This is a genomic window from Collinsella sp. AM44-11 (assembly GCF_003467145.1).
Classification (GTDB): domain Bacteria; phylum Actinomycetota; class Coriobacteriia; order Coriobacteriales; family Coriobacteriaceae; genus Collinsella.
In genome coordinates this window covers 1-43851 of sequence record NZ_QSFE01000016.1, presented here as the reverse complement: position 1 = coordinate 43851, position 43851 = coordinate 1, and the positions used below count along the sequence as shown (strand labels likewise).

The following is a 43851-nucleotide window of genomic DNA, read 5'->3' as shown; positions in this document are numbered from 1 at the left end:
TAGTCGCTATTTAGGGCGTCCAAGATTTGGGACGCAGTTCACAGCCGAGGAGGGTCTTGTTGTCATCGCTATCTTTGAGCGCGGGCGCCTCGCGTTACAGTCCGCGAATCCGTACGGCCTCGGGCGGAAACTCCTGCTCGCCGGCATCGGTCTTGATGGTCGCGCGGCCCCAGATGTCCAGGCCCGCAAACACACCGACCGCAAGCGGCAAGCCACTGGGCGACACCGCCGCGACCTGACGACCCAGCAGTGGCACCATATCGAAGTACTCGCCCAGCACGGGAGCCAGCGGACCGGCAGCGCCCTGCGGCGTGTTAGCAACAACCGCCCAGGTGTCCACGCGGACCAGCACGGCAGCGGCCAATGCCTCGATCAGCGCCTCATCTGCCATATCCACGCCAAGCTCACCCAGCGCCGCACGCTCAATATCAACCGTCACCGCGGCAAACATGCCCGCAGCACCGGCACCGCCGTTCACGGCAACACGCGCGAGCGACGTCTCAAACGCAGGCGCACCGCACACGATGTCACTCGGCCACTGGATACCCACTTTACCGGCAAGGCCCAGGCCCGGCGTCGATGCCGTGCCCACGAGCGCGTCCATCATGCCCATCGCGGCCACAAACGGCAGGCCGTGGAAGGCGTGCATATTCACATCGGGGCGCACAACCAGCGAAAACGTCAGCGAAGCATCGCCCGCGCTCCACGCGCACCAGCCCGCGGACACGCCCTCGCGGCCCGCGTCACGCGCCGCGTCGAGCTCGGTGCCAGCGGCAACAGCATTCATCTCGATCATCTACATACGCCCCAATTCGCCCACGATATGGCCCACGCGATCCTCGGGCTCCTTGACCTCGACGCCGTTGTAGCGGAAGAACCGCGCCGGGTCGTGCATCAGATCCTCGAGCGGCACCAGCACAAAGTCACGCTCGCCGATCAGCGGATGCGGCAGGCGCAGCTTTTTGCCGCCGTGGGTCTCGCCGTCCATCCACAGCAGGTCCAAGTCGATGGTGCGCGGACCGTTGGCCTTGGCCTTTTTGGAGCGGTCGCGACCCAGCTCGGCCTCGATCTTCATGAGCTCGTCGAGCAGCACCAGCGGCGCCAACTCGGTCTTGATCTCGATGACGGCGTTGGCAAACGCGTCCTGGCGCGTCTCGTAGGCCGGCTCGCTCTCGTAGATCTTGGAGGAGTTGGACACGCAGGTAAGTGGAATCTCGGCGATCATGTCGCGTGCGGCGCGGATGTTGTCGCAGCGATGCCCCAGGTTGGAGCCCACGGCCACAAACGCGCGGCGCGGCTGCGGCTTGGCAACCGCCCAGTAGCCATTCAGGAACTGCGCAAAGCCCGCGGCGTCGTGCACGCGCACGATGTTGGCACCGGCCTGGATGGCGCCCAGGCACACGCCAAACGTAGCGGCATCGCGCTCGGCGGCCTCGGTCACGCCCGAGACGGCGCCCACAAAGCGCTTGCGCGATACGGCGCACATGAGCGGATAGCCCAGTGACGCCATCTTGGCAGTCTCGCGCTGGATGACGATATCCTCGTTGGCCGTCTTGCCAAAGCCCGGACCGGGATCGATGCAGATGCGGTCGCGCGACACGCCGGCGTGGATGAGCGCGCGGGCCTGGTCGGACAGAAAGCCCATGACGCGGCGCATGATGGGCGCCGAATCGGGCAGGGTGAAGCGGCGGAGCTGCGAGGTGGGCACGTAGGCTTCCTCGCGGCGGGCGCTGCGGCGCATCATGGCGGCCAGGCGGTCATTGGGCTCCGATGCGGCCTCGGTGGCCTCGGGCGCGGGCGCGACGGTCTCGGCGGCAGCAGCCTGCTCGGCGGCCGGCGTCTCCTGCTCGCTTGCAGGCTCGGTCGCGGGCTCAGGTTCGCCAAACGGCAACGAGGGCTGCACCACGCCACCCGGAAGCTTGGCCTCCGGCCTAGGCTCACCCAGCAACTTGCCGCGACGGCGGCGAGCCGGCTTCTCGGCCTCACGCGCGGCCTCGGCAGCCGCCTCGCGCGCCTTCTCGGCAACAAACGCCGCAGCCGAGGTATCGAGCTGCACCGTTGCGTGCGTGCGTGCGGGCGCGGCGACCTCGCCGGCATGCATCACGATGACGCCGCAGGTGCTCGTCTTAACAAACTCGACCATCTTGGGGTCGGTGAAGCCGGTCACGTCGTTGACGATCGAGGCGCCGCAGCGCACGGCCGCCTTGGCAACCGCCACATGACGCGTGTCAATCGAGACGATGGCGCCCTCTTTGGCCAGCGCGCGCACCACGGGCAGCACGCGGCGCGCTTCCTCATCGGGATTGACCGGGGTAAAGCCGGGGCGCGTGGACTCACCGCCCACGTCGATGATGTCGGCGCCGGCGTCGAGCATCGCCAGGCCATACTCGATCGCGGCATCCGGGTCGAAGTGCTCCCCGCCATCGCTAAACGAATCGGGCGTCACGTTGAGGACGCCCATGATGCGCGGGCGGTCAAAGCTGAGCTCATACTTTCCGCACCGCCATGTCTTGCTGTCGTTCGCCATGAACATCCTCCTAAAATGCCCACGCCGCCGAGCTTGGGGAGCTGGCGGCGGGGTCGCTTTGCACTCAGTCTTTCTATTGTATCCGCGCACGCGGGCTAGAACGCAAACGCGGCCGCGATGTCGCAAGAAATCAGCAGGTCGGCATTTGCATCCTGATCGGTGGGGGCAAGGTTGCATATGGCCAGTGTATCGCCGGTAAAGTAGCGTGTAAGACCCGCCGCCGGATACACCACGAGCGAGGTCCCGCCTACAATGAGGGCATCGGCCGCGGCGATGGCGGCAACGGCACCGGTCAACACATGCTCGTCGAGCGGCTCTTCGTAGAGCACCACATCGGGCTTGATGCGACCACCGCACGCGGGGCACACGGGCACGCCCGCGGCGTCCTCGTGCTCGCGCGAGCAAATCCACTCGGCGCTATAGACCGCTCCGCACGACTGACAAATGTTGCGATGGACCGATCCGTGCAACTCAAACACGCGCTGCGAGCCCGCCATCTGATGCAAGCCGTCGATGTTTTGCGTCACCACGACATCGAGCTTGCCAGCTCGCTCCAGCTCGGCGAGCTTGGTGTGACAGCGGTTGGGCTTAGCGTTAAGCGCGATCATCTTGGTGCGGTAAAAGTCGAAGAACTCCGCCGGATGCGTCTCGTAAAAGCTGTGCGAGAGCATGGTCTCGGGCGGGTAGGCAAACTGCTGGTGATACAGGCCGTCAACGCTGCGAAAATCGGGAATGCCGCTTGCCGTGGAAACACCAGTGCCACCAAAGAACACCATGCGCTTGTGGGTATTGAACAGCTCCGCCAGCGCGGCGGAGGCCTGCTTGGGATCTGTTATCGCTTGCGTCATGTTTGTCCTCCGTCCATGTTGGTCGGGGCGGCTGCGATTGCGCCGTCGCCCACGGAGCCCACCCCGCCCCTGTTGCGCTAATCTTAAGCCTGCCAACCCCGTCGAAAGGACACCATGCCTCAGACTTACACTTTCGCCTCGTGGAACGTCAACGGCCTGCGCGCCGTGCTCAAAAAGGACCCGAGCTTTATCCAGATCGCGCAAGAACTCGACGTCGATATCCTGGCGCTGCAGGAGACCAAGCTACAGGAGGGCCAGGTCGATATCGACCTGCCCGGCTATCACCAAACCTGGAGCTACGCCGAGCGTAAAGGTTATTCGGGCACTGCGGTCTTTAGCCGCCAGGAACCGCTGCGCGTGCTGCGCGCCGACGCACTGCTACCCTACGCTAGCGAGGGCGAGACGGCAGAGCTCGTGGCGCAGGCCGCGACCGAGGGCCGCGTCTGCGCGCTCGAGTTCGACAAGTTTTGGTTTGTCGACGTCTATACGCCCAACGCCCAAAACGAGCTCGCGCGCATCGATGTGCGCATGGCCTGGGACAATGCCTACCGCGGCTTTTTGAGTGCGCTTGAGCGCGAGGCCGGCAAGCCCGTCGTAACCTGCGGCGACTTTAACGTGGCGCACGAAGAGATCGACCTTAAGAACCCCAAGTCCAACCGCGGCAACGCCGGCTTTTCGGACGAGGAGCGCGGTAAGTTTACCGAGCTCCTCGACGCCGGTTTTACCGACACCTGGCGCGCGGCCAATCCGGACGTCGAGGGCGTCTACAGCTGGTGGAGCTACCGCTTTAATGCCCGCAAGAACAACGCAGGCTGGCGCATCGACTACTTCCTGGTAAGCAACGCAATCGCCGGCAACGTACGCGACACCGGCATCCGCGGCGACATCTTCGGCAGTGACCACTGCCCCGTCACCCTCACGCTAGAGCTCTAGCCCCAGCTGATCCCCTGGGGACGGAGGAAAACGAATCATTTTGGGCCTCGTGGGGGTATCCACGTGACCCATCCGCCACGAAACACGCCCATCTACTACGTTTAAGCCACCACCCTCAACCACAGCGAACAACGCAAAAAGAAAACCGCAGGTAGAAAGCCTGCGGTTTTTCATAAAACGCGGTCATGGTCGGGAGTATCAAGCTAAACGTAGTAGATGGGCCAGTTTCGTGGCAAGCGCCGTCAACTGATTCCCTGGGGACATCTGGGGACGGAAGAAAATGGATCAATTTGGCTCTCTGAGGGTCACGATGCCCGTCATATCAGCCGGCCATTCCAAAACTATGCCGGTTTACGGGGCTGAATCGCGAACCCCCAACCATATGCAATTCCGAGATAATAAAACCGCAGGTAGACGGTGTGCCCTATTTCGAAAAATGCTGGTATAGTCGGCCCGCGCCAATCTAGCCCCGTAAACCGGCATAGTTTTGAAATGGCACTTCGGCAGTATTGATTCCCGCCCCGGCGCAACCAGCCCTACAGCCCGTATTTCACGACGACACGGTTAATGCGACGGCACCAAGGCTTGTACAAGGCGGCCAAAAACACGCAGGTCGCAAGGCCGTGCGTAATATCGAACGGCACTGCCGTGGCAAGACGCGCCACGGCACCCGCCCAAGTAAGCGGCTGTACAAAACCAATGATGTCATACGCGTTGATCACGACGCCATACAGCAAGCCCGACGCAAAGCCATACGCCAACAGTGCCGGCATTCGCACGGTACCGTCGGCGCGGTCGAACGCGCCCGCATGCGCCAGTGCGCCACCGATATAGCCCACCAGACCCCAGGCATACATCTGCCACGGCGTCCACATGCCCTGCCCAAAAAAGAAATTGCTGGTCAGCGCTGCCAACGCGCCAACCATAAAACCATTGCGGCGACCAAGCGTCGCCCCCGCGATAATGGCGATGGCGCTCACCGGTTTAAAGTCGGGAATGGGGCCAAACAAGATGCGCCCCGCCGCGGCCAACGCCGCCAACACCAGCGTGGGCATAATCTGGCGCAGGCCCGGGCGCGACGCCTCGTAACCCGCAAAGAACAGCGCAAGCACCAGCGCCACCACGACAAGCATGGCAAGCGCCGCCTGCTCAATACCTGCCAGCAACGCTGCAGCCATCACCGCAGGAACCGCCAGCAGCAGCGGGATTTCCATATGTTGCAAGACACGCGACAACGGCAGCCCCCATCAAACGAATGTCCGTTTATGGTAGCACGGGCAAAATGAGGCCGACCAATCCCCCGGCCGGCCTTGGCTGCCAGTCGATCAGGCTTTCGCCACGCGACCGGTCTTGGCGCTATTCGCCCGTAACTTTAGCGGCAATGGCCGCGACAAAGGGATCAAACAGCAAGCCGCCCACAACGACAAAGGCCCATCCGCCCACCACGAGGCGAACCCAACGCGAGAAAAACGGCACACCGTCGATAACGCCAACGCCTGACTGAAACGCGACTTCAAATAGCCCGATAATGCAGAAGAGCAGAGTAGCGCCCACAACGGTTCCGCAAATCCGTGCGCCCGGAGTGTTCCGATCAAAACCAAAAAACTCAACGCACGTCTCAATTGCTTTGCCAAAGAGCGGCAAAAAACCCACGAACTGTGCAATACCGATGGCCAGAATAAGCTGCCCCCAGAAACCAGTAAGTCCCTGAAAATCTAAGCCAGGCTTTCCCTCAACAATCGGCAGAAATGAACACATGAATAGAGGATTAACGATGCCGTTGAGAATGGTCACAGCGGTACTCTTTTTTAGTGTCAAGTAGACCAACTCCTTTTGCCCTTGTCGGCCAGGCCCAAAGGGCGAAAACAGGTGTTACATAAGTGAATCGGGAGACGGCAGGAATGGAGACGCCAGCGCCGTCGCGCCAAACAAAACAGCGCACCCAAATAGAAGCGTTTCATAGCTCTCGCCAATGCAGAAGGAGAGGGCCACGGGAATCAAAAACGTAAGCCCCAGCGAAACGGTGCTCACCACGCCACCGGCGCTTCCTGCAAGCCCCTCGCGCACCTCGGGCAACATGTAGGGTAGCGACTGAACGACCGGACCGGCGACGGCAGTCGAAACGCCAATCGCAAACATGAGCCCGACAGAAGGCTGAGAGACAAAAGCCTCTCCGGCCCACATAAGGGCACTCCCCGCCATTGCGGCGATGGCCATAAACACGCGATAGTCGCCAAATTGCGCTCGCGCGTAGGGACCGGCCACGCTGCCGACAATCGACCCAAGCGTCACGAAAGAGGCAAGAAGCCCGGCGACCTGAGGTTCGATTGAAGCCTCAAGCGCTGAAACAAGATAGCCCGAGTACGCCGTAGCCGATGCAAGGGCGACTCCAAGCAGTATCGCCACGAGCCAAACCATCGGCATCTTGATTACCGTCGCAAACGCACTTGCCGACGACGAAGCAGGCTCCGCACCCTGAACGCCAAGGCCATCTGCAGCCTGCAGAACATCTGCCGATGGCGCAACCAGCAGCCACAGCAATCCAAACATGGCAAATAAAACGGCAGCAAGGGCATATGCTCGTCCGGACGTTGCAAAGAGAGGAGAGGTTGCAAGCGAGCAGGCGATTCCGCCCGACCCCGCAGCGTAGAACCATCCCATGGCCCTATCGGTTTCTCCGCCAAAAGCGGAACCAAGCACTTTTAGAACGATGGCATTCACGACGCATGGTGCCGCGCCCAGAAGCATGGTCGCTGTGAACAGCGTCGCAAACGATGCGCACTCCGCGCGAGCAACCGCTGCAATTGCAGAAATCGCCGATGCGATGAATACGAGCACCTTCACGCCATATCGATCGGCGCAAACGCCGACAGGCATGCCGAATACAACGGCAGGAACAAACGGGGCAAACAGGACGGCTGAAAACTCGGCCGAGGTCAGATGCAGGTCCGACACAACCAGATGTGCCAATCCCGACACCTGATACTGCGCGTAGTTCGCAGCAAACACGATGCCGCACACCACAAACAGCAGGGCATATTTTTCGACCGTCCCTTTGCTCACGTTCATCACCCTATCTATGCTTCATCCTTGCGATAGACGACGCGTCCGTTAAAGATCGTCGTCTCGACTTCGAGATCGCGAAGCGCCATCGGGTTCATTTCAAACGGATTGCCCGACAGGATGACGATATCGGCAAGCTTGCCGGCGGCAAGGCTGCCCAAACGGCGCTCAAAGCCCTCGACATATGCTGAGCCGAGCGTGTGCGCTTGCAGCGTCTCGCCGAGCGTCAGGGCATTCTCGCGGAAGTATCCCTCCGCCGGGTGCCCGTCAAACTCGCTACGCGTCACCGCAGCATACACGGTATCGATAGGATCGATTGACATCACCGCAGGCCAGTCAGTACCAAGCCCTAAGTGGATTCCGCCATCGGCCTCTTCCCTATAGCGCCACATGTGGCTCATGCGCTCTTCGCCAAGAGACTCCTCGTACACGCCCTGCCCAAGGCCTCCGATGGGATGCTGCGGCTGAATCGCAGCATTAATGCCCAGGCGCTTCATGCGAGCAATATCCTCGAGCTTCAGGTTATCTGTATGCTCGATAGCAAAACGCGCCCCCTTGTTGCCGCACACCTCCTCGGCACGCTCGACGGCATCGATAATCATCGTGGCCGATGCGTCGCCGATAGCATGGATACGAACATCGAAACCATTCTTGTTGGCCTCGAGCACCATACAGTCAAGCGTCTCCTGGTTGCACGCCGGCTCGCCGCGGAAGTCCTTTCCCGTGGGGGCGTTAAGATACGGCTCGTGCATGTAGGCCGTGTAGGCCTCGGGGCAGCCGTCCAAAATGTACTTGAGACCCGCCATGCGCACGCGCTCGCTGTGATGACGCGCACGCAGCGCCTGCGACTCTGCCATCGGAGCATCGAGCGCAGAATAGTAGCTGATGCGCAGCGTGCTCAGGTCCTCGCTCGCCAGTCGGTCATAGATGTCGTACACGCCGGGCGTGGTCACGCCCAAAGGATACATATCACCAATCGAAGTGATGCCGAGCTTGTTGAACTTGCGCATCGACTTGAGCAACGACGCATCAAGGTCCGGTTTGTTGAGCACAACATCGAGCAAGATGTTCGTCGCCTGGGGCTCGGACAGAAAGCCATTGGGCTCGCCGTTGTCAAAGTGGCGGATAAGGCCACCTTCAGGCGTCGGGGTATTGCGGTCGATACCGACCGCCCTGAGCGCGGCAGTATTGCACCACACCACGTGCATTGAAAAGTCCGAGAGCACGATTGGGCGGTCGATATCGAGCGCATCGAGGCTGCGGCAATCAGGGTCAGTCGGGTTTTCCCACGCGGGCGAATACCAACCCTGACCGTAAATCCACGGATTGTCAGGATGCTCGGCGGCAAATTTGGCAACAGCATCCACGCAAGCCCGCTCGCTCGGCAGAAACATCAGATCGCAACAGAAGTCTTCATCCTTCTGGATTGAGCCGAGCGCAAAGTGCATGTGCGAATCGTTGAATCCGGGCATGACCAGTTTGTTGCCGGCGTCAATGACCTCAGTATCGGGACCGATAAACGGCTGCACCTTGTCGGGCGAGCCCACAGCCACGATCTCGCTGCCGCGAACTGCAACGCATCCGGCGTGAGGCTCAAGTTCCTCGGCAGTAAACAACGCCGTCGTCTTGAGGACGATATCAGCGGGAACTACCGCCTCCATGGCTACTCACCATCCTTAGCGGCGGCAGCCTGCATGGCCTTGCGGCCGAGCTCGGGCAGGAAGAAAACCGGAACTACGGAAAGCAGGAAGCAGAGGCTCTCGAGACCCATGTTCACAGTGTAGTCGGCACCAGCAACGGCAGAGATACCGATGGGCAGGAAATAGCTCATGAGCAGGGAGATGGTGCCCACGATACCGCCAGCGGAACCGGCATACTTATCACCAATCTCGGGAAGGAGAACAGGCATGGACTGCATAATCGGGCCGTTGATGGCGGTAAAGAAGCCATTGATGACCAAAATCGTCCACAGAAGGAAGCCGACCGGGGTGTACCACGTCACGAACATCGATATGGCACCGATGAGAGTAGTGACGATGAGAAAACCCTTGAACTTTCCAAGCTTATCGCAGAACGCAGGCCCCACGATGCAGCCGAAAAAGCTGCCAACGGTAACAATTGCGGCCATTAAACCAGCAGTGGCGACGTCTATGCCCTTGCCAAGCTGAAGCGCCTGAGGCAGGAAACCGGCATAGGCAGTGGTAGAAGCAAGTCCAAAACCGACGCCAGCGGAGATTAGCCATACGCCAGGACTCTTGATAGCAACCTTAAGGTAGTCGAGCACGGGCTCGGGCTCGGGGAGCGATTGCCCCTCGGGCACATCTCGGTCAAGCACAATCCAAAGAACCCAGGAGATGGTCATGACGACAGCAGCGACCATATAAGAGTTAAAGACGCTGCCGAACAAGCCAGCACAGATCTGAGCGACAACGATGGCAACGCACGAAGCCGCGTAGAACAAGCCCATGGCGAAACCAGTCTGTTCACGGAACCAGGTGCCGAGCACCTTGATGAGGTTGGCGTTGAGTGCCGAGATTCCCATGCCAATCAGGAACATCGATGCCATCTGCATCGTGAACGAATCGAGCGTAAAGCAACGGAGAAAACCGCCGGCAACCGAAATTGCGGTGCAAACCGTGACAACTTTCTTAGAACCGATACGGTCACCAAGGGCACCCAGCGGAATTGAGAAGAAAACGGCGGTAAGCATAGGAACGAGGAACAGCATCGAAAAGCCGACGGTATCGATATTGAGCATAGGCATGACCTCGACGGCGAGTGCTGAGACCTGGTACTGCATGTAGTTAGCCATAAAGCACAGCAAGCAAACGACTGAAACAATCGCCCAACGCCATGAAGGAAGCTTCTCTTCCATGATGACTCCTTTAATAAGTCGGAATAATCAAACAGCTTGGAGAACCGGGCCCTGGCTCTTAGGTATTCATATTTTGCGATTGGCCCCTCACCGAAACCATTCGGCTAACGGCTTATCATCATTCGAAAAAAGGAGTAGTATCTCTACGCAAATTAACTAAAATGCCAGCTAAACCACTACGCAATCTCATCGGAGGTCATCTTGAGCTTTTTGTCCGATTCTGAATGGCTCTGCTTAAACGATCTCGTGCTTTCGATTAATTCCATCGACAGCGACCGCGAGTTTCGCTCGACCGTCCTCAAAAAGCTGCGTTTTCTCATCCCCTACGAGTCGGCTGCATTTTTCCTGAGCGACCTTTCCAGGGATCTCGTATCCACCCCGCAAGAATGGAAAACGCGCGTCTTTCTTGACCCTCTTGGCATCGATGTCCCCGCTGGGATGCTCGAGCTCTACACCGAAAAGTACTGGCAGCAGGACATGATCGTCGCCCACCGCAATCTTACGCGCTCGACGGTGCTGCGCGAGTCCGATCAGCTCAGCCCTGGCGATATCGACAGCAGTTATATGAAGGATTATCTTGGCGGCCGCCACGTCGTCAACGTCAGTTTCTTTAATGACGAGGGCTTTTTGGGATCGCTCAATCTTAATCGCAAGAAAGAAGAAGGCGACTTTAGCGATCGTGAAGTTCAAATCCTTGAGCTCATCGAACCGCACCTCACAAACCGACTATCAAAATGGCGTGTACGCGCCGACCGCAGTTCGTCTGAAATCGTATTTGCTCACGACTACGACGTCTCAGCGCGCGAAATCGATGTGTGTCGTTGCGTGTTATCGGGCATGGACAATGCGGCCATCGCCGAAGAGCTATCCATCAGCACCGGCACCGTTAAAAAGCATCTGGAGAACATCTTTCGAAAAACACAGGTCAACAGCCGCGTTGGGCTCATGGCGCTCCTTCAGCAGTACACGGCGCTCAAGCAGTAAGACCGTTCTCGCCCGCGAACCCGCTCACGCCCTATAAAACACGTTGTCGGCAAAGAAGTCGGTCGGCGGCTCCATGCAGGCGATCTCGCCATCAAACATCATGGAAATGTCATCGGCAACCTGCTCGGCAAAGTCCAGGTCGTGCGTCGCCATGACGACGGTGCCGCCAGCCTGCGCATGGTCGCGCAGGGCGCGGGCGATGATGCGGCGGCTGAACAGGTCTAGACCCTTGGTGGGCTCATCGAGTAATAGCAGTTCGGGGCCGATTAGCAGCAGTTTTGCCAATGCAAGCAGTTGACGCTGCCCGCCCGAAAGATCGTAGGGGTGGCGCGTCTCCAGGCCGTCCAATCCCAGTTGCGCCGCACGCTCCCGCGCCAAGTTCTCGTCATATCCGCAGGTCGAGGCCCATTCCATCAGCTCGTCGCGCACCGTCTCGGCAACCAGCAGGGCCTTGGGGTTCTGCGGCAGCAGCGCAGCCGAAGCCGCCCCGCGCACCATGCGGCCGCGCTGCAGCTTGGCGGTCTTCGCCAGCACCGAGAGCATCGTCGACTTACCGCATCCGTTGCCGCCCACGATCGCATGCACCGCACCGGCCGAAAACGCCACGTCGAGCCCGCGCAGCACCCAGCCGCCCGCGCGATCGTAGCGAAACCAGCTCCCTGCCAGGGTGGTAGCCGACCCGCCGTGCATTTTTTGGAGTATTCTGCTCCCATCCGTGCGCGGGAAGGCTTCCGAGCCGTTCTCGAGCGACGTTTGCGCCACAAATTCGGACGATTTGTCCAATTCCGAACTTTTTTTCGCGCTCGATACGTCCCCGGGCGGCTCCAGAGAGCCCAAATTGTCCTCACGCCTGCTGAATACTCCGTTTTTTGCACATCGGACGGCACCCCACCCCAACATGTCGTCGGAAAACAACGATTCTCGGCGTCCCAAAGAAGCCATATCCGCCACCTCGCGCACGCGACCGTCCTCAATCCGGTACGCACACGTCGCATACTCGAGCATTGGGCGCGGTTGATGCGTAGCCACAACAACCGTGCAGCCCAGCTCGCGATTCACACGAAACAGCGCGTGCAGAAAATTCTTCTCGGCAACGGGATCGAGCTGAGACGTGGGCTCGTCGAGTAGCAGCACACGCGGACACAGCGCCAGGACGGCGGCAAGCGACAGCAGCTGCTTGCGGCCGCCCGAAAGCGTATCGGTATCGCGATGAAGCCAGTCCTCCAGACCAAAGAAATAGCTGGTCTCAGCTACGCGACGGCGCATCTCATCACGTGCTAGCCCCAAGTTTTCCAGGCCAAACGCCATCTCGTGCCACACGGTTTCGCACACGATCTGGTTCTCGGGATCCTGAAACACGTAGCCCACGCGCTCCGCGGACGCCCGGACGTCCATATCGGCAACGTTCTCACCCAGCACGCGCGCATCACCAGTGCGCTCGCCCGCCGGAGCGATCTCGGGCTTGAGCAGCGAGAGTAGCGTCGATTTGCCCGACCCAGTACCACCCACCAGAAGTGCAAACGCACCTTGGGGAACACGCCAATCAAGTCCCTCGAGCACCGGTGCCTCGGCCCCGGGATAGGCAAAACTAAGGCCTCGCACCTCAATCGCCGGCGCGGCCGAGCCATATGCCACACCCGCCGCCGAGCTCCTATCAAACCGAGCCATCAGCCAAACCTCTTCTCATCAATCGCATGCAACGCGCAAGGCAGCACCATCCAGGCAGCGTACACGACATAGCCCGGCCACGGCGCCGGCGCCGAGAGCTGCGGATAAAACGAATACTGCGTCGTCGCGGTCCACGCCACTGCCGCCGTGGCCACGCCAAACAACGCAAGCCCAGCCAGCGCGGCAACGTCGCTGCGCCCCAGTCGATACCGCGCATACGTCGTACGACGCGTCGCGGCACCCCACCCGCGCGAGCGCATCGCGTCCGCGCGCTCCAGCGAATCTTCCATGCCCCAGCCCATCAACACACTCGATGCCCGCAAACGCGAACGCACGGGGTCGGCCGGCGCGCTGCCCGGCACATCAATCGCATCCTGCACCGCCAGCACCGTACGACCGCGGCGCAAAAACTGCGGGATAAGCCGCATGCACATCGAGATCATGAGCGCAATCACCGGTGCGGCATTGCCCAGCAGCGCGAGCACCTTGTCGTATTCGAGCATCGACGCCGCCGCCTCAAACCACAGCACGCTCGCCACAAACAGCCCGCCCATGCACAGGCCGTATACCATGCTCTCCAGATACACCGCGCGCATGCCAATACGGAACAGCTCCGTCGAGCCCGAGGCGCTAAACAGCGGATTGAGCACCGCGACGATCAAAATCACCGGCAGCTGCCAGCGGAGCGCGCCCAGCGTGCGGGCAGCCCCACGCGTCGCAAATCCATACGCCAGCCCGCCCGCAAGTGACAGCGCAATCAGTACCGGCTGCATCGAGAACATAGTGAGCCCCAGCGTCAGCACTATATAGAGTGCCGGCACAGCCGGATGCGACATCGAGAATGCCGCGACGGGCTCGCCGCCAAACTCCTCTCGTATGTTGTCCACGGGCACCCCCGTCCCCTCGCTCAAACAACAGCTCCGCAGCACCGCCAACGCCGCACGCAAGCAGTGCAAACGCCACGCCGGCGGCGCAAGCCTCAACCGCCGCAAACCAATCGTTACGCGCTCGTCATATGCCTGCGGTATCATATTGCGCCGTGTATCGTTTCCAAACACACGTCTCTATAACGTAACAGGAGATCACATGGACGCAACCGCAATTATCCTCGCTGCCGGCGAGGGCACCCGCATGAAGTCGAACCACTGCAAGGTTTCGCACAAGATCCTGGGTAAGCCCATGGTCCAGTGGATCGTCGACGCTACCATCAAGGCCGGCTGCAGCCGCGTCGTGGTTGTCATCGGCAGCCACGCCGACGAGATGCGCGCCCTCATCGACGGCGCCTACGCCAACAGCGCCACCAAGGTCGAGTGCGTCGAGCAGACCGAGCGTCTGGGCACCGGTCACGCCGTAAAGGTCGCGCTCGAGGCCTGCGGCATCGCCGAGGGTCCGGTCGTCGTGCTCAACGGCGACCTGCCGCTCATCACCGCCGACACCGTCGCCAAGTTCGCGCAAACCGTCGCCACCGGCGAGCTCGCCTGCACCGTCATGACCATGACCCCGCCCGATCCTTTCGGCTACGGCCGCATCAAGCTGGGCGCCGACGGTCAGATCGAGCGCATCATCGAGCAGAAGGACTGCACGCCCGAGCAGGCCGCCACGCTGCTGGAGTGCAACGCCGGCTGCTACGCCTTCGACGGCGCGCAGCTCGCCGCCCACATTAACGAGATCGGCAACGACAACGCGCAGTCCGAGTACTACCTGCCCGACATGCTCGAAATCCTCAAAGGTCATGGCCAGGCAGTCTCCATCTTCCACTGCGACGACTACCGCGACGGCCTGGGCGTCAACAGCCGCATCCAGCTCGCGCAGCTCACCGCCATCGCGCGCGACCGCATCAACGAGCACTGGATGGCCGAGGGCGTTACCTTCATCGACCCCACGCAGGCCTGGATCGGCCCCGATGCCGTTATCGGCCGCGATACCGTCGTGTGGCCGCAGACGCACCTGATCGGCCACGTCACCGTGGGCGAGGAGTGCCAGCTCGGTCCCAACAGCCGCCTCACCGACACCACCGTCGGCAGCGGCTGCACCATCGATGAGACCATCGCCATCGAGACCGTCATCGAGAACGGCGTCGACTGCGGCCCGCGCGCCTACCTGCGCCCGGGCACCCATATGCTCGACGGCTCCAAGGCCGGCACGCACGTGGAGATCAAGAAGTCCACGATCGGCGAGGGCTCCAAGGTGCCGCACCTGTCCTACATCGGCGACACCACCATGGGCTCCGGCGTCAACGTGGGCGCTGGCTCCATCACCTGCAACTACGACGGTGTGCACAAGCACAAGACCGTCATCGGCAAGGATGCCTTCATCGGTTCCGACACCATGATGGTCGCGCCCGCCCAGATCGGCGACGGCGCGCTCGTGGCCGCCGGCTCCGTCATCACCGAGCCGGTCCCGGCAGACGCACTCGGCCTGGGCCGCGCCCGTCAGGTAAATATTGAGGGCTGGGCCGCCGATTACCGCCGCCGCCTGCACGAGGACGACGAGGTATAACGTTTTACCAAGCACAAAAGGAGCTGTTCCCATGGGGACGGCTCCTTTTTCTATCGTGACCTGCGCAACCGGATGAGTGGTCGGTTCGTGTCCGTTGACGGTAAAGACGTTATCAAGACCCGATAAGCCCCGTCGCGCGGTTACAATGCAACAAGGCATCTATATGGCATTCGATATAAAGGAGAAGGGTAATGCCGATTAATGATCCCGAGAAGTCGGAGAATATGCGCAAGTCCATCCGCGTGTATTCCGGTTCCTCCAACCGTCCCCTCGCTCAGAAGATTGCTGAGTACCTTGGGGTCGAGCTTTCGGGCCTTACGCTAAAGCAGTTCGCCAACGGTGAGATTTACGCCCGCTACGACGAGACCGTCCGCGGCGCCGACGTCTTCCTGATTCAGTCCGTGGCCGGCGGCAACGTCAACGACATGCTCATGGAGCTGCTCATCGCCACCGACGCTGCCAAGCGCGCATCCGCCCGCTCCATCACCGCCGTTATCACCCACTACGGCTATGCCCGCCAGGACCGCAAGGCCGGCCCGCGCGAGCCCATCACCGCCCGCCTCGTCGCCAACCTGCTCGAGCGTGCCGGTGTCAACCGCATCATCACCCTCGACCTGCACCAGGGTCAGATCCAGGGCTTCTTCGATATCCCGGTTAACCACCTGTCCGCACTGCCGCTGTTTGGCCAGTACTACAACGACATGCACTTCGACACCGACAACCTGGTTGTCGTCTCCCCCGACGTGGGTCGTGCCAAGGCCGCCAAGAAGCTGTCCGACATGCTCGGCTGCGACCTGGCCATCGCCCACAAGGGCCGTCCGCGCCACAACGCCGCCGAGGTCATGGGCATCATCGGTGACATCAAGGGCAAGACCTGCATCATCAACGACGACATGATCGACACCGCTGGCACCCTGTGCGCCAACGTCAAGGAGCTTAAGGCTATGGGCGCCGGCGACATCTACGTCTGCGCCACCCACGGCATCTTCTCCGGCCCAGCCATCGAGCGCCTGAACGACGCCCCCATCGTCGAGTGCGTCGTCACCGACGCCATCCCCGTCGAGGTCGGCGGCAAGATCAAGACCATCTCGGTCGCCGAGGAGTTCGCTCAGGCCATCTCCGCCGTTTACCACGAGGAGCCCGTCTCCACGCTCGTCGGCGGCGACTTCGCGCTGTAATCGCATCGTCCTTGCAACCCGGCGCTTCGCCGTCGGAACAGAAGAAACCCCCGCGCTCCCCCTTGCTTCGCAAAGGTCGCGCGGGGGTTTCTTCTGTTCCGACGGCTCGCTCTGCCGCGGCCGCGCTTTTGTCTGGTGGGATTTCGCTGAAACGAAGTCTCGCCTTCGGCGGGCGTGGTAGCCTTTGTCGTTGATTAAACTTTTATGTGTAACGGAAGGACAAATATGGCAGCTGCACAGCCGCTTAAGATTCGCATGGTTGCCGGACTTGGCAACCCGGGCGAGGAATATGCCGAAACCCGCCACAACGCCGGCTTTAAGGCGATTGACGAGCTGGCCCGTCAGGCCGGCGTCACGTACTGGAAAAACCAGGCCGGCGCCGAGGTCGCGCTCATCAACATCAACGATCCCGAGGAAGAGGGCGGTAAGCGCCAGATTGTACTGGTCAAGCCGCAGTCGTACATGAATACCTCGGGCGGCCCCATCTCCAAGCTCTGCCGCGAGTACAAGATCAAGGCCGAGGAGCTGCTCGTCATCCACGACGAGCTCGATATTCCCGCCGGCGACGTGCGTGTTAAGGTGGGCGGTGGCCATGCTGGCCACAACGGTCTGCGCTCCATCATCGACAAGATGGGCAGCCGCGACTTCAGCCGCATCCGCACCGGCATCGGCAACCCTCCCGGCAAGATGGCCGTCGCCGACTACGTGCTTAAGCAGCTGCGCGCACGCGAGGCCGAGGATTTCCAGGACACCTGTGCCCGCGCGGCCGACGCCGCCGGCCTGGCGATCGTGCACGGCGTGGTCTATGCCCGCGACCACGTCAACGGTGCCGCCTCCGCCAACGGCAAGCACTAAAACCTATCATTTAGGGGCAGGCTTTTTTTGGCAGGTTTTACCTGCGGAAACGCCCCAGTTGCGGCATCACGATAAACCGCGCGCCGCCATACACGCATAGCACCCCAAAGGGAGCCGGCCTCATCACAACCCGAGGCCGGCCCCCTTTGCTGTTTTACCTGATAAAACTGACCAAAATAAACCTGCCCCTATTCGGCAGGACGAAGTGGATAAGCCCTTTTCCCAACCGCCGAAGACACACGTAAACAGCATGTCCATGAGGGTATAATTTGCATCGTATGTCTGCACAACGCCTGTGCGCGTACGGTTTTATTCGGGCTACCGTCCATTTCCGTGGAGGCACGGTTCGGCGGCCCTAACAAGAGAGGGGTTCTATGTATAAGATCCTGGAGAAGACGCAGTTCTCGGAGAAGGTGTTCAAGTTCCGCATCGAGGCGCCCGCAATCGCCAAGCATGCGCACGCTGGACAGTTCCTCATGGTTCGCGCCAACGAGACGGGCGAGCGCGTCCCGTTTACCCTGGCCGGCTGGAACGGTGACGAGGGCTGGGTCGAGTTCATCTTCATGGTGATCGGCAAGACCACCGAGATGCTTTCCACCTACGAGGCCGGCGAGTCGCTGCGCGACGTCGTGGGCCCGCTGGGCGTTCCCACCGAAATGGCCGAGGGCCCCTGTGCCGTCATTGGCGGCGGCGTCGGCCTGGCAATTGCCTTCCCGGTCGCCAAGCACCTGGTCGAGACCGGCCACGAGGTGCACGCCATCATGGGCGCCCGCACCAAGGACCTCCTGCTCATGGAGGACCAGTTCCGCGAGCTCCTCGACGAGGACCACATCCACATCACCACTGACGACGGCTCCTACGGCGAGCAGGGCGTTGTCACCGCTCCGCTGGAGCGCCTGCTGCAGGACAAGGCCGTGAGCCAGGTCTTCTGCGTCGGCCCCGTTCCGATGATGAAGTTCTCGACCCTCACCGCCCAGAAGTACGACACCCCCATCACCGCGTCGCTCAACCCCATCATGGTTGACGGCACCGGCATGTGCGGCTGCTGCCGCGTCGAGGTGGGCGGCGTGACCAAGTTCGCTTGCGTCGACGGCCCCGACTTCGATGCCACCCTGGTCGACTGGGATGACCTTCGTGCCCGCCAGGCCGCTTACCGTTCCGAAGAGGGCGAGTCCCTCAAGGCCTATGAGGAAAAGAGCTGCGCATGCCACTAGTTAACGGTCGTTTCGTTGCCGATATGAAGTCGCCCCGCACCCCCGATAACGAGGAGCCGGCTGCCGAGCGCGCCTGCGACTTCCGCCCCGTCGACAAGGGCTTCACCGAGGAGATGGCGCTGGCCGAGGCCGAGCGCTGCCTCAACTGCAAGAAGCCGTTCTGTGTTGAGGGCTGCCCCGTCAACATCAACATTCCCCGCTTTATCGAGCAGATCCGCGCGAAGGACTTCGGCGGCGCTCTCGATACCATCCGCGAGGACTCCATGCTTCCCGCCATCTGCGGTCGCGTCTGCCCGCAGGAGAACCAGTGCGAGGGCAAGTGCATCCGTGGCAAGAAGTCCGAGCCCGTGGCCATCGGCCAGCTCGAGCGCTTCCTGGGTGACCGCCCCGAGCTCGCCTCCACGCCCAAGATGGCCCCCAAGAACGGCAAGAAGGTCGCCGTCGTCGGCTCCGGCCCGTCCGGCATCACCTGCGCCGGCGAGCTCGCCCGTAACGGCTTTGACGTTACCGTCTTTGAGGCCTTCTTCACCGGCGGCGGCGTGCTGGTCTACGGCATCCCCGAGTTCCGTCTGCCCAAGGCAGTCGTCAAGCGCGAGATTGACGGCCTGGAGGACATGGGCGTCAAGTTTGAGTACAACTCCGTCGTGGGCAACATGGCCACGGCCGAGGAGCTGTTCGAGCAGGGCTTCGACGCCATCTACGTGGCGACCGGCGCTGGCCTGCCCAAGTTCCTCAACGTCCCCGGCGAGAACCTGCCCAACGTCTTCTTCGCTAACGAGTACCTCACCCGCGTGAACCTGATGAAGGCCAACAAGTTCCCCGAGTACGACACCCCCACCAAGCACGGCAAGAACGTCGTTGTCTTTGGTGGCGGCAACGTGGCTATGGACGCCGTCCGTACCGCCAAGCGTCTGGGCGCCGAGCACGCCATCATCGCCTACCGTCGTACCGAGGACGAGATGCCCTGCCGTCGCGCCGAGCTGCACCATGCTAAGGCCGAGGGCGTCGAGGTTCTGCCGCTCGTCTCCCCGCTCGAGTTTGTCGCTGGCGAGGACGGCTCCGTGTGCGCCGTCAAGGTCCAGAAGATGGAACTCGGCGAGCCCGACGAGTCCGGCCGTCGTCGCCCGGTGCCCATCGAGGGCGCCATCGAGGAGATCCCCTGCGACGTCGCGATCTCGGCTATCGGCACCAACGCCAACCCCTTCGCAAAGAAGATCGGCGGCAAGATGGAGCTCAACAAGTGGGGCTACATCGTTGCCGACGAGGAGACCGGCCAGACCACCGATCCCCGCATCTGGGCCGGCGGCGACATCGTCACCGGTGCCGCTACGGTCATTCTGGCGATGGGCGCCGGCAAGAAGGCCGCTGCTTCCATCACCAAGAGCCTGCTGGGCGAGTAATCACCTGCAGTGCTAGCCATCAAACGGCAAAGTCCCCGTCGAGCACACGCTCGGCGGGGACTTTTTCTATGCCGGCCAACCCATCACCACAAAGGGGACATGCACCTTTGTGGTGGTCGGGGACTTGGCCGGCGAACCAATTCCGACGTTTGTCTCAATCTGTAACAGCCAGACCCTGTTGAGCCTCGTAGTTGTTGCAGATCAAGATATTGTGCGAACGTCCGCCCGTTCATCTCAATCTGTAACAGTTAGAGGCCAAATTCCTCGCTACGTGTTACAGATCGAGACGTTAGGCTGGCGGCTGAACAGTTCATCTCAATCTGTAACACCTGGAGCCATTTTGGGCAGCTTGGTGTTACAGATTGAGATTTTGCTAAAGCCGAGGATGGGCGCTCGCCAAAACCTAGCGCTTGCGACGCTTGGTCGCAGCGATGCCTGCCGCGGCAACAGTTGCGCCGGCGATGCCCAGGGCGGCGACCGTCATCGCGGCGAAGTCACCCGTGCTGGCGAGCTCCGCGCCGCCGGACTTCTTACCGTTCTTGCCCTTACCCTTGGACTTGTCCGTCGTCACCGTTGTCGTCGTCGAAGTCGAACCACCCGCAGGAACCCCGGTACCGCCAGAGCCATCCGCACCGCCACCCTGCTCGCCGCTGCCAGGCGTCGGCTTGGGTTCCGGCTTGGGCTCGGGCTCCGGCCCGGGCTCCGGCTTGGGCTCAGGCACCGCCTCATCGGTCACCGTAATCGTAATGTTCAAGCGCTCCGAATACTCGCTGTACGACATGCCGGGACGCTGCGCCGCAATGCGCACATACATGTTGCTATCGAGCACAATAGGCTCGGTGTACTTTACGCGGCCTTCGTCACGGCAGGGGCAGGTGTCGTTGGTGGTGTACCAAATGGTCGCGCCATCCTCCGCCGAAAGCTCCAGCTTCGTGCCCTTGGGCACCGTAATGTAGTTCTCCTTGGGCGACCATGCACCAAACGTCGTCGCACCAATCGTCGCCACCGGTCGCGCCGGTCGCACTGCCTCGGCAGACACGCGAACGTCGACCTGCTTGGACAGCGCCGTGCCGTCCACCGTCGCCGTCAACGTCGTCAAGCCGGGCAGGGCACCGTGCAACATAAACGTCGCCGCGCCGTCCTCGCCCGTCACGGCCTGGGTGGCATCGACAGAGCAGATAGCCGAGGACTCCAGCCCAACACTAACCTTGGCGCCCGCAAACGGCTTGCCCGCCTTATCGGTCACATGTGCCACCAGCTCAAAGTCGCCGCCCTCAAGCATGGTCACAGCTTGTTCCACGTTGAGCTTGAGCTTGTCGGCACGAACGCCCACGGCAAGCTCCCCGCTTGCCCAGCGCGACATGGCCGTGCCGGCATAGTTCCGAGCACCGTCGAGCTCAAACGACACCGTCGAGCCCGCCTCACACGCATCGGCATAGCGAATACGCAGCACGCGCGACAGCGGCCTGCCATTGGGATCGTCCTGCTTGTCGAGCCACGTATACGTCACGTCGCCCAAGCCCTGCGCGCACAATGCGACCAGGGCATCGTCACTCGCATCCATATACTGCGTAAACTCAACCTCGACGCAATCGGTATAGGCATGGACCGAAGCTACCTCGGGCGCCGCCGTCGACACCAAACCAATGTTCACCTCAGTCCGAATCGGCGGCACGCGCAGCCAAGCCGAACGCGCCTCCTCATACCCGTCCTTGGTCACGCGCACCTGATACCATCCGGTCGGCGTATTCCAGTTGTACGCACCGTCCGCACCCGTTGCAAGCGGATTGTCCTGCTCATACTCCTCGGCATCCCAACGCGTGGCATTGGTGCCGGCCGCATCGTCGGCGCTCCACAGCTCAACCGTCGCACCCTTGACCGTATTGGACAGCAGGCCCTCGTACACCACGCCCGCAGGGTCGGGTGCAGCCTTGGCGGCCACATGGCGGTAACGCGCCTCGAAGATCGACTGCATCTTCTCGTCCGAGATCAAGCCGTCCTTGTTGGCGTTATAGACCTCGGCATCGGTCAGCTCACCCCAGTTGACCGTAATACGATTCTGGCACGCGCGCTCCACCTGCTCACAGGCGACATCGTAGGCGCACTCGGCATTGGTCAACTTAATCGCGCGCTCCGAGCCCACACTCGTCGAAGCCGCGTCATAGGCAGCGCCCACCACGGTACCCGCCGAACCGGCCGTCAGCACGCCGGCGATTGTCATAATGGAGCCCACCGCCACATCGGTGCTATCGTGGCAGAGCTGGCGATACAGCAGATCCTCAAACGCACGCGCCTTCTCCATGGCGTCGCGCAGCGCGTAAATGCACTTCCAGTCGTCCTCGGTCTTCTCGGGCTTGGCAAGCAAGCGCGTATGCTGAAGCTCATAGCCCTCGCGCTCGCCCTTCACCTTCTGCATACGGACGTTCACGTTCTCCCAGTTCTTGCTGGCATCGTTCACGCCGTAAATGCCGGTAAAGATGCCGATGCCCTGGGTCGCCGCGGGAAACGCCTGGCCGGCCGCCTTCCACGCATCGGTCTTAAAGACCTGTCCGAACATCTCGCACTCGATCTTATAGCTCTTGAGCGAACGGATCGTGCGGATGAGCTTCATATGGGCGCTCACGTCGCCGTTGCGCTTCCAGGCCATGAGCCATCCGCGAATCGTAGAGTTATTGAGGCTGTGGACTACGTTCCAGTTATCGTACAGATTGTCCAAAATGTCGCATTGCATGGCGATCGAGTTAAACAGCAGCGCCTGGTTTTTGTTGTTATTGGAGTTCTCGATAAACTCCGACTCGATATAGGCCGTCTGCTCGCCATCGGGCGCGGCGACCTTAAAGCCCTTGACGGTATCGTCGTCAGCTGCCTTGTAGCTCAGCGAGCTGCCGAGCGCCTGGCCCAAATCGTTAAACCCGCTCGTCGACTGGCCGTTGTACTCGCTGGCCTTAATGCCCGCACACTTGTTGAGCGCCGCAGCGGTTGCGTCATTCCAGCTTCCATATTGGTTGAGCTGGCCGATACCCATCGACTGGCCCACCAGATCCTCGGCCTGCTGGGCAATAAACTCCGCTCGCGATGCATGGTCAACAAGCTCCTTGAGCGCCGCCGCGTCCGCCGCGCTTGCACCATGGGCCGACGCGAGTTCCTGGTACCAATCCTCGCCGGTGCCGTACGCGTCCTCAAAGATCATCTTGTCCACATTGACGCCATAGCTGTCGCCCTGCTTGGTCAGCAGCGCCGACGAGCCGCCAACCGCAGCCTTGAGTTCGGCCGCAAACTGCGCGGCCTCGTCGTTGCCAGCATCATCAACCTCGCCGTCGCTGGCGGTAGGGGCGCGACGAGCCTTACGGGCAGCTCCACCTTGGGCTTCGCCCTCTTTACCGCCCTTCTCCTCCTCGGCGAACGCATCGGCGACCATCTGATCAATCGCGTCGTTAAAGGCCTCGTCGACATCATTAAACGAGTTATCCATCATATACTCGTGCCACTGCTGCACGGCATTCGAGAACTCCTGCTGGCGCTCCTCGGCCGCGGCGGAATGCTTTTTGGCCGAAGCGTTGGCGTCAAAACTCAGCATGGTCATAAGCTGAGCATTGGAGATGCGGTAGGTCTGCGGCATAAAGACCTGCTCAAAGTTGCCGCAGTTCACATAGGTCGAGTCATTCGCTTTGTTAAACTCGTCGAGCAGCTTAAGGTAACCCTCGTCCACATACTCCGCCACATAGCGCACATGGGTGCCCTCGCGCGACTTTTGAGTCAGAGGAATCGTCACCGTCTTGCCATCCACGCAGTCCACGTACAGGTCGAGCGTGTCGGCAGCCTCTTCGTTTCCCACCTCGAGCGTGATATCGAACGTCCAGTAGGCGTTCTTCTTTTGCGGCAGATGATGGAAGGTCCACAGGCTCTTGCCGGTGTCCTTGCCGTCCTTGACCAGGTTTTGCGTACCGCCACGATACGTCACATCAAAGTTCCAGACCGAAGCGCCCGGAACATAGCGCACATAATTGCGAGCCGTCACCTCTGCGGCAGCGGCGGCGACGTCGGTCGAGCCCACGCGCGCTTCGAGCGTCACACGCTCGGCGGCAAGCGTATCCTGCGGCAGGTCGTATTCAATCTTGGCACGGCCGAGTTTATTGGTCTTGCCAGTGTACTTTGCGGCCGAGGCGCCCGCGCCCACGGTAAGCTGCACGCTTTTGCCGGGCGCTGCGTATACGTAGGCCACATTGCCCAGCAGGCTGTGAACGTCGGTGCTGTCGACCTCGATGCGCGATCCGCTAATCTCGAGTGTGGTGCTTCCCAGCGGCAATGTCACCTCGCCCAGCGTAATGAGCGGCGAGATGGCATAGGCGCCCGCGGCCTTAGGCTTAAAGCGCACAAACACATCGGCGCCCATGCCCTTCTTCATATTGAGAACGAGGTTATCGCCCTCCCAAGTTGTGCCAGCCCACATGGCATCGGAGCTGGCGCCGGCTTCGCGAGCGCCTGCGGACACATCCTCGACGGCATCCTTGGCCAGCGGAATCTCAATCTTGGCAGCCTGGCTGTCCTTGAGCTCGTAATGAATGCGCAGCTCGGTCTCCACGCCAACGACCGCGGACGAATCAGCGATAACCGAGCCCGCCGTCAGCCCACGCTCGGCACGATACGTCTCCACGTCAAACGTGGGGACGTCGAGCGTCACGTCGAGCTGTTTGCCGTCCTCAATCTTCACCTGCTTTTGCGCGATATGCTTACCCACGGTCAGCCCTAGGCGGCTAAACGTGGAATAGCTCGTCGCTTGGATGTCGTAGCTCGTCTTGTTAAAGGCGACGATGGTGTACGAACCGGCCTTAAGGCGCGGCGTCTCGGCCTTCATGATAGGCGTGGTGCCATCGTCTTCATAACCCATCAAATAGGTGACGCCGTCGGCGACGAGCTTGCCGTCGGACGCACGGAACACCAGCACGCGGTTGGCTCCCTGGTAGTCGCCCTTGGTCGTGACCGTCGCCGTACCCCAAGGCTTCAAGTCGATATCGGCCTTGCCGGCCGAAGGCTTCACCGTCGCCGTCGCCCCACCCAGCTTGAGGCTGTCTTTGGGCACGAGCGTTATCTCCAGATCCTGGTCCGCGTCGGCAATGGCCTGCGACACCACGAGCGCTGTACCCTGGATACGGTAGTCGTTTTCCTTGTCGCCCTTGGCAGGTTTGAGCGTCTTGCCGCCGCTCTTCACCGTCAGATCGATGTTATCGAGACTATCGAGCTCAATGCGTTCGGTCTTATCCTGGCCTGCGACCGGTTCGAGATAGGCCACATTGAGTTCAATCGCGCGCGAAGTCGGAATCTTGGTAAAGTCCTCCGCCTTAATCTCTCCGATATTCCACGTGCCCGTCATCTGGTCGCCCGGGCGCGCCAGCACCATGTCATAGTAACCGCTGAGCGAAATGCGCAGGGTGACTGCTGTCTTGGAGAGAGCGTCCGCTGTAAAGCTGCCGTCATCGCCAACCGCCAGCGGCGTGGACTGCCCCGCCTGCACGAGTGTAGCCGTCGCGCTCTGGGGAAGTTTGCCCGTCACCTGGGCCGCCTCGCCCATCCACTCAAACGTGTAGGCAGGCTTCGAGGAATCGACGGAGTCCTTGCGATCGGCCACGGCATCGGCAAGCTTTTTGACCATCGAGGGGTTGCCAGCCGAATCGGTCGCATAGGCATAGATGGTCTGGCCTTCACTAAAGGGAATCGCATACGTTACGCCATCGATTGTCGCGCGCTCATTATAGTCGCCCGGATAGCCCGCCTCACCAAACTGAAGATCGGGATTCATCACGCGCAGGGCAACGGCATTATGGTTCGTCTCGTTTCCGTATCTCGTGTTCTCAAAAGCTCCCCACTCTATCATTTCCACGCTTTTGGGTAGCACAATCTCTTTGCCGGCAATCGCAGGATCAAGAGAGGCGAACGCGAGCGCCCCGATAGATTTGACACCATCGCCAATCGTCACCGACGACACAAAGGAGCACCCACAAAATGCATAGTGCCCGATCCGCTCCACCGTGCCCGGCACATTGATCTGCGTAAAGGTGAGTACCGTTGTATCCGAGACATAGAACTGCGGCACGCCGCAATTGGCGAAGGCACGATAGTCGATAGTCTTAACCGAAGGTGGCAGCGTTGCCACCACATTGTCGTCAAGCTGTTCGCAGCCCTCAAAGGCCTGCTCGGGAATCGTGGTAAAGGCCGCGTTATTGGGCCAGGTCACCGTCTGGAGTGTCTTGCTTCCGGTAAACGCATTCCAGCCCAACTCCTCAACCGAATCGGGCAGTGCGATTTCCTTGATGCTGCTGCCTCCCAGGCCGCCAACGGTGCGGACGTGCGAATCGGGGGCGAAGGTGACCGATGTGAGAGCGGGCTTTCCCATGCCCCTAAGGCTTACGACATGCTTGCCGTCGATGGTCGAGGGCACCTCCAACGTGGTAATGCCCGCGTCGCCATACTCGATAGAAATTTCGTTGGTGAGGCTATCGATCGAGAAGTAGTACTGCGCGGGGGTCTGCTCGCCGGCCACGTAGCCATCGTCGTATTCGTCCTTTACGCCCGTGGCGCCCTTCGAGGTTGCCCAGAGTTCAAGTTCTTCGTTCCAGGTCGCCTCGGTGCCGGAAGCCTCCTCTTGCTTTTGCTGCTCGGCGAGCTCCTTGCCCTCGACAAGATCGGTGGCAAGCGTACCCGCAGGTGTGCTCTCGGTCTGTCCGGCGCCCGTCAGGCCCGCCGCCGATGCAATCTCGGAGGCCGGGGGCGTAGGGGTGTCACCGGTATCGGGCGCTGTGGGGTCGGCGGCGCCGGCATCGGGCGCGTGATCGGCGGCATCGGCATCGGGCGCGGCGTCGGCGGGGTCGGCGGCGTCTACTTGGTCGACATCCGTCTGCACAAAGGTGCTATCGGTGGTGAGCACCTCAGCAAACGCGCCCACAGGCAACGAGCCCGTCACCATGGTGAGGGTCACCGCGACAATGGTCAGGCGGCGGCAAAGCGCTCGAACAGTAGTCCACCTCATGGTCGTTCCTTTCCTGCAAACCAAAAGTCATCCAGCGTAATCGTTGTCCAAAAACAAAGCGAACGGTAGGTTCATATATACGAACCTACCGTTCTACCTGCGCAAACCGCCACAAAGGGGACAGGCACCTTTGTGGCGGTTCTGGACTTGGCCGGCCAGTTAGTCTCAATCTGTAACAGTTAGAGGTCAAATTCCCCGCTTGGTGTTACGGATCGAGACGTTAGGTTGGCAGCCGAACAGTTCATCTCAATCTGTAACACCTGAAGCCCAAATATCTGGCTTGGTGTTACAGATTGAGATTTTGCTGAGGCCGAGAACGAGAGCCGTCACCCAGCTCTAATGCTTGCGGCGCTTGGTCGCGGCGAGGCCGGCGGCGGCTACGGTTGCGCCGGCGATGCCTAGGGCGGCGACCGTCATCGCGGTGGTATCCCCCGTGGTAGCCAGGACAGCATCGCCCTTCTTGGCCTGCGTGGTTTTCTCAACCGTCTTGATCGTGGCGGTTGTCGTGGCCGGCTTGGCCGCGGGCTTCACCTCGGGCTTGGCCGCGGGCTTCACCCCAGGCTGCGGTGTCGGATTGGGATCCGGCGTAGGCTGCAGATCGGGAGTCGGCGTGGCTTCAGGCGTAAAGGTCAGATCGGTGTTGAGCCACAGGGTGTAGATCCAGCCGCTGTCCTCATCGGATACGCTATCCGCGACCTGGTAGCCGCGCTCCTGGCCGTTGATCACCAGCTTGGTGTCGGGCGTAAAGTAGAAGCCGCGCGCGGACTTGAGGTAGATACCGTAGCGATAGGTCACGCCGGGCTTAAAGACGTCGATGTGATTCGTGATGTTCTGATCCCAGAACTTCTGAGAGTTCACTTCGCTGCCATCGCTGCCCGTCCAGAACTCACACTGAGGAAGGGAGTTGGAACCCGTCGGAACATTCGCCGTAAAGACCGGCTTATCGCCCGCCTTGAAGGTGGTCGTGGCGCCGTTGATCTCGATAACGTCGATGGCCCGCCATTCGTCGATCGGCTGCTCGCACAGCATATTGTCGGCGTTTGGCGCGAAGACGCCGTTGACGGTCTTGATGTGGTGCGCCCAATGACCGTTGACGTACATCATGCAGTCACCGGCCACGGTATTGTCGCCCTTGAGCCTCAGCTCAACGGAGTACATGTAGAACTTGCCCTCTTCGAAGTGGTCAATCTTCTTCATGCCCGGCTTGTACTCTGTGGGATCGGAATACCAGAAGGCGACGGGTACCGACTCCCCGGATTCCATATTGAGCTCCATTTCCTCCCAGCACTCGTAGGCGATCTCGTACTTGTCGGCATCGGCAGCGGGGATCGTCGCGGTCGCGCGCGGCGCCTCACCGGGCGCGTAGTCGGTCTTCACGTCGTTGACGTCCAGGTTATGGAGGGCTTCGTTTTCTGACGCAACGAGCGTAATTTCGCTATTGATGACGTAGCGGAGGTAATAATCGTACCTGGTTTCGTTGAGGATAGTCGAGCTGCCTTCATAGTCAGTTCCGGTATACTCCAGTGCCGCGCCAATATAGAGAGCCTCATTGCGCGTGAGTCGATACGAGCCGCCTGCCGCGCCACCCGTAAAGGTCAGCGTCAGCCTCATGTGATCGCCAACAGGCTCAAAGTGAGCCGTCACATCGGACATAGATGCGTCCTGGACTTCAGCCAGGGTGCCCGAAGCAGCATCGGCCCGGTAGTACTTGGTTTCGACGAGTTCGCAGAGCGGCTCATCCGGCATGCCGCCCTCAACATCGGGAAAACCATAGGTATACGACTGGCCCTTTTCGAGTGTGACATTGCTCGGAAGCGCGCAGTCCGTATAGTGGGGGACCACGGTCGTATTGACCCTAACGTCGCTGCCGCCAACAACATCGGTCACACCGCAGGGCATGATGGCGTCATTCGCCGGCGTGGCGGCGTTGTCGCTGGGAGTATTTTGTTCAGCGGGTGCCGCATCGTTGGATTCATCGGTGGCGCCAGTCGGGGCCGTCTGCTGAGGCTCAGCGGTGGCTTGCGCCGCCGGAGCAGCATCGGTTGCAGGCGCGGTCGAAGCAGCTGGTGCGGTCGTTGCAGCCGTATCCTCCGCAACCGTCGGCGTCACCGGAGCCGCGGCAACCTCGCCCATCGCAGCGACGGAATCGTCACATTCGGTCGCAAGCGCCACGCTCGGCAGCAGCAGCTGGCCGACCATAAGCGCACACGCGCCAGCGCAAGCGATTTTGGCACCCACACAACGCCAAGTACCGTGAACCAGCGAGCAGGTACGCTCGCGTTGGGTTTGCTTGTCAAAGTGGTTTCCGTACATAACGGCCTCCTTGGTCGATGGGCCATACCACCACAAAGGCGCCTGTCCCCTTTGCGGTGATTCTGTACCACCAAGATGTGTCAAATGACTCCGCATGCCTAGGTTCGTAGATGTGAACCAAGGCCTCTACCTGCGGTTTAAGTCAATATGATTTCGCCATCGCCACACTCGTCCCGGGAACGCTACAATCGAGGACACGATTATTCGTCCACCCAAAGGACCGTCCTTGAACCTGAGCAGGCCTAAAATCAACGCGCTTCTGGCACTCGCGCTCTTCACCTTCGCCTTCCTTGCCGCCGAGTTTCGCTTCGACGTCAATGTCGGGCTACTCGCCGGCGCCGAGCGCGTTGTGCTCGCACAGGGCTTTATTCTGGGTGCGAGCGTGCTCGGCTTTATCGGATACGCGCCGCTGCTCGGGCTCGCACAGCGCAAAGGCCGGCCTCGGGCAGTTGTCAGCGCCGCCGTCCCCATCGCCATCTTGGGGTTGACTCAGATTCAGTCCCCCACGAGCCCGCTTGCGCTCGAGATTCTGGGATGCCTCGCATTCCTTGGACTCGGCCTACTGGGTGGCGCGGCACACCATGCCTTCGCAACGACATTCCAAGACGATCCCAAGCTCGCCACCGGTGCGGGAGCAGCCTATGCCGCGGGCATCCTGATGCAGTTCGCCATCAACCTGCTCAATTGCGGCGGCATCGCAGAGCTCATCGTCCTTGGCACAGCGACGATCGCCATCTCCGCCCTCAGCGTCGTTCCCCAAAAGGCTGCTGAGAGCTCCAGCCCCGCCATCAATCCCCTTGTTGAGCCATCGCACGCCCTTGCCAAGCAGGCGTGTTGGAGCATCGCGCTCGTCATGATTCTGGCCTGTCTGTTCTCTACTCTCGATAACGTGGTCACGTTCTCCAACGCCCACGGCACCATCGCTGTGCAGACCTGGCCGCGCCTCTTTTTGGCAGCGAGCGGTCTTGCCGCCGGTCTTATCTTTGATCTTGCCGAGCGTCGCTACATGGGACTCGTCATGTTCGGCGTCACGGTACTCTCCACCATTTCGATCTTAGCCGTCGAAGCAGGAGCCGATCCCAACCTGGGCCTCATTGTCTTTTACCTGAGCTCGGGCTTTTTCGTCACGTTCTTTACTGCCACGTTTACTCAGCTGGCACCGCGCATGCACGCGCCCGCCTTCTGGGCCGGCATGGGACGCGCCGCCAATAACGTGTGCGCGTTCACCACGTCGGGCGTCTCGCTTGCTCTCGTGACCTCGGATAACGTTGCCCTCATTATGATCGGCGCGCTCGTTTTGCTCGTCGCCGCCTGCGTGGCATTCGTGGCAGCCGGCCTGTTCCGCCTACCCCAAACCGAGCAGGAGCGCGAACATCAACAGCTTGCCGAGGAGGCGCTGGCAGCACCGAGTATCGAGGAGCAGCGTCAGGTCTTCATCACCGATCACGCTCTCACCCCACGCGAAGTTGACGTGCTGGTGGCTGTGACCCAAGATGAGCGCCCGCTCAAACAGGTCGCCGAGGAGCTTGGTATCTCGATGCGCATGGTGCAGCGCCACCTGAGTTCCATTTATCAAAAGACCGGCACGCAGACGCGCGCCGGTCTCACCAAGGCGTTCCCCTCCGCCTAAAACAAACCACCACAAAGGTGCCTTTGTGGTGGTTTTGATTGGCTAGGCTTCGAGCTGGGCGACTTTGTAGCGGTAGGCAGCGGCGATAACGTCTTTACAGCCTTCGCGCCCCAGCTTGGCGCGGTTGACGACGATGTCCTTGCCGCTCGTCATCTTCCACTTGCCGGCGCTATAGCGCTTGTAAAAAGCCTCGCGCGCCTTCTGCTGCTGTTTAACCAGCTTGGCGCCCTTCTTTTTGTTAAGGCCACGCTTCTTGCGCACAATCTCGACGCGGTCCTCAAAGGGAGCAGTCACCAACACGGCAATGTGGTTGGGGTTGTTACGAAGCAGATAATCGGACAGGCGCCCTTCGATGATGCAGCTCTCGGTCTCACCCAGGTCCAAAATCACCTGGCTCATCTTTTGGAACAGCTTGTCCGAGTACGAACGGGCGTCGTAGCGGTCGGGCAAAAACGCCATGTTCTCCACGGCCAGGCGCTCGTCGTAGGCGGCCATCTTATCGAGCGACTCGCCCGCACGCAGCGACGCACGCACCAGCAGTTCGTTGTCGTACAGCGGAATCCCCAGCTCGTTGGCAAGCATTCGGCCAATCTCGTGACCCTCGGCACCAAAATCGCGCGCGATGGTAATGACCACAGGATTCTTCTTGTTCTCCAGATCGCTCATCGCGATTCCTTTCTAACAAATGAGAAAAGGGCTGTTTATCTCTTATTCCCACGATACCGTACCTGGGTTTTCCTGGTGCCCAAGATTGGCCTGAAAGAGGAGCGACGCATACTTTGGTACGCGAGCGACGGTTTGAAGGCCAAGGTTGGGTGCCAGGGAAAGCCAGGCTATGCGGCTACGATGCGGCGTTGGTAAGCTCGGACCAGCAGCGAGATACCAAAGTTGAGCACAAAGTACATCGCAAACACCAGGCCGTAGAGCATAAGCACCTGCGACAGATCGATCGCGTGGGCCATCACGACGTTTGCCGTGTACATGAGTTCGGCCACGTTAATGCCCGAAAGATACGAGCTGTCCTTAATGACGGTCGTGCACTGGCTAAACAGTGCCGGGATAATCGTCTTAAACGTTTGAGGCAGGATGATGTAGCGCATCGTGGCAAAGAAGCCAAAGCCCTGGCTCTGCGCCGCCTCAAACTGGCCGCGCGGAATCGAGTTGAGGCCGCCGCGCACAATCTCGGCCATAACAGCACTGGTAAACAGCGTAAAGGCGATGGTCGAGATCACAATGTCCAAACCCTGCACCGTAAAGTAGATAAACAGGATCCACAGCAGGTTCGGCGTGCAACGGAACAGCTCGATATAGGCGCTCACCAGAATACGGAACGGGCGGGGCGCATAGCTTTTAACGAGCGCCAGCACCGTACCAAAGATGAGCGAGAAAAAGATCGACAGCGCCGAGATCTCGATCGTCTTAACAAAGCCGCCCCAAATGTAGAGCAGGTTGGTCGCGTTGAAGATTTCCATGCGCTAGGCCTCCTCTACGTTGTCGAGCCCCAGCTCGGCGAGGCTCACGCCGCGCGGACGCTCCTTGGAGCGGCGCTCGAGCCACTGCACCAGCATGGCGAGCGGAAAGCAGATGATGAAGTACATAAGGCAGCAGACGATGTATCCCTGCAGGTAACCGTACAGACTCACAAAGTTGTCGGAACGATACATAAGGTCGCCACCGGCCACGAGCGCCAGCACCGACGTGTTCTTGACCAAGTTAAGCGCCTGGTTGCACAGCGGCGGCAGAATGATCTTGAATGTCTGGGGCAGCACGATGTACCAGTACGCCTGCGCACGGGTGAAGCCCTGGCTCTGCGCCGCCTCCATCTGACCGCGCGGAACCGCCTCGATACCGGTGCGGATAACCTCCGAGATGTAGGCCGCGTGATACAGGCCCACGCCCAAGAAGCCCAGCACGAACGGCGCGATGCGCACCGGCTGGTCGGCACCGGTTATGGCCTGCAAAAACTGCGGACCAGCCATGTACATAAAGAGCACCTGCACGGGCAACGGGGTGTTCTGGTAAAACTCCACGTACACGCGGCTTATGGCGCGCAGCACGCGCGAACGGGTGGTAGAGAACACACCCAGCAGCGTGCCCAGCACCAGCGACAGCAGCAGACCGGCAACGACCACCTGTAGCGTCACGCCAAAGCCCTCCCAGAAGGGCCCCATGTTTTGAAATGTCGTCGACCAACGGTCGGCGTCAAATAATCCTTCGAGCATTTGATTCCTTCCTTGGACGATGCGCCTATACAAGACCCCAGGTCTTGACCTCTTGGTCGAGCCAGCCGTCGGCCAGACGATCGCAAATCACCTGATCGACCACGGCCGAAAGGTCGCAGCCCTTCTTGGTCGCCACGCCGTAGCCCTGCTCGCCAAACTTGACCTCGGGCTGCAGCAGCTCAACGGTCTCGTTCATGTAACCGGCCAGCGTGGAGCGGTCCATGGCAAAGACGTCGATATTGCCGGCGTCGAGCGAGCTCTTGATGATGGGGTAGCCGCTAAAGGCCCTAAACTCGGGCTTGCAGCTAAAGCCGTTGTCCTTGATCATCTGCTCGATCAGGCCCTGCGTGGTGGCACCCTGGCTCACGCCGATGACCTTGCCGTCCAGGTCCTCAATCGAGGTAAAGCCCGAACGCTTCTTGACCATGAGTCCAACGTAGTCGGTGCGGTACGGCGTCGAGAAATCCCAGCTCTTCTTGCGCTCGTCGGTGATGGTGTAGGTCGCCGCGACCACGTCGAGTTGGCCGTTATCGATCAGCGGGCCGCGCGTCTTGGGCGTTACGTCGGTAAACTCGACAAGCTCCTGGGCGCGGGCCTCTTTGTAGCTCACGCCAAAGACGGCAGCGGCGATCTGGTAGCACAAATCGACTTCCATGCCCTCAAAGCGACCCTTGGCGGTGTCGTAATAGCCGTAGCCGGGAACATCTTTCTTAACGCCGGCATTCAGATGGCCACGCGACTTAATGGCCGCAAGCTTGGATCCCTTGTCGGAACCCTCGCCGCTGGTGGAGTTGCCGCAACCGGTGAGCGCGGTCCCCGTCAGCGCAAGCATGCCGGCGCCAGCCAGCTGCAAAAAGTGACGGCGCGATACAGCCGCCCTCGTCATATCCGTCATGTCCATCACCGCGCCTAGTGCAGAATCTTGGACAGGAACTCGCGGCAGCGCGGGTTCTCGGGGTTATCGAAGAAGTGCTGGGGCGTGCCCTCCTCCAGGATGCGGCCGTCCTCCATAAAGATGACGCGGTCGGCCACCTGGCGCGCAAAGCCCATCTCGTGCGTCACGCAGATCATGGTGATGTCCTCCTGCGCGAGCTCAATCATAACGTCCAGAACCTCCTGGACCATCTCGGGGTCGAGCGCCGAAGTCGGCTCGTCAAACAGGATGATGGGCTGCTTGGTACACAGGGCGCGGGCGATGGCGATGCGCTGCTGCTGACCACCCGAGAGATTCTGCGGATACTCGCCGGCCTTATGCGCCATGCCGACGCGCTTGAGTGCGGCGATGGCGATCTCGGTCGCCTTCTCCTTGCTCTTCTTTTGCAGCTTGATGGGCGCGAGTGTCAGGTTGCCCAGCACCGTCATGTTGGGATACAGGTTGAACTGCTGGAACACCATGGAACTATACTTGCGAGCCATCTCCAGGTGATTCTTTTTGGTGAGCGGCGTACCGTCGATGATGACTTCGCCCGACGTGGGCTCCTCCAGATAATCGACGCAACGGATGAGTGTCGACTTACCCGAACCGGAAGGCCCGATCATTACGAGCTTCTCGCCGCGCTTGACGGTGAGGTTGATATCTTTGAGCACATGCAGGTCGCCAAAGTACTTGTTGAGATGCTTGATCTCGATCATGTCTGCCATGAATGTCCCTTCCCTGCGTTTACACGAGTTGAACTATTGTACGGAAAGAACCACGTTTCCGCAGCCCACGCTACATCCCCGTAAAGAACCCGCAATCTTCCGCCCACTCATTGGGCACTCATTTAAGTCTGTCCCCAGTGAGCGCCCAACCGCCCTTGTTGAGCATAAGTCAGCGAAAACCCGTACACGCGAGCAAGGTGACGTGAAATGAAAGGGCGCAGACCTTATGGTCGCGCCCTTGAAATTGAACGTCAGATTGCCGCGTGTACGGGTTTGCAGCGTCGAGCCGTTACGCGGTTTGGTAAAACCGCGTAACAAATTACGCGAGTTTGGCTCCGACGATCTTTGCCGCGGCAGGCTTATCGAAGTTGCCGCCGGTGGCCTTGCCGAGCGCGCCCATGACCTGGCCCATCTGCTTCTTGGACGTGGCGCCCAGCTCGGCGATAACCTGCTCGATCAGAGCCTCAAGTTCCTCGCCCGAAACCTGTGCGGGCAGCAGGCTCTCCAGAATCTTGACCTGCTCGGTCAGGTTGTCGGTACGGTCCTGGTCGGTGCCGGCCTTGATGGACATCTCCAGCGTCTCGCTCGTCTGCTTGATGAGACGCTTGATCATGCTGTTGACGTCTTCCTCGGTCACGTCGCGGCGCTCGTTGACCTCGATGTTCTTCACCTCGGCCTTGACCTGACGAATGATGGACAGGCGAACCTTGTCCTTGGCCTTCATGGCGGCGATCATTTCCTGCTGCAGCTCTTCGTTGGTCATCTGCAAATCCTCCTCAATAGTGCGGGCGGCACTCACACGAGCGCCGCCCCATGATTACTCAGTCGTCGACGAATTGTCGGTCGAGCTCTTGGTGACGCCCTTCAGGCTGACGTTGTACGGCACGTCCTTGGGCATGGGGTTAACGGTGATGTCGGCGTCCTTCTTGTACTGCTCCAGCCACTCGCTGTACGCAGTGCTCTCTGCCTGCGTCTTCACCACGTTGGAGACGTACTTCTTGATGTCCTTGGGCACCTGTTTAATGTCATCGACCTGGCTATCGACATGGAAGTAGTCGGTGCACTTGATGATGTGGTAACCATACGTCGACTCGACGACGTCGCTCACGTCGCCCTTGTTAAGGCCTTCGAGCGCCGCCTGATAGCTGTCGACGAAGGTGGTGAGCTTGTCCCAGCCCACGTCGCCCTTCTTCTCCTTGGAACCGGTGTCGTCGGAATACTGCTTCACGGCGTCTTCGAAGCTCAGCTCGCCGGAGTTAATCTTGTCCAGGCACTCCTGCGCCTTGGCCTTGGCGGCAGCCTTGTCCTCGTCGGATGCGTCGGAATCGACCTTGATCAGGATGTTCGACGAGCGGCGGGCATCGTTGTACTTCGACAGGTTCTCGTTGATGTAATCGACGATCTCGCTGTCCTTGGGCTTGCTGGTGGGCGCCACGGCTTCCTTGAGCTTTTGCTGCGCCAGGCTCTCCTTGAGCGAGCTCTTATAGGCGTCCTCGGTGTAGCCGTAAGTCTTAAGGGTCTTCTTAAAGGTCTTGGCGCCGCCCGCGCTCTTGCACGCGTCCTTCCAAGCCTTCTCGACTTCCTCATCCGACACCGTCACGCCGTTTTCCTTCTGCGCCTGCTGAAGCAGAATCTGCTGCGTGTAGGAATCGATGAGCTGCTTGCGGTACTTCTTGGGCGTAAGGTCGTTGTTGACCAGGTACTGCGCCCAATCCTTGTCCTTGGTATAACCATAGGACGTGCGCATGCTCATGATCTGCTTGGTCACGGTGTCCTCGGTGAGGTTGGTGCCGTTGATGGTGGCAGCCACGCCACCAGTGAGCTTATAGCCCGAGCTGGCGCTTTCGGTCTGCGACATCAGGCCGGAGCACGCCATGGCCGAGACGGAGAGCAGCATCGCCAGCACGCCGATGACCACCAGGACAATCTTGACGGTCTTGGACACATAGGTCTTGCGCTGCTTCTTGCGAGAGCTGGAGGCGGCGCGGGACCGTTGCTCGGACGTCGGCGCGACCTCGGGGTTCTTTTTCTTGTTTGCCATGTTTGGCCTTTCGCATCACGAATCGAACAAACGCCATTGTGTCACAACGCAGCCCCCGCGACACACCTGGTGCATGGGAGACGGGTTAATCTGCACCATTTTGGTGCAAAGGGGACAGGTCTGGCAGTTGGCAGCCAGGGACGTTCCTTTTCTGCCGGCAGATGGGGACTGTCCCTACCTGCCGGCAGCAAAGGAACGTCCCCGAGTGCCGCTTTAGAAGTGGCGGCGGATGGCGTCGACCATGCCCTGCGGCGCGGTCTGGCCGAGTACATCGGCTGCAGCGTCGGCATCCATAAAGATATTCATAAGCGCTTGCAGGGCCTCGACCTGGCCGCCCGGCTCGGCAATGCCCAGATTGATGATAATCTGCGCCGGCACCGGGGCGCCCATACCCGCCATCGCGTTGAACATCACAGGTGCAGCGGGCTTTACCACCGCGATATAGGGCTTGGCCACAAATCCCGGATCGGTATGCGGAATGGCGATGTTTGCCGCCGGCATAGCGAGACCCGTGGGATAGGCGTCCTCGCGCGTGCGGACGGCATCGAGCCAACCCTCGGCAATGTAGCCGCGCGGAGCGAGCTCGTCCTCGAGCTGCGCAAACACCTCATCCGGCGTCGCACACTCCCAATCAAAAAACACCAGCTCGGGCGAGAATAGCATCTCGGCGTTATCCGCCATACCGTCCTCCAAAGTTGCATGAGGTTCACATTTCCCCATATGATAGCGAAACGAGGCAGGCAAGGTTAGTCGAGGATCTCGATCATCTCGAGTGCACGCACGGGCGTCAGGCAAACCTCGGGCATTGCCTCCAGCATGCGTCGGTCACTCGTGACTACGTAGTCAACATCTGCCGTCTCGCCCGAAGCGATGATGAGGTTGTCTTCAAGATCCGGCATGCGCTTGCCAAGCATGCGCGCCATTTCGCACTCTGCCAACGAAAGCGGAGAGGCCGTCGCCACCTGCATCATGTGCTCAATGCAGGCCCATGACGCCGAGGCAAACGACACGTTAATCCCATTCGCATTCCGCCGGGCTAGGCGCCGAGGCAAAATGTAGAACACATCCTTTGCCGTCGTCGGCGCGTACAGAAGGTCAATCTTTCCCGCCTCGGCAAGCTCCACCAGGCGCTTCGCTTCGTGGAATGCCCCCTCTTGCAGGTAATAATCAAGCCACACATTCGTATCCACAAGCAGGTGCTTTGCCTCGATCATCGGCAATTCGCCTCCATGTCGGCAATCATCGCGTCATACATATCATCGCGTACGGCATCCCAGTCTTCCGCAGACGATTCAGCTGGCGCAAAATCCGAAGCGCTTAGCCCCAACGAGGAAAAAGCTAGGCCACACCCCTGCTCGGCCAGGCTCTCCGCACGGGGCGCCTCGCGCTTATCCGCCACCATAAATCCCGGCAACGTTTGATGCTCGACAAGATAGGCCCACAGCGCGCGAATGGCATCGCTCGGCCCCAACCCATTGCGAGTTAGGACCGCATCGCCACCAGCTTTGAGCATAGGATCGATTCGTGTGTTGAGCTGCACCATTGCCGTTCCCATAGCGGCTCCTTTCTACGTGCTAGCAGTATAGCAAACCTGTTAGACCACACAAAAGGGCCCCGCCCACACGCGGACGAGGCCCTTACCGACTTCTTGGTTCTAATGACGACTTTACGCCTCAACGAAACCTAGGCGACCCTTTTACACGAGCTAACGCGCCGCATCAATTGCGACCTTGCCGCTCTCCAGCACGTGGACGCGGCCGTCGGCGAGCATTTGCACGACCTCGGGATACAGCACGTGCTCAATCGCGTGGATGTGCTCCTCGAGCGTGTCGACATCCCAGCCCTCCTCAACAGCCAGCGCACGCTGGGCGATGATGGGACCGTTGTCGTAGACCTCGTTGGCAAAATGCACAGTCACGCCAGTTACCTTGACGCCGCGCGCAAAGGCATCGTCAATCGCATGCGCACCGGTAAAGCTCGGCAGCAGCGCCGGATGCAAGTTGACCACGCGGTTGGGAAACGCCGCCAGCAGAGGCGTGTGCACCATGCGCATGTAGCCGGCCATGACCACATACTCGCAGCCGCGCTCGAGCAGCTCGTGCGCGATGATCTCGTCGGCGGCGATGGGGTCGGCATAGACATCCTTGGACAGCGTGAGCGTCTGGATGCCCGCGCGCTCAGCGCGCTGCAAACCCTTAGCCGAAGGACGGCTCGACACCACAAGCTCAATCGAAGCGTTGAGCTTGCCGGCGGCGATTAGGTCAATCAGCGCTTGCAGATTGGTGCCGGAGCCGCTGATGAGCACACCGATCTTAAGCGGCTCGGCCGTATCGGTGGCGGTCGGACGGGTATAGGGCACAAAGTCCAGGCCCTCGGCGGCAGCCATCTGCTCGTTAGCGCTCATCGGAGTACACGACCTTACCGGAACCCTCGACGCACTCGCCCACGCGGAACGGCTTCTCGCCCAGCGCGACCAGGGCCTCGGTAACCGCGGCCTCGTCCTCGGGGGCGACGATCAGGCACAGGCCAACGCCCATGTTGAAGGTCTTGCATGCCTCGTTGGGGGCGAGCTCGGCCTGGCGCGACACGTAGGTGATGACGGGAGGAACGTCCCAACCCATCTCGGCGCCGTTGCGGGTGACCACGGCGTCAACGTCGTCGGCGAGCGCGCGGTTGAGGTTCTCGGTAATACCGCCGCCGGTGATGTGGGCGATAGCATGCACGTTGGCGCCGCCGCGCAGCAGCTCAAGAATCGGCTTCACATAAATGCGCGTGGGGGCCAGCAGGGCGTCAGCCAGCGAAGCGCCACCGAGCTCCTCGAGCGGACGGCTCAGCTCCTCGGCCTTAGCGGCGGCCTCGGGCGTGCCCGGCTTGATGCCGTCGACGCCGATGACCTTGCGCACGAGCGAGTAGCCGTTGGAGTGCACGCCGGTGGAAGGCAGGCCCAGGATCACGTCGCCGGGGCGGACGTTTGCGGGGTCGAGCATCTTGGGACGGTCGACGACGCCCACGGTAAAGCCGGCGAGATCGTAGTCGGCCGGAGCCATGACGCCCGGGTGCTCGGCCATCTCGCCGCCCACGAGCGCGCAGCCCGCGAGCTTGCAGCCGTCGGCCACACCCTTGATAATCTTTGCCATGTGCTCGGCCTCTATGTGACCGATGGCAACGTAGTCCAGGAAGAACAGCGGCTCGGCGCCCGAAGCCAAAATGTCGTTGACGCACATGGCGACCAGGTCCTGGCCCACCGTCTCGTGACGGTCCATGATCTGGGCAAGCACGAGCTTGGTGCCCACGCCGTCGGTACCGCTAATCAGAATCGGGTCTTCCATATCCTTAAGCGCGGCAGCCGAGAACAAACCACCAAAGCCGCCGATGCCGCCGATAACCTCGGGGCGATTGGTATCCTTGACCATCTGCTTAATAGCGTCGACGGCGCGGCCGCCCTCAGCGGTATCGACGCCGGCATCCTCATACGTCACATGCTTGCTGTCGCTCATCTGAGCCTTCCTCTCCCGCTACCGTGGCGCCGCGCGGGCGCCAAACGGTGCTCATAGTTGCGTTCATTTCGGCGCGCGCCATAACAGCACGCGCCGTCATATCAACAAAACAGCAGGTAAAACCTACCAAAATATACCTGTCCCCATATGGCAGGTTTTAGGCCTCGCCGTGCTCCTCTTCCCAGCTGCGGTCGTCGTATTTCTCGACCACGGCGTCGTCGTCAAAGTGCAGCGGCTTGTCCAGGTTGCGGGGCTTAAAGCCCTCCATAAACTTGTCGCGGCCAAAGCTCTCGGGAATCGCCACGGGGTAGCGGCCGGTAAAGCACGCATCGCAGTAACCGCCCTTGGGCATGACCTTAAGCAGGCCCTCGACCGAAAGGAAGGCCAGCGAATCGGCACCGATATACTCGCAAATCTCGTCGACCGTCTTGTTGGCGCTGATAAGCTGCGACTGCACGTCGGTATCGATACCGTAGAAGCACGGCCAGATGACCTCGGGCGAGTTGATGCGGATATGAATCTCCTTGGCGCCAGCGCTGCGCAGCATCTTGACGAGCTGCACCATAGTGGTGCCACGCACGATGGAGTCGTCGATGACGACCAGGCGCTTGCCCTCGATGTTGTCGCGCAGCGGGTTGAGTTTCATGCGCACGCCCATGGCGCGCAGCTCCTGCGTGGGCTCGATAAACGTACGGCCCACGTAGCGGTTCTTGATAAGGCCCTCGCCAAAGGGAATACCGCTCTCGTGCGAATACCCCTCCGCGGGCGGCAGGCCGGAGTCGGGCACGCCGATGACCAGGTCGGCCTCGACAGGCTCCTCATGTGCCAGCTGACGACCCATGTCGTAACGGCAGGCATAGACGCTCTTGCCGTTCATGATGGAGTCGGGGCGGGCAAAGTAGACCTGCTCAAAGATGCAGTTGGCGGGCTCTTCGGCCGCAGGCACGCCCTGCTCGGATACCAGGCCCTCGGCGCTGATGCGCAAGATCTCGCCGGGACGGACGTCACGGACGTACTCGGCGCCCACGATGTCGAGTGCGCAGGTCTCGGAAGCAACGACCCAGCCGCCGGCGCGCGTGACACGGACGGCAGAGTCGACCGTCGCGGCGCCGTCCTGCGACGGCAGCTGCGAAACGGCTGCGGCGTCGGCCTGATCAAGACCCTCGTCCACCAGCTTGCCCAGCACGAGCGGGCGAATGCCGTGCGGATCGCGGAATGCATAGAGCGCCTGCTCGTTGATGAGCGTCATGGCATAACCACCGCGCACGAGCTCCATGGTCTTGCGAATGCCCTCGCGCAGGTGGCCCGTACGCTGGGTAAAGTAGCCGATGAGCTTGGTCGCGACCTCGGAATCCGAATTGGAGAGGAACGGCACGCCCAGCTCGATCAGCTGGCGACGCAGCTCGTCGGTGTTGACGAGGGTACCGTTGTGCGCGAGCGCGATAATGACGCTATTGATGGTAGAGAGGTGCGGCTGAGAGGCTTCCCAGCTCTTGGCGCCGGCGGTGCCGTAGCGCACATGACCCACGGCCAGCTGACCGGAGAGCGTCGACAGGTCGGCGTTGGAGAACACGCGGTCGAGCAGGCCCAGATCCTTGCGGACCATAACCGTACCGCCGTCACCCACGGCGATTCCCGCCGATTCTTGGCCACGGTGCTGCAGTGCACGCAGGCCAAAGTACGTCAGTCGAGCCACGTCGCGATCGGGCGCCCAGACACCAAAAACGCCGCATTCCTCATGCAGCTGGTCGGAGTCCGGATCATACGTCGACATGGCGTTCACCTGTCCCGCGGCACGCTCGGCCGCGCGGATGGTTTCTTGAGACATGGCATCCCCTCAGAGCCTCGTATTTTGGCGTTACCCGCCTTATTATACGCACGGCGCGACGCGCTCCCCAGCGCATGAGCAGCGCTTTTTAAAAGCCCACCGAGCTAATAATCCGTTTTGTGGCCAAACATTTTATCGGTCTGTCCAGCGCAAGCGCCCGCGCCCCCAGATGGCCGCCGCGTCCGCCGTTGGGGATTACAAAGTTGCAATTGGGACGTTCGTCCCGTCTTTTGGCAGGGCGTCGGCGTATCCTTATAACCGACAACAAAGCGAGAAAGGTTCTGTATGGATCGAAACGAACTCGACCCCAGCGTCCCCAGCGCCACGGAGGTCAAGAAGATTCCCCTCATCATTAAGGTGTACGCCGTCCTGTGCATCCTATCCGGCGTGGGCACACTCCCGTCGGTCGCTGCCTTTATGTGGCAGGTCATCACCGCGCTCATCAACGGCAACGCCGCCGAAAAGCTCGGCGACAATATGCTGGTCTCGGTTGGACTCATCGTCGCCGGCATCATGCTCTCTGCGGCAAGTGCCGTCATCCTGATCATCTTTGGCCTGGACCTTATCAAAAACCAGCGCCGCAACGCCGCCCGCCTGTCCTACATCCTTATTGCATTCACCGTCGTCGAGCTTTTGGTCGACGTGATGCTCCAGGGCATCGGGCCCTTCTTGCTGCGCCCTGCCATTCAGCTCGGCATCCTCGTCGCGCTTTCGGCAACCGTCGACCCCACGCTGCGCCAGGAGCGCGAACTGCAGCGCCGCCTGCAGGAGATGCTCGACCGCGACGCCGCCGCCGAGGGCATGCTCGGCCGCGATGAAACCGGCGAGGGCTACATCAAGCTCAACTACTTCAACCTGTTCTGGGTATTCTTCGTCTGCTGCGTGCTCGGCCTGATCGCCGAGGACATCTGGCATATGACAGTCGACGACCCGGGCGTCTACCAGAACCGCGCCGGCATGCTGTTTGGTCCCTTCAGCCCCATCTATGGCTTTGGCGCCGTACTCATGACCATGGTGCTCAACCGCTTCTATAAAAAGAACCCCATCATCATTTTCCTGGTAAGCGCTGTGCTCGGCGCGAGCTTTGAGGTGTTCGTGGGCTGGTTTATGCAGACCTCATTTGGCGTGGTCTCGTGGAGCTACTCGCACATGAAGCTGTTTGGCATGCCCGACCCACTCGCCGTTCTTACGGGCGGACGCACCTGCACGGGCTTTGCCTGCCTGTGGGGCCTGGGTGGCCTTATCTGGATCAAGCTGCTGTTGCCGAGGCTGCTCAAGCTCATCAACATGATTCCGTGGAAGAGTCGCTACTCGGCTACCGTCATCTTTACCGTCATTATGCTGGTCGACGGCGTCATGACGCTGCAGTCGCTCGACTACTGGTACCAGCGCGTCAACGGCACAGAGCCGGATATTCCCGTCGCGCAGTTCTACGGCAAGTATTTCGATAACGACTACATGGAGAACCGCTTCCAGAGCATGACCATGAGCCCCAAGGATGCGACGCGCGTGTAGCGCCAAGCAATGCCGAGATTTTCCAACGCACAGAAAAGCCCGCTGGCAGACTGATTTGAACTGCCTCCCATTTCTTGGACATGAGAAATGGGAGGC

General features: G+C 60.7%; 34 protein-coding genes. 9 read left to right on the top strand and 25 right to left on the bottom strand.

Annotated elements, in window-relative coordinates; translation table 11 throughout:
- Positions 1 to 94: 94 nt before the first annotated feature.
- From DW943_RS09135 to DW943_RS09125, 3 genes are all read right to left on the bottom strand, one after another.
- Entirely contained in the window at positions 95 to 796 is a 702-nt protein-coding gene (locus DW943_RS09135; protein WP_117862835.1) for a hypothetical protein, read from the bottom strand.
- Positions 797 to 2527, bottom strand: a complete 1731-nt coding sequence (folP, locus tag DW943_RS09130) for a dihydropteroate synthase (RefSeq protein WP_117862834.1) — start codon at positions 2525 to 2527, stop codon at positions 797 to 799.
- 95 nt (positions 2528 to 2622) lie between these two features.
- On the bottom strand, positions 2623 to 3375 hold the full coding sequence (locus DW943_RS09125) for an NAD-dependent protein deacylase (protein ID WP_117862833.1): 753 nt from the start codon (positions 3373 to 3375) through the stop codon (positions 2623 to 2625).
- A gap of 114 nt (positions 3376 to 3489) precedes the next feature.
- Here DW943_RS09125 and DW943_RS09120 point away from each other — a divergent pair, with 114 nt between their 5' ends.
- Positions 3490 to 4308: an exodeoxyribonuclease III gene (locus DW943_RS09120; protein WP_117862832.1), complete on the top strand. Its 819-nt coding sequence runs from the start codon at positions 3490 to 3492 to the stop codon at positions 4306 to 4308.
- A gap of 536 nt (positions 4309 to 4844) precedes the next feature.
- Here the strand turns inward: DW943_RS09120 and DW943_RS09115 are convergent.
- The 5 genes from DW943_RS09115 to DW943_RS09095 form a co-directional block, all read right to left on the bottom strand.
- Positions 4845 to 5543, bottom strand: coding sequence for a DUF6580 family putative transport protein (locus DW943_RS09115; RefSeq protein ID WP_233509095.1), 699 nt, complete (start codon positions 5541 to 5543; stop codon positions 4845 to 4847).
- Positions 5544 to 5664: 121 nt separating this feature from the next.
- Complete coding sequence (locus tag DW943_RS09110) at positions 5665 to 6126, bottom strand: hypothetical protein (RefSeq protein ID WP_158567665.1); 462 nt, start codon at positions 6124 to 6126, stop codon at positions 5665 to 5667.
- Positions 6127 to 6180: 54 nt separating this feature from the next.
- Entirely contained in the window at positions 6181 to 7371 is a 1191-nt protein-coding gene (locus tag DW943_RS09105; protein WP_158566149.1) for an MFS transporter, read from the bottom strand.
- A gap of 14 nt (positions 7372 to 7385) precedes the next feature.
- Entirely contained in the window at positions 7386 to 9032 is a 1647-nt protein-coding gene (locus DW943_RS09100; protein ID WP_117778673.1) for an amidohydrolase, read from the bottom strand.
- A 2-nt stretch (positions 9033 to 9034) separates the two neighbouring features.
- Positions 9035 to 10246, bottom strand: coding sequence for a nitrate/nitrite transporter (locus tag DW943_RS09095; protein WP_117862830.1), 1212 nt, complete (start codon positions 10244 to 10246; stop codon positions 9035 to 9037).
- A 201-nt stretch (positions 10247 to 10447) separates the two neighbouring features.
- Here DW943_RS09095 and DW943_RS09090 point away from each other — a divergent pair, with 201 nt between their 5' ends.
- Positions 10448 to 11230: a helix-turn-helix transcriptional regulator gene (locus DW943_RS09090; protein WP_117735860.1), complete on the top strand. Its 783-nt coding sequence runs from the start codon at positions 10448 to 10450 to the stop codon at positions 11228 to 11230.
- Positions 11231 to 11254: 24 nt separating this feature from the next.
- Here the strand turns inward: DW943_RS09090 and DW943_RS09085 are convergent, their stop codons facing one another.
- Positions 11255 to 12898, bottom strand: coding sequence for an ABC transporter ATP-binding protein (locus DW943_RS09085; RefSeq protein WP_117862829.1), 1644 nt, complete (start codon positions 12896 to 12898; stop codon positions 11255 to 11257).
- Complete coding sequence (locus DW943_RS09080; protein ID WP_233543643.1) at positions 12898 to 13785, bottom strand: energy-coupling factor transporter transmembrane component T; 888 nt, start codon at positions 13783 to 13785, stop codon at positions 12898 to 12900. Before DW943_RS09080 ends, DW943_RS09085 begins: the two co-directional genes overlap by 1 nt.
- A gap of 199 nt (positions 13786 to 13984) precedes the next feature.
- Here DW943_RS09080 and glmU point away from each other — a divergent pair, with 199 nt between their 5' ends.
- The 5 genes from glmU (at position 13985) to gltA (ending at position 20044) form a co-directional block, all read left to right on the top strand.
- Positions 13985 to 15397: a bifunctional UDP-N-acetylglucosamine diphosphorylase/glucosamine-1-phosphate N-acetyltransferase GlmU gene (gene glmU, locus DW943_RS09075; RefSeq protein WP_117862828.1), complete on the top strand. Its 1413-nt coding sequence runs from the start codon at positions 13985 to 13987 to the stop codon at positions 15395 to 15397.
- A gap of 191 nt (positions 15398 to 15588) precedes the next feature.
- Positions 15589 to 16575 carry a ribose-phosphate pyrophosphokinase gene (locus tag DW943_RS09070; RefSeq protein WP_089573682.1) on the top strand — a complete coding sequence of 329 codons (987 nt, stop codon included), beginning with the start codon at positions 15589 to 15591 and terminating at the stop codon, positions 16573 to 16575.
- A 225-nt stretch (positions 16576 to 16800) separates the two neighbouring features.
- The gene (gene pth / locus DW943_RS09065; RefSeq protein WP_006235792.1) at positions 16801 to 17430 is read left to right on the top strand and encodes an aminoacyl-tRNA hydrolase; all 630 of its coding nucleotides are present in this window, start codon (positions 16801 to 16803) and stop codon (positions 17428 to 17430) included.
- A gap of 374 nt (positions 17431 to 17804) precedes the next feature.
- Positions 17805 to 18644 carry a sulfide/dihydroorotate dehydrogenase-like FAD/NAD-binding protein gene (locus DW943_RS09060; RefSeq protein WP_006235793.1) on the top strand — a complete coding sequence of 280 codons (840 nt, stop codon included), beginning with the start codon at positions 17805 to 17807 and terminating at the stop codon, positions 18642 to 18644.
- Positions 18635 to 20044, top strand: coding sequence for an NADPH-dependent glutamate synthase (gene gltA, locus DW943_RS09055; protein ID WP_022094914.1), 1410 nt, complete (start codon positions 18635 to 18637; stop codon positions 20042 to 20044). The genes DW943_RS09060 and gltA overlap by 10 nt, the downstream gene beginning before the upstream one ends.
- 403 nt (positions 20045 to 20447) lie before the next feature.
- Here the strand turns inward: gltA and DW943_RS09050 are convergent, their stop codons facing one another.
- Both DW943_RS09050 and DW943_RS10775 read right to left on the bottom strand, forming a co-directional pair.
- Positions 20448 to 27068, bottom strand: coding sequence for a leucine-rich repeat protein (locus tag DW943_RS09050; RefSeq protein WP_117862827.1), 6621 nt, complete (start codon positions 27066 to 27068; stop codon positions 20448 to 20450).
- A 336-nt stretch (positions 27069 to 27404) separates the two neighbouring features.
- Positions 27405 to 29381, bottom strand: coding sequence for an LPXTG cell wall anchor domain-containing protein (locus DW943_RS10775; RefSeq protein ID WP_147348653.1), 1977 nt, complete (start codon positions 29379 to 29381; stop codon positions 27405 to 27407).
- Between the two features lie 226 nt (positions 29382 to 29607).
- On the opposite strand from DW943_RS10775, the gene DW943_RS09040 reads away from it, so the two are divergent.
- The gene (locus tag DW943_RS09040; protein ID WP_117862825.1) at positions 29608 to 31011 is read left to right on the top strand and encodes a helix-turn-helix transcriptional regulator; all 1404 of its coding nucleotides are present in this window, start codon (positions 29608 to 29610) and stop codon (positions 31009 to 31011) included.
- Positions 31012 to 31053: 42 nt separating this feature from the next.
- Here DW943_RS09040 and DW943_RS09035 read toward each other — a convergent pair whose 3' ends face one another.
- From DW943_RS09035 to purF, 13 genes are all read right to left on the bottom strand, one after another.
- Positions 31054 to 31677: an AAA family ATPase gene (locus tag DW943_RS09035; RefSeq protein ID WP_117634658.1), complete on the bottom strand. Its 624-nt coding sequence runs from the start codon at positions 31675 to 31677 to the stop codon at positions 31054 to 31056.
- Between the two features lie 167 nt (positions 31678 to 31844).
- Positions 31845 to 32483: an amino acid ABC transporter permease gene (locus DW943_RS09030; protein ID WP_055285379.1), complete on the bottom strand. Its 639-nt coding sequence runs from the start codon at positions 32481 to 32483 to the stop codon at positions 31845 to 31847.
- Between the two features lie 3 nt (positions 32484 to 32486).
- Positions 32487 to 33233: an amino acid ABC transporter permease gene (locus DW943_RS09025; RefSeq protein ID WP_035136546.1), complete on the bottom strand. Its 747-nt coding sequence runs from the start codon at positions 33231 to 33233 to the stop codon at positions 32487 to 32489.
- A gap of 25 nt (positions 33234 to 33258) precedes the next feature.
- Positions 33259 to 34134: a transporter substrate-binding domain-containing protein gene (locus DW943_RS09020; RefSeq protein ID WP_082435536.1), complete on the bottom strand. Its 876-nt coding sequence runs from the start codon at positions 34132 to 34134 to the stop codon at positions 33259 to 33261.
- A gap of 8 nt (positions 34135 to 34142) precedes the next feature.
- Positions 34143 to 34874 carry an amino acid ABC transporter ATP-binding protein gene (locus tag DW943_RS09015; RefSeq protein WP_117862824.1) on the bottom strand — a complete coding sequence of 244 codons (732 nt, stop codon included), beginning with the start codon at positions 34872 to 34874 and terminating at the stop codon, positions 34143 to 34145.
- Positions 34875 to 35193: 319 nt separating this feature from the next.
- Positions 35194 to 35637 carry a GatB/YqeY domain-containing protein gene (locus DW943_RS09010; RefSeq protein ID WP_117862823.1) on the bottom strand — a complete coding sequence of 148 codons (444 nt, stop codon included), beginning with the start codon at positions 35635 to 35637 and terminating at the stop codon, positions 35194 to 35196.
- Between the two features lie 54 nt (positions 35638 to 35691).
- A complete protein-coding gene (locus DW943_RS09005) occupies positions 35692 to 36915 on the bottom strand; it encodes a peptidylprolyl isomerase (protein WP_117862822.1) in 1224 nt (407 codons plus the stop codon).
- 213 nt (positions 36916 to 37128) lie between these two features.
- On the bottom strand, positions 37129 to 37596 hold the full coding sequence (locus tag DW943_RS09000) for a PTS sugar transporter subunit IIA (protein ID WP_117862821.1): 468 nt from the start codon (positions 37594 to 37596) through the stop codon (positions 37129 to 37131).
- Between the two features lie 65 nt (positions 37597 to 37661).
- A complete protein-coding gene (locus DW943_RS08995; protein ID WP_199572868.1) occupies positions 37662 to 38129 on the bottom strand; it encodes a PIN domain-containing protein in 468 nt (155 codons plus the stop codon).
- Entirely contained in the window at positions 38126 to 38470 is a 345-nt protein-coding gene (locus DW943_RS08990; protein WP_117862819.1) for a type II toxin-antitoxin system RelB/DinJ family antitoxin, read from the bottom strand. Before DW943_RS08990 ends, DW943_RS08995 begins: the two co-directional genes overlap by 4 nt.
- Positions 38471 to 38620: 150 nt before the next feature.
- Complete coding sequence (purN, locus tag DW943_RS08985) at positions 38621 to 39319, bottom strand: phosphoribosylglycinamide formyltransferase (protein WP_117862818.1); 699 nt, start codon at positions 39317 to 39319, stop codon at positions 38621 to 38623.
- Positions 39309 to 40412, bottom strand: coding sequence for a phosphoribosylformylglycinamidine cyclo-ligase (purM, locus tag DW943_RS08980; RefSeq protein ID WP_055251557.1), 1104 nt, complete (start codon positions 40410 to 40412; stop codon positions 39309 to 39311). Before purM ends, purN begins: the two co-directional genes overlap by 11 nt.
- Before the next feature lie 157 nt (positions 40413 to 40569).
- Positions 40570 to 42240 carry an amidophosphoribosyltransferase gene (purF, locus tag DW943_RS08975; RefSeq protein ID WP_117862817.1) on the bottom strand — a complete coding sequence of 557 codons (1671 nt, stop codon included), beginning with the start codon at positions 42238 to 42240 and terminating at the stop codon, positions 40570 to 40572.
- Between the two features lie 285 nt (positions 42241 to 42525).
- Between purF and DW943_RS08970 the strand changes: the two genes are divergently transcribed.
- On the top strand, positions 42526 to 43755 hold the full coding sequence (locus DW943_RS08970; RefSeq protein ID WP_117629791.1) for a putative ABC transporter permease: 1230 nt from the start codon (positions 42526 to 42528) through the stop codon (positions 43753 to 43755).
- Positions 43756 to 43851 lie beyond the last annotated feature (96 nt).

Bases quoted from the DNA above. Each gene is read 5' to 3' on its own strand.
- DW943_RS09135 (WP_117862835.1), bottom strand. From the start codon at position 796: ATGATCGAGATGAATGCTGTTGCCGCTGGCACCGAGCTCGACGCGGCG.
- folP (WP_117862834.1), bottom strand. From the start codon at position 2,527: ATGGCGAACGACAGCAAGACATGGCGGTGCGGAAAGTATGAGCTCAGC.
- DW943_RS09125 (WP_117862833.1), bottom strand. From the start codon at position 3,375: ATGACGCAAGCGATAACAGATCCCAAGCAGGCCTCCGCCGCGCTGGCG.
- DW943_RS09120 (WP_117862832.1), top strand. From the start codon at position 3,490: ATGCCTCAGACTTACACTTTCGCCTCGTGGAACGTCAACGGCCTGCGC.
- DW943_RS09100 (WP_117778673.1), bottom strand. From the start codon at position 9,032: ATGGAGGCGGTAGTTCCCGCTGATATCGTCCTCAAGACGACGGCGTTG.
- DW943_RS09095 (WP_117862830.1), bottom strand. From the start codon at position 10,246: ATGGAAGAGAAGCTTCCTTCATGGCGTTGGGCGATTGTTTCAGTCGTT.
- DW943_RS09085 (WP_117862829.1), bottom strand. From the start codon at position 12,898: ATGGCTCGGTTTGATAGGAGCTCGGCGGCGGGTGTGGCATATGGCTCG.
- glmU (WP_117862828.1), top strand. From the start codon at position 13,985: ATGGACGCAACCGCAATTATCCTCGCTGCCGGCGAGGGCACCCGCATG.
- DW943_RS09070 (WP_089573682.1), top strand. From the start codon at position 15,589: ATGCCGATTAATGATCCCGAGAAGTCGGAGAATATGCGCAAGTCCATC.
- pth (WP_006235792.1), top strand. From the start codon at position 16,801: ATGGCAGCTGCACAGCCGCTTAAGATTCGCATGGTTGCCGGACTTGGC.
- DW943_RS09060 (WP_006235793.1), top strand. From the start codon at position 17,805: ATGTATAAGATCCTGGAGAAGACGCAGTTCTCGGAGAAGGTGTTCAAG.
- gltA (WP_022094914.1), top strand. From the start codon at position 18,635: ATGCCACTAGTTAACGGTCGTTTCGTTGCCGATATGAAGTCGCCCCGC.
- DW943_RS09050 (WP_117862827.1), bottom strand. From the start codon at position 27,068: ATGAGGTGGACTACTGTTCGAGCGCTTTGCCGCCGCCTGACCATTGTC.
- DW943_RS10775 (WP_147348653.1), bottom strand. From the start codon at position 29,381: ATGTACGGAAACCACTTTGACAAGCAAACCCAACGCGAGCGTACCTGC.
- DW943_RS09035 (WP_117634658.1), bottom strand. From the start codon at position 31,677: ATGAGCGATCTGGAGAACAAGAAGAATCCTGTGGTCATTACCATCGCG.
- DW943_RS09030 (WP_055285379.1), bottom strand. From the start codon at position 32,483: ATGGAAATCTTCAACGCGACCAACCTGCTCTACATTTGGGGCGGCTTT.
- DW943_RS09025 (WP_035136546.1), bottom strand. From the start codon at position 33,233: ATGCTCGAAGGATTATTTGACGCCGACCGTTGGTCGACGACATTTCAA.
- DW943_RS09020 (WP_082435536.1), bottom strand. From the start codon at position 34,134: ATGGACATGACGGATATGACGAGGGCGGCTGTATCGCGCCGTCACTTT.
- DW943_RS09015 (WP_117862824.1), bottom strand. From the start codon at position 34,874: ATGGCAGACATGATCGAGATCAAGCATCTCAACAAGTACTTTGGCGAC.
- DW943_RS09010 (WP_117862823.1), bottom strand. From the start codon at position 35,637: ATGACCAACGAAGAGCTGCAGCAGGAAATGATCGCCGCCATGAAGGCC.
- DW943_RS09005 (WP_117862822.1), bottom strand. From the start codon at position 36,915: ATGGCAAACAAGAAAAAGAACCCCGAGGTCGCGCCGACGTCCGAGCAA.
- DW943_RS09000 (WP_117862821.1), bottom strand. From the start codon at position 37,596: ATGGCGGATAACGCCGAGATGCTATTCTCGCCCGAGCTGGTGTTTTTT.
- DW943_RS08995 (WP_199572868.1), bottom strand. From the start codon at position 38,129: ATGATCGAGGCAAAGCACCTGCTTGTGGATACGAATGTGTGGCTTGAT.
- DW943_RS08990 (WP_117862819.1), bottom strand. From the start codon at position 38,470: ATGGGAACGGCAATGGTGCAGCTCAACACACGAATCGATCCTATGCTC.
- purN (WP_117862818.1), bottom strand. From the start codon at position 39,319: ATGAGCGCTAACGAGCAGATGGCTGCCGCCGAGGGCCTGGACTTTGTG.
- purM (WP_055251557.1), bottom strand. From the start codon at position 40,412: ATGAGCGACAGCAAGCATGTGACGTATGAGGATGCCGGCGTCGATACC.
- purF (WP_117862817.1), bottom strand. From the start codon at position 42,240: ATGTCTCAAGAAACCATCCGCGCGGCCGAGCGTGCCGCGGGACAGGTG.
- DW943_RS08970 (WP_117629791.1), top strand. From the start codon at position 42,526: ATGGATCGAAACGAACTCGACCCCAGCGTCCCCAGCGCCACGGAGGTC.